We start from the raw sequence: 57,671 nt of genomic DNA, 5'->3' as shown, positions 1-57,671 counted from the left end.
CTGTATTGCCAAAAACTGGACAGTTTCTGAAGACGGATTACTTTATTCGTTTAATCTTCGTAATGACATTTATTTTCATAAACATAGCTTATTTGGCAAAGATTCAACCAGATTGGTTATTGCTTCAGATTTCAAATACAGCTTTAATAGATTGAGGGACAAACAAGTTGCGGCACCAGGTAGTTGGGTATTAAACAAAGTTGATGATTTCGAAGCCATAAATGACACTATTTTTGAAATTAAGTTGAAGCAACCATTTCCTGCATTTATAGGTCTTTTATCAATGAAATATTGCTCTGTTGTACCTAAAGAAATTGTAGAGCATTACGGAAATGAGTTTAGATCTAATCCAATTGGTACAGGTCCATTTAAGTTTCAACGTTGGGAAGAAAATCTTAAACTCATTTTTAGAAGGAATCCTAATTATTTTGAAAAAGATAGTGTTGGTAATTCACTGCCTTATTTAGAAGCCATTGCCATTACATTTTTACCCGATAAGCAAAGTGAATTTTTGCAGTTTGCTCAAGGCAAGATTGATTTTTTAAATAGTTTAGATGCTTCATATAAGGATGAGCTTTTAACAGGTAATGGTGAGCTTCGAGAATCGTATGCTAAAACCGTAAATATGATTCGAGGACCCTATTTAAACACTGAATATTTAGGATTTTATTTGGATTCTAAAACACCTGAAATTCAATCAGAATTAATTAGAAAAGCCATCAATTACGGTTTCGATAGAAAAAAAATGATGATTTATTTGCGAAATGGAATTGGAAATCCAGCTAACGGTGGTTTTATACCTATTGGTATTGCTGGTTATGATCCATCAATAGGGTTTTCGTATCAACCCAAAAAAGCCAAACAGCTTATTGAACAATTTAAAAAAGAAAGCGGCATAACTCGTCCAGAAATTAATTTAACCACTACTAGTAATTACTTGAGTTTTTGTGAATTTATACAACATGAACTTGAAAAGTTAGGTTTAAAAATAAATGTAGATGTTATGCCAGAAGCTACCTTACGATCTGGCAGATCCAACGGAAAAATAGATTTCTTTAGAAGCTCTTGGGTAGCCGATTATTTAGATGCCGAAAACTATTTATCCATTTTTTATAGCAAGAATTTTGCGCCTAACGGCTCTAATTACTTTCACTACAAAAGTGAAACCTTCGACAGCTTGTACAACAAGGCGTTCACCATCATTGACATCGAAGAACGCAAACATTTATATACCAAAATGGATTCCATGGCCATGGCAAAAGCCATTATGGTGCCATTATATTATGATGAAGTCGTACGTTTTACTCAAAAAAATGTAAAGGGATTAGGAATTAACCCTATTAATTTATTGGATTTAAAACGGGTAAAAAAGGAGTAAGTTAATCTTCTGTATTCTTACCAATATTTTGAATTTCATCTTTGATTAAAACAGTAGATTGTTCCCACTTCTTTTTTAACATATAGTAAAAACCCCAATCGGCCAATAAACCAATTGGAATCCCTAATAGATTAAGACCAAAGTTATTATCCCAGTCGATTCCCCATTCAAAAATGAGATCTAAAACGGCAAGTATAGTTCCAAAAATAAAACCAGCTACATAATAAATAACGACGCTTAAAATAGCATAAAGCCATTTGTTTTTGTTGAAATCTTCGGCTAGTGTATAAAACTGCTTTCCAATAAAATAGATGAGTATAATTCCTAACATAAAACTGGTTTTACTTTATTCGCGTCTGTATTTTTTGGTAAGTTCAAAAACGTGTTCGAGGATTTTTGCATCTTGTTCTGAAAATTCAATATGTCTTCGGGACATTACTACTTTGGCCACCTCAAATGCTTTTTTGGGAAGATAGGTTGTAAATCCGCCATGACCTCCCCAACTAAAACTTGGAATAAAATTACGCGGAAAACCTGCTCCAAAAATATTCGCATTCACTCCAACAACCGTTCCTGTATTGAACATGGTATTGATTCCGCATTTGCTATGATCACCCATCATGAGACCACAAAACTGTAAACCAGTTCTAGCAAAACTGTCTGTTTGGTAATCCCAAAGACGCACTTGCGAGTAATCATTTTTTAAATTGGAAGTATTAGTATCTGCACCAATATTACACCATTCGCCCAATACTGAATTACCTAAATAGCCTTCATGAGCTTTATTTGAATATGCAAATAACACCGAATTAGTAATTTCGCCACCTACTTTACAGAATGGACCTATAGTAGTGGGTCCATAAATCTTGGCCCCTAATTTAACCGTAGATCCTTCACATAAGGCAAAAGGTCCACGAATAATGCTGCCTTCCATAATTTCGGTATCCTTACCAATATAAATAGGGCCTTTATTTGCATTGAGCGTCACAAATTCTAATGTAGCACCTTCTTCAATAAAAATATGCTCATGACCTATGACATTATTTGATGAAGGTATTGGTTTAGATTTTCGGTTTTTGGTTAAAATTTCAAAATCCTCTTGAATAGCTTGACCATTTTTTGAATAAATATCCCAAGTATGTTCAATCTTTATAAGTTCGTCATTGAACTCAATAGCTTCATAGCGTTCAAAATCAATATTATCCTGACTATCCTTTGAGAAAAAGGCAATCACATCTTCATCTTTAAAAATGGCTTGATTGTCCTCAAGGCTTTTTACCATTTCAGCAAGTTCAGTAGTTGGTAGATAAGAGGCATTAATCATGACATTTTCATCCATCTCTACCATAGGGTATTTTTCAGATAAATAATCTTCAGTAAGCGTTGTTGTTGTACATCCTAAATGCAATTCCCATTTTTCGCGAATGGTCAATATCCCAATCCTAATATCGGCCATTGGACGTGTATAGGTAAAGGGCAATAAATTGTTTCGCGATGGCCCATCAAATAATATGTAGTTCATGTCAATTTTAGGAGTTAGAAGTGATCTGCACAATATTTAAACTTATGCATAATATCAAAAATAGCTTAAATACTGAAAACAAAAAAGCCTTCAAGTTAATTCCTGAAGGCTTATTATAATTGAGTGGCTAAACTTATTTTTTAAATTTAGCGTATTTGTTTTTGAATTTATCGATACGACCAGCTGTATCTACCAATTTAGATTTACCAGTATAATATGGATGAGAGCTTCTTGAAATCTCAAGTTTAATTAATGGATACTCTACACCTTCTACCTCAAGAGTTTCATTAGTATCTGCAGTTGACTTTGTAATGAATACGTCTTCATTAGACATATCTTTAAATGCTACAAGTCTATAATTTTCTGGATGTATTCCTTTTTTCATCACTAAAAGCTTTATATCGTTTCGTTTTTTCGAGCTGCAAATTTAGGCATTTTTTACAAATTACCAATAATTTATTTTGTTTTTTAAAGCAACTTCTATTAAAAAGTTCTATTCAGCCATTATAAGCCCTATTTTGTAACATTTTTATCTAAATTTATACCAACTAACATAACATTAAATAAATAGGAATTTATGGAAACTCAAAAACCAACTGTTGGCAAATTCGCCATGAACTACGGGATTATTCTAGGAGTAATCATGATATTGATAAGCGTGATTATGTATGTCACTGGCATGTCACTTGAAGGCGTACAATGGCCTCAATTTTTATATTATATTATTTTCCCAGTAGTTATTTTTTATGCTATAGGACAATATAAAAAACAGAATGCTAATGTTTTAAGTTTAGGTGAAGCATTAAAAACTGGTGTTGCCATTGCTGCTATAAGTGCAGTTGTATATGTGATTTATGGACTTATTTTTAATTATATCATAGATCCAGAATTTATGGGCCAAATGAAAGATGTTGTTAGAGATAAAATGCTTGAAGCTCCAAATGCCACACAAGACATGGTTGATCAGCAAATGAAGGTTGTTGAAATGTTTATGAACCCTGCTATTGGATCTGCTATCTGGATTGGTGCTAGCATGCTCTTTGGTTTAATTTACTCGCTAATAGCCGGGTTAGTAATGAAAAAAGAATAATAGGCATGCTTAAATAATTTCTTTATTTTTGAACAGAGAATTTTGAAACTATTTACATGGATATATCAGTAGTCATACCGCTACTTAACGAAAAAGAGTCATTGACCGAACTACACGATTGGATTGCAGAAGTTATGCAATCCAATCGTTTTTCATATGAAATCATTTTTATTGATGACGGTAGTACCGATGCATCCTGGGATACCATAGTAGAATTGTCTAAAAAAGACAAGCATATTAAAGGCATACATTTTTTAAAAAATTTCGGAAAATCACAGGCCTTACACGCTGGTTTTAAAAAAGCTCAAGGTGATGTGATCATAACCATGGATGCCGATCTTCAAGACAACCCGAATGAAATTCCAGATCTTTACAACATGATTACCAAAGAAGGTTTCGATTTGGTTTCAGGATGGAAAAAGAAACGATTCGATTCTGTTGTATCCAAAAATCTTCCTTCTAAACTCTTTAATTGGGCAGCTAGACGCACTTCGGGTGTTAAATTAAATGATTTCAATTGCGGATTAAAGGCCTATAAAAATGAAGTTATTAAAAACATTGATGTTAATGGTGAAATGCACCGCTACATTCCAGTATTAGCTAAAAATGCTGGATTTACCAAAATTGGTGAAAAAGTAGTCCAGCATCAAGCTCGAAAATACGGAGAAACCAAATTTGGTATGGAACGATTTATTAATGGCTTTTTAGATTTAATTACGATTTGGTTTTTATCACGTTTTGGTAAGCGCCCCATGCATTTATTTGGTGCTTTAGGCGTTATTATGTTTATCATTGGTTTTGGTTTTACCTTATATCTCGGCATTGACAAGATATTCTTTAATCCTTATGGCAGATTAATTAGTCAGCGCCCTCAATTTTATATTGCATTGGCTACAATGATTATTGGTACGCAATTTTTTATCGCTGGATTTTTGGGTGAAATCATTTTAAGAAACAGTGCCAATAAGGAACGTTATTCGATTAAAGAAGAACTTAATTTCTAAATTTAATCTCAAAATAACATATTAATTTCCTTTAACATTTTTGTAATTGCGTATTTTTGCTAGATATTTAAGACTAGATTTAGTATTATGGAACCTGAACTTTTAGAACGCGTAAATTCTTGGTTAACTCCAACCTTTGATCAGGATACCCAAGCCAAGATTAAAAACTTGCTAGAAAACAACACTTCAGACCTTAAGGAAAGCTTTTATTGTGATTTAGATTTTGGAACTGGCGGCATGCGAGGGGTTATGGGTGTTGGCACCAATCGTATAAACAAATATACACTTGGAAAAAACACACAAGGCTTGAGTAATTATTTGTATCAGCAATTTCCAAATGAAACTATTAAAGCAGTGATTGCCTACGATTGCAGGCATAATAGTAAATCTTTAGCTAAAGTTGTAGCCGATGTATTTTCAGCAAATAATATTGAAGTTTACCTGTTTGAGGATTTACGTCCAACTCCAGAGCTATCCTTTGCACTAAAACATTTGAATTGCCATTGCGGAATTGTTTTAACAGCTTCACATAACCCGCCAGAATATAACGGATATAAAGTATATTGGCAAGATGGAGGGCAATTGGTACCTCCACAAGATGGCGAAATAATTGCCGAAATTAATAGTTTAGATTATTCTGAAATTAAATTTAAAGCCAATCCATCGATCATTCATTACATCGGAAAAGATGTTGATGACATATTCATAAACGCTTCAGTCAAAAATGCAAATTTCACAACAAAAGCTGCTAAAGATAATTTAAGTATCGTTTTTACTTCGCTTCATGGGACTTCTATCACAACAATTCCTGAAACCTTAAATCGTGCTGGTTATGAAAAGGTGCATATTGTAGAAGAACAACAGGAACCAAACGGTGATTTCCCTACGGTAAAATCCCCTAATCCTGAAGAGCCTGAAGCTTTAAAAATGGCTTTAGAACTTGCTAACAAAGTCAATGGCGATATTGTTATTGGCACTGACCCAGATTGCGACAGACTAGGAATTGCAGTTAGAGATAATAACAACCAACTCATTTTATTAAATGGTAATCAGACGATGCTCTTGATGACCGATTTTCTTCTGAATCAATGGAAAACCCAAGGCAAAATTCAAGGAAAAGAATTTATTGCGTCCACAATTGTATCTACACCAATGATGCAAGTATTGGCGAATGCTTATGGCGTTGAATATAAAGAAGGTCTTACCGGTTTTAAATGGATTGCTAAAATGATCAAAGATTTCCCAGAGTTGAATTTTATTGGTGGCGGTGAAGAAAGTTTTGGCTATATGGTTGGCGACTTTGTGCGCGATAAGGATGCGGTGACCTCAACATTATTGGCTTGTGAAATTGCGGCACAATCTAAAGCCAATGAAAGTTCATTATATAAAGAACTCATCCAATTGTACGTGAAACATGGGTTTTATAAAGAGCGATTAATTTCGCTCACCAAAAAAGGAATTGAAGGCGCACAGGAGATTAAACAAATGATGATTGATGCGCGTGAAAATCCTCTAAAACAAGTTAACGGGTCTAAAGTAGTAAAGGTGGAAGACTATCAGTTATCCATTACAAAACACTTAAGCACTGGAACTCAAGAAGTCATTGAAATTCCAAAATCAAACGTTTTGATTTATTATACTGAAGATGGTAGTAAAATAGCCTTGAGACCAAGTGGAACTGAACCAAAAATTAAATTTTATATGAGTGTCAATGCACCTTTAGCTTCGGCTTCAGAATTTGAAAAAGTTAATTCTCAATTAGAGGCTAAATTGGATGACATTGTTAGCGACATGAATCTTGTTTAATGGAATACTTAAAAAGACTATCACACTTTATTTCTCCTTACAAAAGATATGCTTATCTAAACATATTTTTTAATGTGTTGTACGCGCTATTTAGCACCTTGGCTATGGTATCACTAATGCCAATGATTAATGTACTCTTTGGAGAGAGCAAAAAAGTGTACGAAAAACCTATATACAAGAGCATAAACCACTTAAAATCGTATTTAGAAGATAGCCTAAATTATTTTATTACGACCACAACCGACAATGATGGTCCTCAACGAACCCTACTTTATATGATCATTCTGATTATTAGTTTGTTTTTGTTGAAAAATCTATTTAACTATTTAGCTCTATTCTCAATTACATTTTTAAGAAATGGTGTTTTAAAGGATTTACGAAATGCCATTTATGAAAAAGTAATTGCTTTGCCTATTTCCTATTATTCCGAAAAGAAAAAAGGTGATATTATAGCTAGAATTTCGGGTGATGTAAATGAAGTAAAAAATTCTCTGTTGGCCGTACTAGAATTGATTGTAAAAGAACCTTTAACCATTCTCTTTGCCATCATAACCATGTTTACGATTTCAACCAAACTCACCATATTTGTCTTTTTATTTATCCCGATTGCAGGTTTAATCATTTCTAGAATAGGTAAAAGTTTAAAGCGAAAATCTGATAGAGTGCAACGCGAACAAGGTGTATTTCTATCCACATTAGAAGAAACTTTAGGAGGATTAAAAGTCATAAAAAGTTTCAATGCTGAAAAGAAGTTTAATGATAAGTTTCAGCAATCAACAACAAGATTTTACGATTTTTCAAACACTTTATTAAATAGACAAAACCTAGCGTCACCAACTAGTGAATTTTTAGGTATAGTTACTATTGCCGCTCTATTATGGTATGGAGGAAGTATGGTACTCATTGATAAAACCTTGTCTGGCGGTGCCTTTATTGGTTACATGGCTTTAGCCTATCAAATTTTAACTCCTGCCAAGGAGATTAGCAAAGCGAGCTATAAAGTTAAAGCCGGGAATGCCGCGGCAGATAGAGTCTTGGAAATTCTAGATACTGTTTCAGTATTAGAAGATATACCAAATGCTATTGAAAAGAACGATTTCACTACTGAAATTGATCTCCATAACATTTCATTTAAATATGATGATGATTTAGTGCTCAAAGACTTTAATTTAAAAGTTCCAAAAGGTAAAAGCGTAGCATTAGTTGGTCAATCGGGCAGTGGTAAAAGTACCATCGCCAACCTAGTCACCCGTTTTTATGATGTCAATTCAGGCCAGATAAGTATTGATGGGATTAACATTAAAGACTTAAAGCAAGAATCATTACGAAAATTAATGGGGTTAGTCACTCAAGATTCTATTCTGTTTAATGATAGCATTAAAAACAATGTGCTCCTAGGTAAAGATAATGCCACAGACGATGAAGTCATTGAAGCCCTTAAAATTGCCAATGCTTGGGAATTTGTAAAAGAACTTCCAAAAGGTATAGAAACCAATATTGGCGACTCTGGAAACAAACTTTCTGGAGGGCAAAAACAACGCTTGAGCATTGCAAGGGCTGTTTTAAAAAATCCGCCCATCATGATTTTAGATGAGGCCACTTCAGCACTTGATACCGAAAGTGAACGCCTTGTTCAAGTGGCATTAGAAAACATGATGAAAAACAGAACTTCAATTGTTATAGCCCATAGACTTTCAACCATTCAAAATGCTGATGAAATTGTGGTGATGCAAAAAGGGGAGATTGTTGAAAAAGGTACTCACAATCAATTATTAGCACTTAACGGCATGTATAAAAAATTGGTTGAAATGCAGAGCTTCGAATAATAAAAAATATGAACACTATAAAAACGGAAAAGGACGCAACATCCGTTACATCCCTTTCGTTGTATTACCAGATTTGGGGAGACTGGTAATAGTCTAGTAGGTTAGGCTGATGTAAACTTATAACAAAAAAATGTATAAATCAAGAAAAAAATGCATTTTATCGTTATTATTTGCTTTTTATCGATTTTATTCAACTTACAACCCTGTATATCAACCCATTATAAATTAATAAAAATTAATCCTAAACTCATTAAACTTTTCCTACTTTGTTAGGTCTTATATAAAAGTCATTTTGTGGAGAACGAAACCGATTTAATACTTCAATTACAATCAGACAAAACTAAAGAGGCTGCCTTTAAGGAGCTACTAACGCTCTATAAGGAGCGACTGTATTGGCATATCCGTCATATCGTAAAATCGCATGACGATGCAGATGATGTTCTACAAAATACGTTTATAAAAATCTTTAGAAATATTGACAAGTTTAAAGGGGAAAGTAAATTGTTCTCATGGATGTATCGCATAGCAACCAATGAAGCCATTACACATCTCAACCAAAATGCCAAAAGAATGCATATTACAAGTGAAGAGCTTCAGCATCAAACCATAAGAAATTTAACGGCAGATGTTTATTTTGAAGGTGATGAAATACAATTAAAACTTCAGGAAGCGATAGCCAGGTTACCTGAAAAACAACAACTGGTATTTAATATGCGCTATTTTGAGGATATAAAATATAGTGATCTCTCAGAAATTTTGGATACAAGTGAAGGCGCTTTAAAAGCATCTTATCATATCGCTACCAAAAAAATTGAAGAGTATTTAACAAGTTATAGTGCCGATTAAACCTTTTTAACTATTTGTAGTCAAATTAAAAAGAAAACAAATCCTAAATTTAGGATGAATATGAAGAAAAAGGATTTACATAATATCAAACCATCAGGTTTTAAAATGCCAGATAACTATTTGGAGTCTTTTGATGAGCGTATTTTTAAAAAATTAGAGACACCTAATAGTATATCTAATATCATAGAAACAGGATTTAAAGTCCCTGATAATTATTTTGAAGCCTTAGATGACCAACTGACTTCAAAATTATCCGCTAAAAATAAAACTAAAGTTGTCTCATTAATTTCATGGAAAAATGCCTTGTATGTTTCTGGGATTGCCGCAAGTATTGTCCTTATGGTAGCTTTATTTAATCCTAATAGTTACCAACCTACTTTTGGTGATTTAGAAATCACCAATATTGAAGATTATATTGCAGACGAAGATTTTACTAATGAAGATTTAGCTTCTCTTTTTGCAGAAGATAACTTAACTTTAAATGCATTTATGGATTCTAATTTAGAAGATTCCAATATTGAAGATTATTTGTTAAACAATTCTAGTTTAGAAGATTTAATTGAAGAATAGCATCATGAAAAAATTAATAGTATTAGCATGCTTTTTTACGTTCACAGCTTTTGTAAATGCACAAGACAAGGGTCGAGGAGAACGCATTAAAGCTCTTAAAGTTGCCTTTATTACAGAGCGTTTGGAGCTTTCAGAAAACGAGGCACAAAAATTTTGGCCCATTTACAACAGCTTTGAAGAATCGTATCACAAGTTGCGAAAACAAGCCTACGATAAACGCAAAAAAGAAAATCTTGAGTCGCTTAGTGAGGAAGAAGCAAAAACTTTGCTTACTGAAATGAGTGTCATCGAAAACCAAAAACACAAATTGCGTGAACAATTCACCAAAGATTTATTAAAAGCCATTCCTGCCAAAAAAATAATTCTCTTAAAGGCAACTGAAGACGCCTTCAACAAACGCATGTTTGAAGAGTATAAAAAGAGAAGGCAGAAAAAAGAAGAACAACCTTAATAGAAATAAAACTCCAACAACTAAATTCCAAAATCCAGTTCTAATCGTACTGAATTTTGGAATTTTTAGTATAATAATTACTATAATTTATTCCTTAAAGGTAAGTTTGGAAATCCTTCCCTTTCCGGCAGCATAAGCAACGCTGTCATTTAAAAAGCGAACGGTATAAAATCCTTCATCGCTTAAATGTTTCCAAGAACTTCCCGAATCATTACTAAAATCAATCCCTTTAAAGCCAACCGTAATTAGCTCCTTTCCTACGCTATTAGGAAAATATTGAACGCAGCTTCTATAGCCAGGATATTGATTTTGTCCTACCAATTTCCATGATTTTCCACCATTATTAGTACGTATTTTGTTGGCAGAATTACCTTCAGGTTTGGTATAATCACCACCAATGGCAAAGCCATTTAGAGCATCATAAAAATCTATAGAATAAATACCTTCTGTATCTAATTGCTTAACAATTGGGGTTTCAAAAACCTGCCAAGTATGACCCCTATCGGGTGAATAATATACACGTCCAGCCGTTGTCGCTACCCAAGTATGGTCTCCAACAATGGCAATATTAGTGTCACTAGCCGCAAACGCTCCTTCATGTGCTTCTGCTTTTGGTAAATCATTACAAGATAATTTACCCCATAATTCGCCTCCAGTTCTAGTAACAATAACACTTAAACAACCATCAATAGAATCACCAATAGCTATCCCTTCTTGATCATTCCAAAAATGCATAGCATCGTAAAATACATCGGGATGATGTTCTTCGTAAACAAGGCCCATCGTACCATTTTCAGTAGTTTTAAATAAAAGAGCAGGATTCCCTACAGATAGCATAAAAAAATCACTTATAGTATGTGCAACAGCTCTAAATTCTAATGGTAATGAATCATAATTATGTTCAGAAACCAACCATTTATCTAATTTAATGTTGTACAAACCATAAGTATTTCGATTTGCAGCAAAAGCCAAACTATTACTGTCTAACAATATTATCGCTCTAATACTCAAAGTAGAATCTTCTAAAATTGTTTCAATCTCAACCGAATTAAAGTTCCTAGGGATAAATTCATCCTTCTTTCCGCAAGAAATCAAAAAAACCAATGCGCTAAAACATATGAGTAACCTTTTCATGAATATAATTTTCAAGAAAGATAATCCTATTCATTCAAAAAATAAAAACATTCGTGTATTCGTAGCAATTAACCTATCTTTGCATGCTTAATTTTTTACCATGCGCTTACATAGAAATTTATGTTTTTCGGTTATTGATGGATTAACTTTAATCTTCAACGAAGGACAATACGCCGATAAAGTTATCCAACAACTTCTAAAACGCGATAAGCGCTGGGGTAGTCGCGATCGCGCTTTTGTCGCTGAAACCACCTACGATATTGTGCGTTGGAAACGACTTTATGCTGAAATTGCAGAAGTAAAGGAACCTTTTGATCGGGATAACCTTTGGCGAATATTTGCAGTATGGGCAACCTTAAGGGGCATTAAATTACCTGATTGGAAATATTTTGAAAATACGCCTTCCCGCAAAATAAAAGGTCGTTTTGATGAGCTTTCAAAAATTAGAAAATTCAAAGAATCCATTCCTGATTGGTTGGATGAATGGGGTGAAAAAGAACTTGGCAAAAACATTTGGAGCAAAGAGATTTCAGCACTAAATGAACAAGCTGAAGTGATTTTAAGGGTAAACACTTTAAAAACCACGAAAGAAAAGTTGCAATCTGAACTGTTCGATTTAGATATAGAAACTAAATTTTTGCCTGACTATCCAAATGCGCTGAAGTTAAAAGAACGCACTAATGTGTTCCAAACCGACGCCTTTAAAAATGGTTACTTTGAAGTTCAAGATGCCTCATCTCAACGCGTTGCCGAATTTCTAAATGTAGAACCAGGAATGCGTGTTGTAGATGCATGCGCTGGTGCAGGAGGTAAAACGCTGCACATTGCTTCACTAATGGAAAATAAAGGGCAAATTATTGCTTTAGATATTTATGCCAACAAACTTAATGAGTTAAAACGTAGAGCAAAACGCAATGGTGCCTTTAATATTGAAACGCGACCAATTGAATCGACCAAGGTGATCAAAAAACTGTATGACAAAGCCGATCGCGTTTTAATTGATGCGCCATGCTCTGGTTTAGGTGTTTTAAAAAGAAATCCAGACGCGAAATGGAAATTGCTTCCAGAGTTCATTACTGAAATTAAAAAGACACAACAAGACATCTTGCAACAGTATTCAAAAATGGTGAAATCTGGAGGTGAATTAGTTTATGCAACATGCTCCATATTACCCTCTGAAAATCAAGAGCAGGTTGAGAAATTTTTAGCTTCTGAATCAGGAAAAGATTTTAAATTTTTAAAAGATCACAAGGTTTTGTCTCACCAAACTGGTTATGACGGATTTTACATGGCCTTATTAAAACGACAGTCATAAAACAATAGTACACTTAAAGTTAATAAATGCGTGAATAACTATTTCATTTTAGGACACATTTAAAATTTAGAATAGAATGAAAAAATAGTAAATTTGCACTTTCAAAACAACACACAAACTACGACATAATGATTCATTTCTTTGGAAACGTAAACAGCAAGGTATTTGCCGTTCAAACAACAAAAGAATTATCAACCGAAACCATTTCAAAACTGACCTGGTTATTTGGCAACCAGCCAAAACTAGAACAAGCATCTCTCGATGCTTTTTTTGTTGGCCCGCGTGCTGCGATGATTACGCCTTGGAGCACCAATGCTGTTGAAATCACACAAAACATGGGTATTTCTGATATTATTCGCATCGAAGAATTTGAAGCTGTATCTCAAGATTTCAAAGCATTTGATCCCATGATTTCAGAAAAATTCAACGGATTGAATCAAGAATCATTTACCATAAACATTGAGCCTGAACCTATTTTGAATATTGAAGACATTGCTGCTTACAATAGTCAAGAAGGCTTATCTTTAAGTGACGAAGAAGTGGAATATCTAGAAGGCGTTGCCAAAAAAATTGGAAGACCTTTGACCGATTCAGAAGTGTTTGGGTTTTCACAAGTAAACAGCGAACATTGTCGCCATAAAATTTTCAATGGCACCTTTGTAATCGATGGTGTAGAAAAGCCTACATCGCTTTTTAAAATGATTAAGGAAACTTCAAAACAACATCCTAACGCTATTGTTTCAGCATATAAAGATAACGTCGCTTTTATACAAGGGCCAAGAGTCGAACAATTTGCACCAAAAACTGCAGATAAACCAGACTTTTATCAAACACAAGATTTTGATTCGGTGATTTCTTTAAAAGCCGAAACCCATAACTTTCCAACCACTGTTGAACCTTTTAATGGAGCTGCAACAGGTTCTGGAGGAGAAATTCGCGATAGATTAGCGGGTGGAAAAGGTTCTTTACCACTTGCAGGAACTGCAGTTTACATGACATCGTATTCGCGTTTGGAAGCAAATCGCCCATGGGAAGATGACATGGCCGAACGTCCTTGGTTATATCAAACTCCAATGGATATACTCATCAAAGCAAGTAATGGTGCTTCAGATTTTGGCAACAAATTTGGTCAACCTCTTATTTGTGGTTCGGTTTTAACCTTTGAACATGAAGAAGATGCTAGAAAACTTGGTTTTGACAAGGTTATTATGCAAGCTGGCGGCATTGGTTACGGTAAGGCAGATCAAGCTTTAAAAGACACCCCAAAAACTGGGGACAAAGTGGTTATTTTAGGTGGTGAAAATTATAGAATTGGAATGGGTGGCGCGGCAGTTTCCAGTGCAGATACTGGAGAGTTTGCTTCTGGTATTGAGTTAAACGCTGTACAACGCTCTAATCCAGAAATGCAAAAGCGTGCTGCTAATGCAGTTAGAGGTATGGTGGAGAGCGACGATAATTTTATTGTATCCATACACGATCATGGCGCTGGCGGGCACTTAAATTGTCTTTCAGAATTAGTTGAAGATACAGGAGGCCATATTGATTTAGATAAATTGCCAGTTGGCGACCCTACCCTTTCAGCAAAAGAAATTATAGGCAACGAATCTCAAGAACGCATGGGATTAGTAATCGCCGAAAAACATCTTGAAATTCTTCAAAAAATTGCTGACCGTGAACGGTCACCCATGTACACTGTTGGTGATGTAACAGGAAACCACCGCTTTACGTTTGAGTCTAAAACCACGGGTAACAAGCCTATGGATTTAGCCATGGAAGATATGTTTGGCAGTTCACCAAAAACAATTATGACAGACAATACCGTCCAACGTCATTATGCTAATGTTACTTATAACAAAGAGAAATTCTACGACTATTTAGATCAGGTTTTACAACTAGAAGCGGTTGCATGTAAAGACTGGCTCACCAACAAAGTAGATCGCTGTGTTGGTGGTAAAGTTGCCAAACAACAGTGTGTTGGCCCCTTACAGATTCCTTTAAATAACGTTGCTGTTATGGCTTTAGATTTTAAAGGTAAAGAAGGTGTTGCAACTTCTATTGGTCACGCTCCTATTTCTGGGCTGATTAATCCAGCTGCTGGAAGTAGAAATGCGATTACTGAAGCTTTGACGAACATTATTTGGGCTCCTTTAAAAGAAGGTTTAAAGAATGTGTCTTTATCGGCTAACTGGATGTGGCCTTGTAAAAACGAAGGTGAAGATGCCCGTTTATATGAAGCAGTTCAAGCCGTCTCGGAGTTTGCTATCGATTTAGGGATAAACGTCCCAACAGGAAAGGATTCGCTTTCTATGAAGCAAAAATACCCCAATGACGAAGTCATTGCACCTGGGACTGTCATTATTTCTGCAGCAGCTAATTGTATCGATATTAATAAAGTCGTGGAACCTGTTTTCCAAAAAGATGCGGGCCCTATTTATTATATTAACCTTTCTCAAGACCTATTTAAATTAGGTGGTAGTTCATTTGCCCAAATCGTTAATAAGATTGGAAATGAAACTCCAAATGTTCAGAATGCGGCATATGTTAAGACTGTATTCAATACCATTCAGCAATTAATTGTTGATGAACAAATTGTTGCTGGACACGATGTCGCTTCTGGCGGATTGATTACCACCTTATTAGAATTGTGTTTTGCTGATAACCAATTAGGAGCAGAACTAGATATTACGGCTTTAGCCGAAAAGGATTCATTTAAAATCTTATTTGCTGAAAACGCTGGTTTAGTTATGCAATCTAAAGATGCGTCAATTGAGACAGCCTTTGCTGAGGCGAATATTGAATACTTCAAAATAGGTAAAGTAACTAATTCTGATGTATTGAGCATCATCAACGGAACCGATGTGTTTACCATGACCGTTTCGCGTTTACGTGATATGTGGTACAAAACCTCCTTCCTACTCGACCAAAAACAAACCGCTAATGGTTTAGCCCAAGACCGTTACAACAATTATAAAAACCAACCGCTTAAATTCACCTTTCCTAAACATTTTACAGGCAACCTAACCAATATGTTGTCCGGTCGAGCGGAGTCGAGACCTCGCCCAAAAGCCGCCATCCTCCGCGAAAAAGGCAGCAACTCCGAACGTGAAATGGCGAACGCCATGTACCTTGCCGGTTTTGATGTTAAAGATGTTCACATGACCGATTTAATCTCTGGTCGTGAAACACTTGAAGATATTCAATTTTTAGGAGCTGTTGGTGGCTTTTCTAATTCTGATGTTTTAGGCTCTGCTAAAGGTTGGGCAGGTGCTATCAAATTTAATGAGAAAGCAAATGAAGTCATCAATAATTTCTTTAAGCGCGAAGACACCTTATCAGTTGGGATTTGTAATGGCTGCCAATTGTGGATGGAACTTGACCTCATCAATCCTGAACATGAAGTGCACGGAAAAATGACTTACAACGATTCACACAAACATGAGAGCGCCTTTACTTCGGTGAAAGTTCAAGAAAATAATTCGGTAATGCTATCAACACTTTCTGGTACAACTTTAGGGGTTTGGATAAGTCATGGTGAAGGGAAATTTAGTTTACCTTATTCAGAAGAAGATTACAATATTGTTGCCAAATATGGTTATGCTGATTATCCGCACAACCCTAATGGATCTGATTTTAACACGGCCATGTTGTGCGACAAAACAGGACGTCATTTGGTTACGATGCCTCATATAGAACGCTCGACATTCCAATGGAATTGGGCCAGCTATCCAAAAGGAAGAAAAGATGAAGTATCACCTTGGCTAGAGGCATTTGTAAATGCCAGAAAGTGGATTGAAAACCACTAACCTTAAAAGCATTGAAAATTATAAATTTACTTTATAATTTGTTTGGTTATGCCTTGAACCCTAATGAAATAAGTGCCTTTAGTTAAACGACTAAGGTTAATTATTCCTTTAGAAGATTCAAAATAATTTTTCAATACAGTTCTGCCCAATACATCTAAAACCTCAACGGTTTCTAAATTTTGGTGCTTCAAGGATAGATTTAAATATCCATCTTTAATTGGTACAGGATACATCATTAAATCTTCGGTGGCTAATGAAGCATCAGAAACAGACAAGGTGTTGGCCCCAAAACCTATCGCGACTCCAACGTCGGATTGTTTATAAGGTTTTCCTGTTCCATTAGACCCGAACTCTTCAGCTCCAGCATCAAAGTTAACCGGTCTTGGACCACCAGTAATATCTTCTGTTAAAAACAAATAACTTCCCAGACCAGCATCAATAGCCACGCTACCTCCAATTAATCTATAAAAATCTGTACTTGAATTAAGTAACCCTGAACCGACATCATTATTACCATTGGTTCCAGTGGTGATATCCCAAGTACCGTTTTGCTTAATGTTACCTTCATATTTAGAAGAAGTCCCAGTTGGAGCTGTAACGACTTGAATGGCCCTGCTCGTGTTTTCGTAGATTATATTATTGGCAATTACCAAATTTTCTGGAGCAAGCGTCAACTCACTGTTTATTTTAGTACCAATCCTCAACCCGTAATCGCAATTTACAAAGGTATTATTGATTATGGTTGTGTTTTTAACCTGATAATATTCATTCAAAGCACTACTAGGTTTTCCATTAGAAACATTAATGCCACCTGTACCATTAGATAACGAATTGTCGGCCTTTCTAGAATTAACGCCTTCTATATAATTGTTATAAATGAGATGGTTCTCACCAATAACTCGAATACCACCTGTTAAGGCATTGCCGTTGGCGAAAAAGAAATTATTATAAACCTCACAGCCATTTCCATGCCTTAAGGTCAAAGTCCCCTGATAGTCTTCAAATGTGTTGTTGTAGTATTTGTTATTACCACTTTTGTTCGAAATCACCTCAATTTCTCCACTAAAATCATAAAAATAATTGTTATAAACTTCTGTATATGAATCAGACAATGATGTAGAACTACTACCAATTCTAATGGCATCCTGATCATTTAAATCATTCACAGCTCCAACCGGAATACGACCTGCAAAATAATTATGATGGATTTTATGATAATTGGCCATTGTTGAGCTTCGGTTGTCGTTTATAATACTTCCAACACCATGCTTATTAAGAAATGAACAATAACTCACTTCGTTGTATTGCCCTCTTAGCAAAATCCATTTAAAAACTTCAGTTTGCTGACTTAAAGTACCATTATAGGCATCTATCTTCACATTAGTTACCTTACAATTATTGCAATCAGTACTCGAGGCTCTAAAATCAATTACCGGTGTACTTGTGGTCAGTCCCGACGGGTTTCGAAATATTACCCCTTCAAAGTAAATGTATTGACCTCCCATTTTAACATACGAATTTCCTTCAAAAAATACACTTCCAGGCGTTTGTGCTTTTATGGTAATTGGATTGGCCGTTGTTCCATTTTTATTGATACTAATCTGAACGTTAGTCCATATTTTATCGGCTAAAATTATGGTGGTACCAGCAGTTGCATTCGTAATCGCCGTGTTAAGTTCTGCATTAGAATTGACTAATTGGGCTGAGACCGATAAGGAATAAAAAAGAGTAATACTCAATACGTAATTTGTAATTTCTCTTGTCATGGCTGTTGCATTTTTTTGCAAATAAAACTATTTACAATTAATATACAATAAGGCTAAGATATTATTATGATTTCCGTTAAAAAACCATATTTTTTTTTAATTATTTACTTAATTTTTAATCAATAAACCCTAATTCATTCTCACTAAAGGAACTCTTATTAAATAATTAATTAAGAATTAACCCATACCTCATAAAAAGTTACGTGCCTCTACTACAATTATTAAAATATAAAACACTATTGTAAAAAAAATAAGAATCTGTGCTAAAAAATAGTAGTACAGCTAAATCATTTAAAAGAAGCAACAGCTTAATTTACAACTCCTTTTTTATATTCATATTTGAAAGTCTTGTTTTATTTGCTATTTTGGTGGTCTTCAAAAGAGAAAAGATAAATGACTGATATTACACGCCTTTTTGATATTCCTTATTATCAATTGGAAACTTACAACTTACAAAATGCATTTACCACCAAATATGATGGTGAATGGAAATCTATTTCAACTCAAGAATACATTGACCAATTTAATAAAATCAGTCGTGGATTATTGCGATTAGGAGTTCAACCTAATGATAAAATAGCCGTAATATCTTCAACAAATAGAACCGAATGGAATATTATGGATATGGGAATCCTTCAAATAGGCGCACAAAATGTTCCTATATACCCTACCATATGTAAAGAAGATTATGAATACATCCTTAACCATGCAGAGGCAAAATATTGCTTTGTGTCGGATATAGAAGTATTAGAAAAATTAAATGCCATAAAAGGGAATACAAAATTACAAGGAGTATACACCTTTAATCAAATTACGAATGAACAGCATTGGACCGAGGTTTTAGATCTGGGAGCAGATCCTTCTAATCAAAACGATGTAGATTCTCGTAAAGCAAAAGTTAACCCTCATGATTTAGCGACCCTAATTTATACTTCTGGTACTACCGGAACACCTAAAGGCGTCATGCTTTCACACAATAATCTGGTTTCAAATGTATTAGACAGTGAAAAGCGAGTTCCTTTTGATTATGGAAAATCAAAAGCCTTGAGTTTTCTTCCTATTTGCCATGTTTTTGAGCGTATGATCCTCTACCTCTATCAATTTTGCGGAGTAGAGATTCATTTTGCAGAGTCAATAGAAAAAATGAGTGATAATATAAAGGAAGTTCGGCCTAACGTAATGACTGCCGTTCCCAGACTTTATGAAAAAGTGTATGATAAAATTATCGCCAAAGGAGAAGAACTAACAGGCATTAAAAAGAAACTGTTTTTTTGGGCTGTTGATTTAGGTATTAAATATGAGCCCTACGCTGCCAATGGCTGGTGGTATGAGCTTCAATTAAAATGGGCACGTAAACTCATTTTTAGTAAATGGAAAGAAGGGCTAGGTGGCAATTTAGACCTTATGGTATCAGGAAGTGCAGCGCTTCAACCTAGACTTACCAGAACATTTGCTGCGGCCAACATGCCAATAATGGAAGGTTATGGTTTAACAGAAACCTCACCTGTAATATCTGTAAACGATCAAAGACATAAAGGCTTTAAAATTGGTACGGTAGGTAAAATCATAGACAATGTTGAAGTGAAAATTGCAGAAGACGGTGAAATATTAGTCAAAGGCCCTAATGTTATGCTTGGCTACTATAAAGATCCTAATAAAACAGCCGAGGTTATGACAGGCGAGTATTTTCATACCGGAGATATTGGAGTAATTGATGAAGAAGGATTTCTTAAAATTACTGATCGTAAAAAGGAAATGTTTAAAACTTCAGGTGGTAAATATGTAGCACCGGCTATTATCGAAAATCAACTAAAACAATCTCGTTTTATTGAACAAGTCATGGTGATTGGTGAAGGTGAAAAAATGCCTGCCGCTTTAATTCAGCCCAATTTTGAATTTATTGCTGATTGGATTATAAAGAATCAAATCTCAATGAATACCGACATCGCATCTATTGCATCTTCTAATGTCATTAAAGATAGAATTCAAAAAGAAATAGATGTGACTAATAAAAACTTTGGGAATTGGGAACAAGTTAAAGCCTTTGAATTAACTCCCGAGATATGGAGTGTAGAAAAGGGCCACCTCACCCCTACTATGAAAATGAAACGTAAAATTATAAAGGAAAAATACATTGACCTTTATAACAAAATTTACCAGCAATAGTTGACTCTTGTAGTCAAATTAATAAATCAATTCTAAAATTTTCTTTATTTAGTTTTAAGAACCAAACTATCGATTTATCAATTTTATTGTCATTTTTTTAACACTTTCATAATTTTTTAATATTTTTAGTGCACTAACTAATAATTTTAAAACTTATGAAAACAAAAAACTTTTTGGTTTCCGGTATTTCCGGTGGTATTGCTGACTTTTTATTGGGTTGGCTTTTTTATGGAATTATTTTTAAAGATACATTCCCTCAACCTGAAGAAAGTTCAAACACTATGCTTATGATATTTTTAGGCTGTATGACGTTTGGATTGTTTATGGCATACATTTTTACCAAATGGGCTAATATAACTACTGCAGGAGCAGGTATAAAAGCAGGCGCCACTATAGGTCTGTTTATAGGCTTATTTTATAACTTTTTTGGTCTAGCAATGACACCAGACCTAACAATGCAATTGGCAGCATTAGATGTTGGTATTTCCATAGTCATGTCTGCTCTTATTGGTGCAGTCGTTGGCGCCGTAAATGGCAAGTTGGGATAAAACGAATTTATTTTTACATATTAAAACCACCTCATTTGAGGTGGTTTTTTTATACAATGTTAATGTCTAAAACTTTTTACTAATTTATTATGCACGCATAGTATTTTTTCATATATTTGAAATCCTAAAAACAACCAAATGAAGGAAAAAACCATTGATTACATTTTCAGAACCACATGGTTAGCTATAAACAAGATGTACAATGAAGAGGCCGCTCAGTTTGAAACTACCATGGCTACCGGATTTGCACTCTTAAGTATTGATCAAGAGCATGGCACACCATCCACTTCATTGGGTCCTAAAATGGGCATGGAAGCTACGAGTTTATCAAGAACTCTAAAAACCATGGAAGAAAAAGGATTAATTGAACGTAGACCAAATCCAGAAGATGGCCGAGGCGTTATTATTCATTTAACCGATTTTGGCAAAGAAAAACGAGCCTATTCAAGAGAAAAAGTGCTCACGTTTAATGAGGCCGTCAAAAATAATATTAGTGCCGAAGAATTAGCAAGCTTTCACAAAGTAGCTGAAGTGATTAATAATATGATTGCGAATAAACAGATTTATAATCAAAAAGAAAATAGCTTAAAATAATTATGAGCAAACGAATAATTAAAAAAGTAGCAGTAATAGGTTCAGGGATCATGGGCAGTGGTATTGCTTGCCATTTTGCCAACATTGGTGTTGATGTCTTGTTACTCGATATTGTCCCAAGAGAGTTAAATGACACTGAAAAAGCAAAAGGTCTAACTCTAGAAGACAAATCTGTTAGGAACAGATTAGTGAACAGCTCATTACAAAGTGCTTTAAAATCGAAACCCTCTCCTATTTACCATCAAAAATTTGCAAGCAGAATTACAACTGGCAATTTAGAAGATGATATTTCAAAAGTATCTAAAGTTGATTGGATTATTGAAGTTGTTGTAGAACGACTAGATATCAAAAAACAAGTTTTTGAAACTTTAGAAAAACACAGAACACCTGGTACATTAATCACCTCAAACACTTCAGGAATTCCAATTCAGTTCATGAATGAAGGACGAAGTGACGATTTCCAGAAGCACTTCTGTGGCACACATTTTTTCAATCCAGCGCGTTATTTAAAATTATTTGAAATCATTCCTGGTCCAAAAACATCGCCAGATGTTTTGAATTTCTTAAATGAATATGGCGAAAAATTCCTTGGAAAGACCTCCGTGATCGCAAAAGATACGCCAGCCTTTATAGGAAACAGAATTGGAATCTTTGGAATTCAATCCTTATTCCATCAAGTAAAAACAATGGACCTAACCGTTGAAGAAGTTGATAAATTAACGGGGCCAGTTATTGGTCGTCCAAAGTCGGCAACGTTTAGAACTGTAGATGTTGTAGGTCTAGATACATTAGTACATGTGGCTAATGGGATTTATGACAATTGCCCTAATGATGAAGCTCATGAGCTGTTCAAACTACCCCATTTCATCAAAACAATGATCGAAAACAAATGGTTAGGAAGTAAAACGGGACAAGGTTTTTATAAAAAGGAAGGCAAGGATATTAGAACCCTTGATCTTAATACTTTAGAATACCGCGATAGAAAGTCGGCAAAATTTGCCACTTTAGAACTTACCAAAACTGTCGATAAAGTGATCGATCGCTTTCCTATTTTAGTGAATGGCAAAGACAAGGCCGGAGAATTCTATCGAAAAAACTTCGCTGCTATGTTTGCCTATGTCTCTAATAGAATTCCAGAAATCACAGATGAGCTTTATAAAATTGACGATGCCATGAAAGCTGGATTCGGGTGGGAACATGGACCTTTTCAAATTTGGGATGCTATTGGTGTTGAAAAAGGAATCGAGATAATGAAATCTGAAGGTCTAGAACCTGCATCATGGGTAACTGACATGCTCGTATCAGGAAATAAATCATTCTACACTGTAAAGGAAGGTGCCACCTATTTTTACGATATACCTAAAAAAGCACAAGAAAAAATACCAGGACAAGACGCTTTCATTATTCTAGACAATATTAGAAAATCAAATGAAGTATTTAAAAATTCTGGGGTAGTTGTTGAAGATTTAGGTGATGGTATTTTAAACTGCGAATTCCAGAGCAAGATGAATACCATAGGCGGTGACGTCTTAGCCGGATTAAACAAAGCTGTTGATTTGGCAGAAAAAGATTTTCAAGGTTTAGTAATCGGTAATCAGGCAGCAAACTTCTCGGTAGGTGCAAATATTGGTATGATTTTTATGATGGCTGTCGAGCAAGAATATGACGAACTCAATGCTGCTATCAAGTATTTTCAAGACACCATGATGCGAATGCGTTACTCATCTATCCCTACAATTGCAGCGCCTCACGGTATGGCATTAGGCGGCGGATGTGAACTGTCTATGCATGCCGATAAAGTAGTTGCTGCAGCAGAAACCTATATAGGCTTGGTTGAGTTTGGTGTTGGCGTAATTCCTGGCGGTGGCGGATCAAAAGAAATGGCACTTCGCGCACAAGACACCTTTAAAAAAGGTGATATTGAATTAAATACCTTACAAGAGTATTTCCTAACCATCGGAATGGCTAAAGTATCTACTTCGGCTTACGAAGCTTTCGATTTAGGCATTCTTCAACAAGGAAAAGATACTATAGTCGTTAATAAAGATCGACAAATAGCTACAGCAAAAGCTTATGCCAAATTAATTGCTGAACAAGGCTATACCCAACCCGTGAAAAGAACCGACATTAAGGTTTTAGGCAAACAAGCTCTTGGAATGTTCTTAGTTGGTACAGATTCTATGGAGGCTAGTCATTACATTAGTGAACATGATCAAAAAATCGCTAATAAATTAGCCTATGTTATGGCAGGTGGAGATTTATCTGAACCAACACTTGTAAGCGAACAATACTTATTGGATTTAGAGCGCGAAGCTTTTTTATCACTTTGTACAGAACGAAAAACTTTAGAACGAATTCAACATATGTTAAAAACAGGGAAACCGCTTCGCAACTAAATGTTGCTAGTATTAAGTAGTAAGTATTGAGTATTTAGATTGCTATGCATAAAGTAGAAGATTTAAAAATATGGAATAAGTCAATAGAATTAACTAAAGCTGTATATCTGCTGGTTTCAGATTTACCAAATGATGAAAAATACGGTTTAAGTTTCCAAATAAAAAGATGCTCTGTTTCAATTCCTTCAAATATAGCAGAAGGTGCCGGAAGAAATTCCAATAAAGAATTTAAACACTTTTTGAGTATAGCAAATGGTTCAACTTACGAATTACAAACCCAATTAATATTATTAACAGAATTAAATTTGATAACAAAAGAAAAAGTACAACCTGTAATTGAAAAATGTATTGAAATACAGAAAATGAATTATACATTTCAACAAAAACTTTAAATCTCAATACTAATATCTCAATTCTCAATACTATAAATTAAAATGAAACAAGCATATATTGTAAAAGCATATAGAACCGCTGTAGGCAAAGCACCTAAAGGACTTTTTCGGTTTAAAAGAACCGACGAATTAGCTGCCGAAACCATCAAATACATGATGAATGAGCTGCCTAATTTAGACAAAAAACGAATTGATGATGTTATCGTAGGTAATGCTATGCCCGAAGGTGCCCAAGGCCTTAACATGGCCCGATTTATTTCACTTATTGGTTTAGATAGCGTAGACGTTCCAGGCGTTACTGTAAACCGATTTTGCGCATCAGGGATTGAAACCATTGGTGTTGCTACGGCAAAAATACAAGCCGGTATGGCCGACTGTATTATTGCAGGTGGAGCAGAAAGTATGAGTGCAGTGCCTATGACTGGGTTTAAACCAGAGTTGAATTACGACACAGTTAAAGCAGGTCATCCCGACTATTATTGGGGCATGGGTAATACCGCCGAAGCCGTCGCAAACCAATTCAAGGTATCTCGCGAAGATCAAGACGAATTTGCATATAACTCCCACATGAAAGCTTTAAAAGCACAGGCAGAAAAGCGTTTTCAAGATCAAATTGTTCCCATTGACGTTGAGCAAATATTTATTGATGATAATGGTAAAAAGGCCACTAAAACTTATACAGTTACCAAAGATGAAGGCCCTAGAGCAGGTACAAATCTAGAAGCATTAGCAAAATTGCGTCCAGTTTTTGCGGCTGGTGGAAGTGTTACCGCTGGAAACTCCTCACAAATGAGTGATGGTGCAGCTTTTGTAATGATAATGAGTGAAGATATGGTTAAAGAGTTAAACCTTGAACCCATAGCACGACTAGTAAATTATGCTGCAGCAGGAGTCGAACCTAGAATAATGGGTATTGGCCCTGTTAAAGCAATTCCAAAAGCCTTAAAACAAGCGGGGCTTCAACAATCCGATTTAGAACTTATAGAACTTAATGAAGCTTTTGCTTCACAATCTATTGCAGTTATTAGAGAATTGAACTTAAATCCAGAGATTATAAATGTAAATGGCGGTGCCATAGCATTAGGTCATCCTTTAGGATGCACAGGAGCAAAATTGTCGGTGCAATTGTTTGATGAAATGCGTAAACGCAATATGAAAGGTAAATATGGAGCCGTAACCATGTGTGTAGGAACTGGACAAGGCGCCTGCGGAATATTTGAATTTTTAAATTAAAAACTAATACATTATTTAAGTAATGGAAGCAACAGAAAAAGAAATTTTACGTGGAGGCCAATTTCTGGTTAAGGATACAATCTGCGAAGACGTTTTTACCCCCGAAGATTATTCGGAAGAACAAAAAATGATGAAGGAAGCAGTGATGGAATTCAACGAGCGTGAAATCATTGCACACAAGCCACGATTCGAAGCAAAAGATTTTGCCTTAACTGAAGAAGTTATGCGCAAAGCCGGTGAATTAGGCTTTTTAGGGGTAGCAGTCCCAGAAGAATATGGCGGATTAGGGATGGGTTTTGTTTCTACCTGTTTAACCTGCGACTACATCTCTAGTGGTACTGGATCTTTTAGTACAGCCTTTGGAGCGCATACCGGCATTGGTACCATGCCCATTACATTGTATGGTACCGAAGAACAAAAACAAAAATACGTACCAAAATTGGCAACGGGAGAATGGTTTGGAGCATACTGTTTAACTGAACCTGGAGCAGGATCAGATGCCAACTCTGGCAAAACCACAGCTACCCTATCTTCTGACGGAACATCCTATAAAATAAACGGACAAAAAATGTGGATATCAAACGCAGGATTTTGCCGTTTAATGATTGTTTTTGCTCGTATTGAAAATGACAAAAACATTACTGGATTTATCGTAGAATATGATAAAGACAACCCTAATGGAATTACTTTAGGTGAAGAAGAACATAAACTAGGCATTCGTGCCTCATCTACACGACAGGTATTTTTTAACGATACTGTTGTGCCCGTTGAAAACATGTTGGCAGGCCGTGGTGAAGGTTTTAAAATTGCTATGAACGCTCTTAATGTTGGTCGAATTAAGTTAGCAGCCGCCTGCTTAGATTCTCAACGTAGAATTTTAACAACAGCAGTGCAATATGCTAATGAGCGTAAACAGTTTAATACGCCCATATCAGAATTTGGCGCTATTAAAGTTAAGCTAGCCGAAATGGCAGCTAGTGCCTACGCCGGAGAATCAGCAACTTATCGTGCTGCCAAAAATATTGAAGACCGTATTGCTTTAAGGCAGGCTGCAGGCAACTCACATCAGGAAGCCGAGCTTAAAGGTGTGGAGGAATATGCGATTGAATGTTCTATTTTAAAAGTCGCAGTTTCAGAAGATGTTCAAAACTGTGCAGACGAAGGCATACAGATTTTCGGTGGTATGGGATTCTCTGAAGAAACACCTATGGAAGCCGCATGGAGAGATGCACGTATCGCACGTATTTATGAAGGCACTAACGAAATCAATCGTATGTTAGCGGTGGGCATGTTAGTTAAAAAAGCTATGAAGGGTCATGTGGATTTATTAGGTCCGGCACAAGCGGTTCAAGAAGAACTAATGGGAATTCCATCGTTCGATACTCCAGATTATTCTGAATTGTTTTCTGAAGAAAAAGATATGATCAAGAAACTGAAGAAAACTTTTTTAATGGTTGCCGGAGGTGCGGTTCAAAAGTTTGGACCAGATTTAGAGGAACACCAACAACTTTTAATTGCAGCTGCTGATATATTAATAGAAATTTATCTCGCAGAATCAGCGATTTTAAGAACTGAAAAAAATGCCAAGCGCTTTGGAGAAAAAGAGCAATCGGCCCAAATAGCAATGGCAAAATTATATTTATATCACGCTGTTGATATTGTTGAAGAAAAAGGCAAGGAAAGTATTATTTCGTTTGCCGAAGGCGATGAACAACGCATGATGCTTATGGGATTAAAGCGCTATACCAAATACGCTAACTATCCTGATATAGTTGATTTGCGCAAAGAAATTGCCGAAAAAGTAAAAGCAGAAAATAAGTACTGTTTTTAAACATTTAGACTAATTCAAATGATGGAAAAGTCGATTCTTTAATTAGAATTGGCTTTTTTTATTTTAGTATCTTCAAAAATGTTTAAATTTAGCATATGAAAAAGCACCTCCTTTTAATATGCTATCTACTTCCATTATTTCTTTTTGCGCAGCCTGACACAGAAGTATTTCTATTCGATTTAACTCAAGATAATCAAACCATAAAACTTTCTAATTTCAAAAATATATCCAATAACGAAGGTTACGATAACCAACCATCATTTTTGGACAATAACACACTTTTTTATGCTGCAACCAGAAATGGACAAACAGATATACTCGAATACCAATTGAACAATCATTCCAAACGTTGGGTTAATAGTAGCGAAGGCAGTGAATATTCACCTTTAAAAATTCCTAATCAAAATGCACTTTCTGCCATTAGGCTAGATAAGAATGGTACACAAACACTCCAAAAATATAACCTTAAAACTGGGGAGTCAGAAATTTTAGTTGACGACATCGTTATTGGCTATCATGTCTGGTTTAACAAAAACCTGCTATTGTCTTCGGTATTGGAAAACAATGGCCTATCCTTATATTCAACAACATTTCCAGACCATAAAAATCATAGAATCCAAGAAAAAGTGGGGCGTTCGTTGCACAACATCCCGAATACAAATTTAGTAAGCTATATTTCAAAGGACAATGATAGTGTTTGGGATATCAAATCGGTAGACCCAACCACTGGAACCACAGCATCCATTATCAATACACTGCCTCAAAGCGAAGATTTATGTTGGCTAAATGATGGAACAATCCTTATGGCATATGATGGTGAGTTATACCAGTTCAATCCAAAATTACATACCAATTGGGTCAAAGCCTTCTCATTTTCTGATGTTGGCATTAAAAATATTACCCGCCTAGCCGTAAGTCCTAATGGTAAAAAACTGGCCGTCGTTGGCGAACTTGCTGATCTAAAATTAGAGCCTAAACTCGAAAATATTGCTTGGATAGCCGGTAACTGGAAAGGAGAAGCTTTTGGTGGACAAGTGGAAGAAAACTGGAGTCAGCCTTCAGGAGGTTCAATGATGGCAACATTCAAACTAATCAATAATGGAAAAGTATCGTTTTACGAAATTGAAATTATCCGCGAAGTTGACAATACTTTAGTTCTTCAATTAAAGCATTTTAACAACGACTTAAAAGGCTGGGAAGAAAAAGACAAAACGATAGATTTCCCTCTTAAAGAAATCACTTCCAATAAGGTGATTTTTGAAGGCATGACCTTTGAAAAAGTCAATGCTAATGAAATGAATGTTTACGTCGATCTTCATCAAAAAGATGGCACTATAAAAACAGAAAAAATCAACTATAAAAAAGAAACAACTAAAGCACAAACAACAATGCCATCACTAGAAAACCCTGAAGCTATTGTACAAAAACAATTAGACGCCTACAACGCAAGAGATATTGATGCCTTTATGGCAACATATACAGATGATATAATCTTAATCTATTTCCCAGACACTATAAGAAGTTTAGGCAGTGTAACCATGCGAAAAAATTATACAGAAATGTTTAATAATACTCCCGATTTATTCTGTGAAATAAAAAAACGAATAGTTATAGGAAATAAAGTCATTGACCATGAGTATGTTTTAAAAAATGGCGAGTACATTAATGCTGTTGCTATCTACGAAGTTGAAAACGGATTAATTAAAAAAGTAACTTTTATAAAATAGCCCATAATGGGCATTTAGCAAAAGCTAAACCAAACTATTAAAAATGAAAAAATTAGTATTCCTTGCTGCACTTGTTTCTACAACAATTTCAGCGCAAACCGATCAAAATATTTATGATATTATTAAAGCCGTTTCAGAAGAACGTATTAAAAATGATATTAAAACTCTGGCCGATTTTGGAACACGACATACCTTAAGCGATACGGTTTCGAGTACTAGAGGTATTGGTGCTGCAAGACGTTGGATCAAACAAGAATTTGAAACCATTTCAAAGTCATGTAACAATTGTTTGGATGTGTTTTACCAGAATAATTTTGTAAAAGAAGGCACTAATGGGCGTATTGTTAAGGATGTTTGGGTAGTAAACGTTGTTGCAGTTCAAAAAGGCACGACATATCCCAATAATTACATTATAATGAGTGGAGACATCGACTCTCGAGTCTCAGACCCCACAGATTATACTTCAGATTCTCCTGGAGCTAACGACAATGCCTCTGGTATGGCGGGCACTATTGAAGCGGCACGCGTACTTTCTAAATACAAGTTTGAAAATAGCATCATATATGTAGGTCTTTCGGGCGAGGAACAGGGTTTATTTGGAGGACAAGGTCTAGCCAAACATGCGCAAGAACAAAACTGGAATGTGATTGGCATTCTTAATAATGATATGATTGGTAACATTACCGGAGTTGATGGTGTCATTGATAATAGAACCTTTAGAATTTTCTCTGAACCCGTTCCTCCTACTGAAACCGAACGCGAACGTAATGCACGCCGTTTTTATGGTGGTGAAGTTGATGGCATCTCTCGTCAATTAGCCCGTTATGTTCATAAAACCGTAAAAACCTACATGCCCGAAATGAACCCGATGATGGTATATCGTTTAGATCGATTTGGTCGTGGTGGGCATCATCGTCCATTTAATGATGTGGGTTTTGCTGGTATTCGTATTATGGAAGCCCATGAAAATTATACCCAACAGCATCAGGATATTAGAACCGAAAATGGTATTGCTTATGGAGACACCTTTGAGCATGTTAATATGCCCTATGCCAAAAAATTAACTGCTGTAAATGCCATTAATTTGGCAAGTATTGCTTCTGCACCACCAGCACCAAAAACAGTTGAACTTGGTGGCGCCGTACAACCCTCGACAAAATTAAAATGGGAACCTGTTGAAGGGGCCACTGGCTATAAAATTTACTGGAGAGACACCACGTCCCCAACCTGGGACCATAGCCGATATGTAGGCAACCTCACCGAATTCACTCTAGAAGGTATAGTAGTTGACAATTTTTACTTTGGAGTTGCCGCTGTTGGAGCTAACGGCCATGAAAGTATAGTCACCTTTCCTAATAAAATTTTAAGGGATTAATGACCGCTATTGAAGAACTTTATTTCAAAACAGATCACGAATGGCGCGATTGGTTGCACCACAACCATGGGTCTTCTCAAGGCATCTATTTAATTTTCTATAAGGTGGATCATCATAAGGACTCTATGCGTTGGGAAGAAGCCGTAAAAGTTGCCCTTTGTTATGGTTGGATTGACTCTACCGTGAAAAGTTTAGGCAATGGCAAACGGCGTCAATATTTCACTCCTAGAAACGACAAAAGTGTTTGGAGTGCATTAAACAAGAAATATATTGATGAGTTAATCAAGAAAAATTTAATGCACGAAAGTGGTTTCAAAAAAATTGAAGTAGCCAAGGCTAATGGCAGTTGGACAGCTTTAGACGAGGTAGAAAAAGGAATCATACCCGACGATCTACAAGCAGCTTTTGACAAAAACCATATAGCCTATAAAAATTACCAAAACTTTGCGCCTTCCTATCGAAAAAGCTACCTCTATTGGCTTAATCAGGCTAAACGACAAGAAACGCGTGCAAAACGTATCGATGAAATTATAAAACTGTGTTTCAATAATTTAAAAAGCAGAAATTAGAAATTCAATTTAGATATATAAAATACAACGCTTTATGTCTGAAAACTCACAACCAAAAGCTAACAAATGGAAAATTCAGTGGACTACCGATAAAATCATGAGTACCTCTGCGCTTTTTATAAGTGTGATTTCGCTGGTAGCCTTACTCTATCAATCCTATTTAGCGCGCGAAGAAAATAAATTGATTCAAAAACAACAAAGCGCTTCTGTATTACCCTATCTGCATCAGTGGTACAGTGACAATGGACAGGAATTCCATCTCATTGTAGGTAATAAAGGTGTAGGGCCAGCCTTCATCACAAAAGTTGAAATTGTTTTAGACTCCATGAAGATGTTTAACAATTCTGATGACCTATTTAATGAACTATTTGAAACCGCACCAGAGCTAGACTCCATTCCCTATTTAACTAGTACCTTAATAAAAGGTTTTGTAATGCCAGCCAATGAAGACATTAAACTCATTGAAATAAAGGAATCGGATCATATTGAAGTGTTTAAACAAGTTTTAAATTCTAGAGCAATTGACTTTGCTATAACCTATGAAGATGTTTATGGAACCCAATGGTTATTGAGCAACGAAAATGATGAAAGTGCGAGTACTAACATCCCAAAATTACTTTCTAATTAGCCTAAAAAAATCAATAATTCTAATTCAATTTTATGAAGCATTAACAAAACCTTCACATTCTCAATTTTAGTTTTTACTATCTTTAAATCAACTAATCAATTTAATAATGAAACAGATACTACTCTCCTTGATGCTACTCGCATCATTTTCAGTTTTTTCCCAAGACTTTTCAACAGATTTAATCAAAAACATGACCCCTCGAAACATTGGTCCGGGTGGTATGTCTGGCCGTGTAACAGCGATTGACGCGGTTCACAGTAATCCAGATATCATGTACGTAGGAACCGCTTCGGGTGGTTTATGGAAATCAACTTCTGGCGGCATTAAATGGGCGCCTATTTTTGATAATGAAGCCACCGCTTCTATTGGGGCAGTCGCTATCCAACAATCTAACCCAAGTGTCATTTGGGTGGGTACTGGCGAAGGTAACCCGCGTAATAGTTTAAATGGCGGTTATGGTATTTATAAATCATTAGATGCCGGTAAAAGCTGGAGCTTAATGGGTTTAGAAAAAACACGTCATATTCATCGTGTCATCATCGACCCCACGAATCCAAATGTGGTGTATGTGGCCGCTATAGGCTCTCCTTGGGGCGAACATCCCGAACGTGGTGTCTATAAAACAACCGATGGCGGTAAATCATGGGAACGCATCTTATTTGCCAATAACAAAACTGGAGCAGCCGATTTGGTGATGGATCCCAAAAACCCAAATAAATTATTCGCGGCCATGTGGGAACATAAACGCGAGCCTTGGTTTTTTAATTCTGGTGGCGAAGGTTCTGGACTGCATATGACGCATGATGGTGGAAAAACATGGAAAAAAATAACCGATAAAGACGGACTTCCAAAAGGAAATCTTGGAAGAATTGGTATTGCCATTGCGCCTAACAAGCCTAATATTGTATATGCCTTGGTGGAAGCTAAAAAGAATGCACTATACAAAAGTGAAGATGGTGGTTTTAATTGGAAAAAAATCAATGATAAAAGCGATATTGGAAACCGTCCATTTTATTACTCCGAAATCTATGTGGACCCTCAAAACGAAAATAGAGTGTATTCAGTGTTCACCTATGTGAACGTTTCAGAAGATGGCGGTAAAAACTTTGAACAACTCATGCCTGCTTATGGTGTAGATAACGGTGTACACCCCGATCACCACGCCTGGTGGATTCATCCCAAAAATGGGAATTTTATGATCGACGGTAACGATGGCGGGTTAAATATCACTAAAGACGGTGGTAAGTCATGGCGCTTTATAGGTAATCTTCCGGTAGCACAATTCTACCATATCAATGTCGATAACGAGTTTCCTTATAATGTGTATGGCGGCATGCAAGATAATGGTTCATGGAGAGGCCCTGCCTATGTGTGGCGCGATCAAGGGATTCGCAACAGCTACTGGCAAGAAATTAGTTTTGGAGATGGTTTTGATGTTGTTCCAGATAGAGACGATTCACGCTATGGTTGGACCATGAGTCAGCAAGGCTATGTGCTGCGCTATGACTGGCAAACAGGTAACAATTATATTGTAAGACCTACGCATCCCGACCCTAATGTAGATTTGCGTTTTAACTGGAATTCGGCCATTAATATTGACCCCTTCGATAACAGTACGATTTACTTCGGAAGTCAGTTTGTACACAAATCAACCGATAAAGGCGAAACCTGGACCATCATTTCTCCAGACCTTACTACAAACAATCCTGAAAAGCAAAAGCAATCTGAAAGTGGCGGTCTCACTATGGACGCTACCGGCGCCGAAAATCATACCACGATTCTAGTGGTTGAACCTTCACCTGTTGAAAGGGACATGCTTTGGGTAGGTAGTGACGACGGACGCGTTCATATCACTCAAAATGCTGGGCAAACCTGGACCGATGTGTCTAAAAATATCAAAGGACTACCAGCTGGAAGTTGGATTGCACAAATAAAAGCATCCAATAAAACTAAAGGTGAAGCCCTTTTAATTGCTAACGATTATAGACGATTTAACTACACGCCTTACGCGTATAGAACTAAAGATTATGGAAAAACCTGGCAGCGTATTGTAGATGAGACTGATGTCACCAGCTATACCCTCTCTATTGTAGAAGACCCTGAAGAGCCTAATTTAATGTTTTTAGGAACCGATGACGGTTTATACCTCTCTGTAGACGCTGGAAACAAATGGACCAAATGGACTCACGGGTTCCCAACCGTACCTGTAAAAGATTTAGTGATTCATCCTAGAGAACAGGATTTGGTAATAGGCACCTTTGGCCGTGCGGCTTGGGTTATTGATGATATCAGACCTTTAAGAGCTATTGCCAAAAACAAGCAGGTCTTAAACCAAAAAATCAAACTATTCACCCCACCTACGGCATATCAGGCAGCCTACCAGCAACCTACAGGTAGTCGTTTTGGTGCAGATGCCGAATACAATGGCGACAATAGAGCATACGGTGCACAATTGAGCTATTTTGTAAAAATTGATGAGAAAAAAGAAGCCTCTAAAAAAGAGGATGATGCCGATAAAAAAGCAGATGAGGATGCTGCTGAAAAAGAGGATGCTAAAGTAAAATGGGACTCTTTAACACTTACCATTTATGATGGTGATAGACTGATTAGAACCTTAAAACGAAAAGCACCAGATTCATCAGGAATTCAAAAATGGACTTGGTATATGGATGAAGCTGGTATCGATCGTCCTTCGCGATCTATGCGTAAGAGCAACAGAGAACCAGGTGGTGTGAGTGTAAAACCGGGCACTTACCGCTTAAAGATTGCTTTTGGAGATCAAACTTCTGAAGAAACCATTAGTGTTAAAACCGACCCACGAATTAATGTATCCATGGCGAGTATAAACGAGGTGTATGCCACGTCAAAAAAACTTGAAAGCATGGGGCAAGTTGCGGTTGATGCCATAAAACAGCTTGTGGAAAGCAAACAAATTGCCGAAAAATTCCAGGCAGATCTCAAAAAGCTAGATAAGGATAAATACAAGGATGAAATAAAGGCCTCAAAAGATATCATTAAGGATATTGACGGTATACTAGACATCTATTTAGGCAAGGAAGATGAGCGTCAAGGGATTACCCGTAACCCCGAAGTTACCGTAACGCAACTCTATGGTTTAGCCCGTCAGTATGTAGGGTCTAGACAACAGGGCATCACCTCAACCGAACGCACCTTGATGAAGAATGCCGAAGACGCCTTGAATGATGCCTTGGGTAAAACCAACGCGTTCTTTAATGACTCATGGACCACCTACAAAGCAAAAATGGAACAATTGCAAATTAATCCATTTAAAGAGGTTAAAACCTTTGGTTTAGACTAATAAAAACTTTAAAATATATGAAACCAATACGCACATTAATCCTCCTTCTACTTTTAGCAGGTTGTAAAACTGATGCTGATAAAGGCGACGACCAAGCCCATACGGTATCAGAATATACCATAGAGCAGTTTATGGATAACGAGGCTGTTACTGGAGGCTATTTCTCTTCAGACAATTCTAAATTACTGATTTCAAGTAACAAGTCTGGGATTTATAATCTCTATAGCGTCCCTGCAACTGGTGGTGATTATACCACCATTACCGCTTCTGATAGCACGTCTATATTTGCGCAATCGTATTTTCCTAATGATGATCGCATCCTTTACTCGGCCGATGGAAATGGGGACGAGATTAACCATATTTATAGGATTGATCTCGATGGCAACATCACCGATTTAACACCAGAAAAGGGCGCAAAATCTGATTTTTACGATTGGAATGCCGATAATACCGGCTTCTATTACGGTTCCAACAAACGCGACCCGCGCTATTTTGACGTGTATGAAATGGACATTACCAATTTCAAATCTTCCATGGTATATCAAAACAATGATGGCTTAAATTTCAGTGGGATTTCAAAGGACAAAAATTATATCGCTTTAGTGAAATCACTCAATACCAACGATAGTGATCTCTTCTTATACAATATCAAGGCTAAAGAACGAATAAAAATCAATGAGACCCAAAGTGGTAATTCGGCTCAAGATTTTTCTGTAGACAATTCGGCGTTTTATTACACCACCGATGCGGGCTCTGAATTCGCTTACTTAATGAAATACGATTTAAAGACTAAAGAAAAATCAAAGGTGGTTGAAAAACCATGGGATGTTATGGGTGCCGGATTCACTAAAAAAGGCAAGTATCTGGTAGTGTATGTCAATGAAGATGGTAAAAACGCGATTGAGGTTTTAGACACCAAAACCATGAAGCCTATTCAGTTACCAGATTTTGAAGACAAAAGCATCACCAGTGTAGCCTTCTCTAATGACGAAACTTGGATGCGCATGTATGTAGGTGGTTCCAACAGCCCTTCCGATTTGTATACCTACAATCTCGAAACCAAAGCCCAACATAAGCTCACCAATGTGTTAAACGAAGCTATTCATCCTAAAGATTTGGTAACTGCCAAAGTGATTCGCTTTAAATCCTTTGATGGCGTAGAAATTCCTGCCATTTATTATCTACCACATCAGGCTTCAGAAGACAATAAAGTGCCTGCCATGGTTTGGGTACACGGTGGTCCAGGTGGACAGTCCCGTCAAAATTTCAGCTCACTCATTCAATATATGGTCAATCATGGCTATGCTGTTTTAGCTGTAAATAATAGAGGCAGTAGTGGCTATGGCAAAACCTTTTTCCAAATGGACGATTTAAATCACGGTGAAAAAGACCTGCAAGATTGTGTAGAAGGTAAAAACTGGTTGGCTACACAACCAGAAATTGATAGTGAAAAAATAGGCATTATAGGCGGCTCTTATGGGGGTTATATGACCATGGCAGCACTGACCTATGCGCCTGAAGAATTTGACGTGGGCGTGAATATCTTTGGAGTTACCAATTGGTTAAGAACACTAAAAAGTATTCCGCCTTATTGGGAATCGTTTAGAGAATCCTTATACCTGGAGTTAGGTGACCCCTACTCGGCCGATTCTACGCGATTAAAGCGTATTTCACCCTTGTTCCACACCGATAAAGTGACCAAACCGCTAATCGTACTTCAAGGCTCACAAGATCCTCGAGTGCTACAAATAGAATCTGATGAAATTGTGGCCGGTGTTCGTAAAAACGGAGTACCTGTAGAATATGTACTTTTTGAGGACGAAGGTCATGGCTTTGTTAAAAAGGAAAATCAGATTGAGGCCTATAGTCGCATTTTGAAATTCCTTGATCAATACCTTAAAAAAGAAAATCAACCTTTAGATGGTGAAACGCCAAATACCGCAATTCAACCTGAAACTAACTAAAATTTAGTTGACCCCTATAATAAAAATAGCTTGGAACATCTCCAAGCTATTTTTTTTGCAAAGCACCATGTGTACCCTGCGTTGCTACTAATTAAAAGAAAATTTTGTTAGATGTTGCAATGATTAAATGATCAATTAAATTACAAAAGTTTAAATGTAGTTAATTTAGATAATTTATCCTATACATTACCATGCACGCATACTATTTATATCTTGAGCACGCAAGAGCAGCCCAAGGCCTCCCCTAACCAGCATATTATAAAAGTTCATAGCTTATCCCAAATTGGTTTTAAATTCTATCAAATAATGCGTAACTTTCGTCTAAATAAAAAACGATTCACATTATGAAAAAATTAGGTTTAGTACTCCTACTAGTCACCCTAACTATGAGTTTTAGTTGTAAAGACAACAAAAAGGAAAACGAGGTAGAAACCGAAATGGAAATGGAAGACACCACGACTGCCGAAAGTAAAGAGCTAATGATTAAACTAGAGCCCAAAAGCGATAGTCAGGTAAGCGGCTCTGTGTTTTTTAAGGAAGAAAACGGTATGGTCACCATGACGGCCATGATGAGCGGACTTACCGAAGGTACTCACGCCATTCATATCCATGAAAAAGCAGACTGTTCATCAGCCGATGGCACCTCAACCGGTGGCCACTGGAACCCAACCGGGCAACCCCATGGCAAATGGAACAGCGAAGCAGGTTTCCACAAAGGTGATATTGGCAACTTTGAGGCCAGTGCCGAGGGCAAGGGCTCTATCACTTTAGTCACCGACGAGTGGTGTATTGGCTGTGGTGATGTGACCAAAGATATTATAGGCAAGGCCATTATTGTACATGATGGCACAGACGACTTTGTGACCCAACCCACAGGCGCTGCTGGCGGACGTGTAAGTTGTGGTGGTATTATTCAATAAACAAAACATAAACACATTATTTTAAAAGCTACAGGTTCTGTAGCTTTTTTCTTTGGATTATTATCCCTATTTTCGGCCTATAAAAATTGTTGATATGCAATTAGACATTTTGGTCTCCCAATTTCAAAACAAAGACGAGAAAGCATTTGAAGCTTTATACAATATGTATAGAGCCAGCATGCAGGGCGTCATCTACAACATTGTGAGAGATCAGGATATTGCTGAAGAAGTGATGCAAGATGTGTTTATAAAAGCCTGGCATAATGCAGCAAGTTACAGCGCAGAAAAAGGGCGTTTCTTTACCTGGATTCTCAATATTGCACGCAATGCCGCCATTGATAAAACACGTTCCAAAGCATTTAAAAACGCTGGTAAAAACCTTGATGCCGAATATTTCGTAGATATTTTGCAAACCAGTGAGAGTTTAGATGACAGCACAGATGCTATTGGAATTAAAAAGTTTGTAAAAAAATTAGCTAAAAACTGTATTAAGGTCATTGAACTGTTATACTTTAAAGGCTATACCCAAAAGGAAGCCTCTGAAGCATTAGATATGCCCATAGGGACCATAAAAACTCGAAACCGGAATTGTATTAAAGAATTAAGAACCATTGTATTAGATTAAATGGATATAAAAGCTTACATAGACTCTGGAATCTTGGAACTTTACGTTGCAGGGGCACTTTCTGAACAGGAGAGTAAGGAGGTCTATGACCTTATGTTACAACACCCTGAAATACTTCAGGAAGTGCTGGAGATCGAGTCGGCCGTGATGAAGTTGACCGCTGCGGCGGCGCAACCATCCAAAACCAATGTATTTGGTCGCATTAAAGCGCAACTGAAACTTGGCAATGAAGAAGTTAAAGTGGTTTCTATTGAACCTAGCAAATACAACTGGCTCACCTATACCGGTTGGGCAGCAGCCCTTGTGGTTGGCCTTGGTTTATTCTGGACGCTCAATCAAAACAAAGCATTAGAAAGTACTATCACTACGGTTGAAATCGAAAAATCCTATTTAGAACAGCAAATAGAAGAGGCTAAATCCAATTTGGCAGCGACACGAAACCTATTGAATGTATTACGCGACAAGGACATCATTTCGGTGCCATTGGCGGGACAAGGTAATTTTGCAAGCACCTATGCCAAGGTGTATTGGGACAAAAAAACCAACAGTATTTACCTAGATGCCCAAGGCTTACCCGAAGCCCCGGCTGGTAAAGTATATCAGGTATGGTCCTTGACTTTAGACCCCTTAACACCTACCAGTTTAGGAACAATTGACGAGTTTAATACCGACGACAATAAAATATTTGCCATCACCAATGCCAACGAGAGTCAGGCCTTTGGAATTACTCTAGAGCCCGAGGGCGGTAGCGAAAGCCCAACTATGGAGCAACTCTATACGCTGGGTGTTGTGGCCTCTGGTCCATAATCGGCAAGACATAACTTTAAAAAGCGCATGAACCACAAGTTGATGCGCTTTTTTTTGCACCTTACTTTTTTCCCTAATGCCATAAAATGTAAGTAATCGCTTACTGATTTGACACACGCTGACCTATGCTGACACACCGTGACACATGCTGACACATGCTGACCGAGTTTGACACACACTGACCTACGCTGGCACACTTTGGCCATTTTTGAGGGGTTTTGTTCGAGTCTTGTTCGAGGATGGTTCAAGAAAGGCTTTAGGCTATGTTTTAAAAATTTGATTTTTTGGGAGAAGTCTCGAACAAAGGTAAACTAATGTATAACTGTTGACGTGTTGAAGCGTTAAAACCTTGATACGTTAATCTGTTAAGTCAGTTCGAGTAGCGCAAAGTGGGTATCGAAAACTCATGGGTAGTGCTTCTCGATACAATTTTGCTTCGCAAAACCACTCGAAGTGACAAAAATAAAAACACTGTCAGTTCGAGTGTCCCGCTAATGAGCGGGACGTATCGAGAACTCTAGGTTTAAAAAAACGTCCACGACTACGAAATACGTAGAACTACGTATAGCATCGAAAACAAAAAAAGTTTACATTTACTTTTAAGGAAAATTGAGACTAGTTTATATCCATATTTATCATGGATTAAAAATATTAAATAGTCGTAGCTAACTAGTTTGCAATAATTAAAAAAACTAATGAAGAAAATTTTACTAGTATCATTAATTGGAATTCTAGCAACTTCTTGTTATACAGTTTATCAAGTAATCCCAAGAACTTATAATTATTCTGAAAGTATAAGTTTTACTATTGACAAAATAGAAGAAGGTAAAAGTGTTGCCACAGGAAATGGCTCTTATCACCCTAGCCGTGGAAATAAATTTGTATTTGTGTATTTGACTCTAAAAAACAATTTGGACAAAACACAAGAATTAGATTTTGACAACTTTCTCTTGTTAAACCCAACAACTAAAACGAAACATAAAGCAGAATGGTCAATGGTTCCTGGACCCATAAATATGTGGGGGAAAATAGATTCATACATTCGAAAAGGAGATGAAAAAAGCAGAAAATTAGTATTTATTTTTCCAGATGAGGAAAAGGCTAAAATGCTATTGGTGAATGACCAAATAGTTGAAATTGAATATACCAAATAATTAATTTCAACTTTGGTAGAAAGTAAAGATGTCGTTCTCGATAATAGCGGGACGTATCGAGAACTCTAGGTTTAAAAAAACGTTCACAACTACGAAATACGTAGAACTACGTATAGCATCGAAAACAAAAAAAGTTTACATTTACTTATAGCTGACTAGAAGCTGTTATATAGCAGTTTTTTAGAGCATATAACTAGTTGGCGTTTATTGAATAAAATATGGAAGAAGAAATACCAGAACATAAATACTTGTTTGACCAAAAACCAAACACAGTTATTTCAGACAATGGAAAAAAATTAATTGAACGAATTAAGACATCTGAATGTTCAGTTTTGGTTGGGCGGAATAATTGTGGTAAATCCTATCTTCTAAAAACAATAACTCAAGATTTAGGTGTCAACGCCTCGTATTTAGGTCCAGCTAGATATAATAATTTTCATGTTCTTGGATTTTACACACCAAATAAAAATAAGAAGCAGGAAAAATATAACCAGTTCAACCAACAATTTCAGCAACAAAATCAAAATATAGATAATTCTCCAATAAGTCTTCAACAATCTATTGCGGAGTTTACTGACGATAAAAGAAAAGTTCTTTTCGAAATAATAAAGCTATTATTAGGAACTGAAATTGAAATTCTTCAAACAGTTGAAGGTAATACAATGTCTCAAAAATATTTGAGTACAAATCAACATAATATTTCCTTTACAAGTAGTGGGTTTAGATTAATAGCTACTATACTAACATGTCTTTTAGATGATGACCATGACATTTTTTTAATCGATGAACCTGAACTTGGTATCAGCCCAGAGGCACAAGGGATTCTGGCCGATTTTCTTTTCAACAAGACTGAAAGAAATAAGTATTTTCCACATATAAAGACTTTGATTTTTGCCACCCATTCAACAATTTTCCTTGACCATAATAAAATACAGAACAATTACACTATTAGTAAAGATGGAGATGTAATTGATATATCTCAAGTTTCGACTTTTAGTGATTTTAACAGAATACATTTTTTCCTTTTAGGCAACAGATTTGAGACACTATACTTACCAAGTGTAATTTTACTTTGTGAGGGAATTTCCGACCAACAATTTATTGCTAGAATACTAGAATTGGAATATCCTGATGTACAATTCAGTGTAATAAATTCGAATTCAGATAGCCGGATGAAAGATATAGTAAATGTCGCTGGAAGTATTTTAGGAGACATTCAAAGAAGTCCATATAGAGAAAGAATAATACCTATACTGGACAAAGTGCATGGAGGTGATGTTGTGAATAAAATTGAAACACTTGGTATTTCAAAGGACAATATTATCGTTTGGGAGAATAACGGTATAGAATATTGCTACCCACAATCAATTTTAAATGAAATATTTGGCGAAGGATGTAAGATTTTAATTCAAGGTGATAATATTACGGCAAATGGAATATCATATAAAAAAGCAATATTAGCAGAAATGGTAACTAATAAATTAAAATCTGGCTTGCAGTATTCAAAAGAATTTAATTCCAAATTTTTCGAATTAATCAATAAAATTACAGGTTTAAAAAGAAGGAATAACTAACGCCAACACAGTGTATAATTAATTGCTAGTACTCACTTACTTACGAAAATCCTCATTGATTTTCACTAAATTAGTTGCTTATGTACACCAACTAAACTCAATACCCATGAACCAAGCCAGCCAAAACAAATACAATCCCATCGGCATCTTTCTGTCCATCACCTTTGCCTTAAGTGCTATTTTTTATGCGCTAATAATTTATTCAGGTAAAGTAGGCGGCGGTGCCGGGTACTATGCCATGGGACTGATGTGGTGTCCTGGGATTGCTGCCCTCATCACCATGAAGATGTTAAAGCGAAAGGTTGCTGATCTGGGTTGGGCCTGGGGAAAAACAAGATATCAGCTTAAAAGTTATCTGATTCCGTTCCTATATGCATTGATTGCCTACCTTATAGTTTGGAGTTTTGGCTTTGGTGCATTTTATAACGAAGCCACGGTTACTTGGATAAAATCCTCATTCGGACTTGGTGATCATGGCGATGGCATCGCCATGCTGCTCTATGTGCTTTTGGTGGGCACCTTTGGAGTGATTAGCAGCATGTCTAGCGCCTTGGGCGAAGAAATAGGCTGGCGTGGCATTTTAGTCCCTGAACTCTATAAAAGTCAGGGCTTCACCAAAACCTCGTTAATTACAGGTGTGATCTGGGGCGTATGGCATTTACCCGTTTTGTTGTTTGCCGACTACAACAGCGGTACACCGGCCTGGTATGGCATGTTGTGTTTTATGCTCTTGGTGGTGAGCATCAGTTTTGTGTATACTTGGTTTCGGATGAAATCGGGAAGCTTGTGGACGGCGGTTATTTTGCACGGCAGTCACAATCTATTTGTTCAGAGTATTTTTACGCCTTTAACTAAAGACACCGGAAACACAGCCTATTATATTGATGAATTTGGAATCGTTCTGCCCATAGTCGCTGTGGGATTTGCTCTTTATTTTTGGAATAAACGCAAGGCGCTCGATCCCGTGCTTCAGGAGGCTTAAACTAGATTTGGCTAAAGAAAAGGCAACTAACTGCTACAAAACTTTAAAACTTAAGCTTTTACAGCTTATTAATAGTTACAAATTTAGTATCTTTTCGTTCGTATAAATTATCGAAACCGAACTAACCAACAAGTGTCTCGCTTTCTCGAGTCTACGGTATGATTACATTTTTCAGGAGAATCCGTCAAGACTTACTTACAAAAAACAAAATAGGCAAGTACTTGTTGTATGCCATTGGCGAGATTATACTAGTTGTTATTGGAATTCTCATCGCTTTAAACCTCAATCAACGCAGTGAGCAAAAAAAGACAGAAGCCAAAATAGATGCCATTTTTGAAGATGTACTTAAAGATTTAAAAACAGATATAGATAGAAGTACGCGTGCTATTCGATACTTTAAGTATAAAGACTCGTTATTAAGTCTGGTATTAAATACTGATTTAACCTATGCCGATTATGCTAATGAAAACAGCAACCCTATTTGGCGAGCGGCTGATACTAATGCGCCATACGACATTACCGCTAATGCCTATGCTGTATTAATGAATAATATTGACGCCATACCAGAGAGGTATGACCATTCGGTTGCATTATTAAATGAGTTGTATGGTCCGTTGCGACGAAACTTTGAAAATACTACAGCTAAACTTGAAAAACATGTAGAAAGTTCTAATGATATTAAGGCTGAAATGCCATGGTTTACAGAGCCAAATTATAGAAAAAGTGAAGCAGCCATTGCCTACATGCTTAATGACTATCGCTATAAAAATCGTGTAAAGAAATATCACAACATAGCCATACGCAACCTTAGAATTCATATTGTTAAATATAGAGCCACAGCCATTGAAAGTTATGAAGAAATTGCCTCAATTTTAAATAAGTCTACTGATGCATTAGATTTTATTATTAAAAAAGATGAATTGCAAAACTATGTTGGTAACTATATAAGTACCACTAATCCAGAACAGGTAGCAGAGGTCGCCATTGACGAAAATGGATTTTTAAGAGTCACAAGGACGAATCCTTTGCACCAAGATGCTTTAAGACATATAAGTTCTAAAACTATATTTTCGAGTGTAAATCCTAATGGTGGCGGAATATTTCAATTTAAAACACAAGATTCAGATGGTAGTTTTACTATGATAATCCATGAAGGGCACATTCCAATCACTTACACCGAAATAAAGCCTTAAAGTTATGATAAAATTCTTTAGAAAAATCCGTCAAAACTTACTCACCAAAAACAAAATAGGCAAGTATTTGCTCTATGCTATTGGCGAAATCATACTCGTTATTATTGGTATTCTCATTGCTTTAAATCTCAATCAACGCAGTGAGCAAAAAAAAGCCGAAGCAAAAATTGATGCTATTTTTGAAGATGTTTTAGTAGAGCTTGAAAATGATATTAATCAAAGTACAGAAATGATTAGTAGTTATAGAATAACAGATTCATTATCGAGTTTGGTTTTAAATACCAATTTAACTTATGATGATTATGAAAATGAAGGCAGTACTTTATTATGGAGAGTAGCGACTTCTTTTTCAAATTTTGATACTTCTAATAAGGCTTATAATTTATTAATGTCTAATATAGATGCTATACCAGATAAATACAATAAAACTTTAGGTGTTTTAGATACATTGCACAATAGATTGAAACCCCATATTGAAATATATAATAATATGGTTTGGGATCTTGTGAAAAAAAATCTTGACGATTTTGAGCAAAACTATGATTGGTATAATGAGCCCAATTATAAAATAAGTAAAGCGGCTATAGATTATAGATTAAATAATTATAAATATAAAAATAAAGTCAAGCGCTTTAAGGGTGAAGCTTTTACCCATCAAGTCTTTATAGGTTGGTACAGATTTTTTGCTATTAAAGCTTATGAAGAAATAGCTTCAATCTTGCATAAATCTACAGACTCTTTGAAATTTATCATTGACTATAAGGCTCTTGTGGAATATGAAGGTGATTATGTAAACGACTCTCTTCCAGACGCCAAAATTAATATTTCGTTAAAAGAAGAATTTCTTTTATTGAAAAGTAAAGGAGAAGAGGGTAATCCGCTTTTAGGTTTAAGTTCTAAACAGGTTTTCTTTCCAATTAATCCAAAAAATAGATATTATCGTTTTAATAAAATTAGTGGAACAGGAGCTATTACTCTCACGGAATATGAAGGGCATGAAGCAACCACTTACAGAAAGGAAGATTGAGCAATTAACACTTAAGTCATGATAAAATTCTATAGACATTTAAGACGCAACCTTATGGAAACAGGAAAAACATCAAAATACCTTAAATATGCCATAGGCGAAATTGTGCTTGTAGTAATTGGAATTTTAATTGCCTTATCTATTAATAATTGGAATAGTCATCAAAAGGATAAAGCACAAGAAACTAAAATTCTGCTGCAATTAAAAGAAGGTTTAGCTATAGATAAAAACAAGATGAAAGCTGAACTTAATAATCTAGTTCAAATCCAAAGGTCCATTAAAACATTAGAGCGCCTATTAGAACATCCGCAACATAAATATAACCCTGAACTCGATACTTTATTTGGACCCGTGTATGGAATGAAGAACATCAAATTAAACAAAGCATTTTATGAAGATTTAAAAACTTCTGGTATTCAACTGATAAAAGATGAAAACATCAGAGAAAAAGTAGTGGTTCTATTTGAGGATAATTATGCAGAGATTATGGGGCTAGAAAATTTTGAACTACACGTTAATGAACTAATAAGGCCCTATTACTTAAGGCATTTCAAGAATATTGAGTTTTCGGTTTCTGCGCATCCTATAAACTATGATCAAATTTGGAAGGACAGCTACTACAAAAACATTGTCAATTATAGATACATTACTTTAGAGAAAAATCATATTGCTTTTTTTAACCGAACCATCAAAGACATTGATTTATTAATTTCGGATATTGAAAAGTATTTAGAAGCTAAACTATAATGAATTTGTAACGACCCTAACACGTACTTAAAAACAACCATCCGCCAAATGATTAAAATCTTTAGAAAACTCCGTCAACAACTCCTTACCCAAAACAAATTTAGTAAATACCTCTTTTATGCTATTGGCGAAATTATTTTGGTGGTGATCGGGATTTTGTTGGCCTTACAAATTAACAATTGGAACGAGTTACGTAAGGACAGAATTAGAGAGCAGGCCATGTTAAAGAATCTTCAAACCGACTTTCAAACCAATATCAGTACTGCGCAATTCGCTTTTACCAATTTTTCGGAAGCCTATGAGGCCTCGGCCGAGCTCCTTGAAATAATTAGAAACGATGACCCCATTAACCCCAGTGAAATTGAACACTTATTAGATGTAATCATCAATAAAACCATGTCGCTGGATATCGTTACAGGCGCCATAGACGAAATGCGTAGTACAGGATCCATTAACCTTATAAAAGATGCGACATTGAAATACCAACTCTCTAATTGGTCCTATTACCAAACCGATACTGAAGATGATATAACCATATACAGAGACTATTTATTCGACTTCTTTATTCCTTCCTTAACTAACAAAGCCCTGTTAAGAAATATGTCGAATCCCGATTTTTTTGAAGACGATCTAAAGTTAAAACCCATTGCAAAATCTAATTTCAAATTGGATTATAACAAAACGATTAGAACCGTTACTTTTGAAAATGAAGTCTATAACAATGCTTTAAATTATATGTACACCCTTAACTCCTACAAGGTGTTTGAAAATTATTTAACCGATACTTTACAACTTATTGAATCTCATATACATGATTAAAATCTTCAGAAAACTCCGTCATCAACTTCTAAACCAAAGTAAATTCAGTAAATACCTCATTTACGCCATAGGCGAAATTATTCTTGTGGTAATAGGGATATTGATCGCCCTTCAAATTAATAATTGGAATGAACAACAAAAGAATTTGGCCAAGGAGCAAACCATACTTAAACAACTCTACAATGAATACCAAAGTAATTTGGCGCAACTCGATGAGAAAGTACTGATGCGTAATGAGGGACTCGAGGCCTGTAACCAATTACTCCAACAAATTGATCATCCAGAACAGATTAATGAAGAGGTGTTTTATAATTCACTTTGGAAACTGTTAAGAGACCCTACATTTGACCCTATTAAGAACGACATTGTTGGTTCAGAGAATTTACGTCTTATACGAAATCAAGAATTAGTTCGAATTTTATCCAATTGGTCTACTGAAGTCTATCAGGTACAAGAACTGGAATTGGAGTATAAAAAATTCAGAAGTGAAATTATAATCCCATGCTACAACAGACTAGGAGTCTCTAGAAATGTAAATGATATTTTATGGAAAAATGGCTATACCCCAACTGAAGCCTTGGACAAGAAAACTAGCTCTAAATTCACTATAAAATCAACAAAAAAAGAGCTCGACTTAAAAGAAGTCCTTAACGATGTTGAATTAGAAGGGCTCATTAGTCAAGCTATTACTTTTAATCTGGTGACTAATATACAGTCACAAACCTTAAGAGATCGCATCTTAAATATGCTAAACATATTAGAAAAAGAAATTGAAAATTAAGAAAACTAATTTGAGTACAACACTAAACTAACATGGCGACAGGTATGAACACACGAACACTCGCTAAGATTATAGGCTTAAGTTACCTAAGTATATTTTTCACAGCGATATTTGCTAACTTTTTTGTTTTAGAAGCCCTACTTAACGATCCTTTAGCATCACTACAAGATAACCACCTTATGGTGCGCTGGGGTATTTTGGCCTTTATGGTGACGGTGGCATTAGACGTCATTATCGCCTGGGCACTCTATGAACTGTTCAAGGAACATGTTTTATCACGATTAAGCACCTATTTTAGACTCATGCACGCCGCGATCATGGGTGTTGCCCTATTTGCATTGCAACAAGTATTGGTATCTACAACTGCTGAAGCTATCATCAAGCAGGTAGATACTTTTAATACCATCTGGTTGCTTGGACTCTTTTTCTTCGGCATCCATTTAATGCTACTTGCAAAGATTATTGGAAAGCCCAAAGTTATTGCTTTATTTCTGGTCATTGCGGGATTAATGTATATGTTGGATACGGTGGCACATTTGATGTTGACTAATTATGATGCCTATAGCAGTCTCTTTTTGGCTTTAGTAGCCATACCAAGTATCATTGGTGAACTCTCATTAGCCATTTGGTTGTTGGTCAAAGGTGGAAAAGGCAATTAACACGTTATAGCGCACATTAAAATAGAAAGCGCCCAACCACTGGGTGATTGGGCCACTTTCAACTAACAAAAAAACTCTAAAAATACCATAGCATAGGTATGGTAAACTTTCGTAGGTTAGGCAGAATACTTTTATTTAGTGCATGATCATTTAAAAACTAAAGCTGATGCCCGCACTCACCAAAAATGGAGAATCATAGACCAACACCACTTCTTTATAAACCCCATGCTGTTGCATCACTTCAGGAGTAATGCTTACATCGCGTGTTTGGAGACCAAAAAGGTTTTCCACTAAAAAGGACAGGTCAAAAGCACCCAAACTATAATTAATACTCATATCTAAATAGTAAAATCCTGAATAGACATATCCTGTATTTTCGTAGGGTAACTCATCTTCTAATCGCAGGTTCATACCCATATTCATAGCATTGAATTCAGTTGTAAATAGTCCTAGATTAAATGGATTATCAGTAAACGTTAGTACTTGAAAAGGCTGTTGTGCTGATAATTCCGGCGCATTGAATACAGCAGGACTGGTCTCTGATATGGGCATGAGATACATAGATCCAGAAACACCAAATACAGGGAGTTCCTGCTCTTGAGCAAAGCCATGTTCAAGAGAACATAACAACATGATGAGATACACTACTTTAAGTTTCATAATGTTAGATTTATAATTGTTGAATATTTTGATTCATAGTAGGTCCTAATTCGTACAGACTGCCCAATAATTCCTTTTTGAGTGGTTTTACGGCCGCATAGTTGCCTGTTGCTTTGTAAATTTCTGCCACATGATATAAAATAGCCGGCTCAAAAGTTTTATTGATAATATGATCATTTACAATAATTAAGGCAGCGTTGGTGTTGCCATTTTTAAAAAGTGCCCAAGCCAATAGATCATAAGATTCTGGTGTTGGTCGATGTTCTACTTCAATTCGAGCAATCGCCAGTGCTTGGTCGATAGCTTGTTCTTCATCGGTATAAAGCAGGACGTTGTATTTGTTATACATAGCGCCATAGGCAGCATCTTCAACTGCTGTTTTGTATAAGGCCAGCTGTGTATTTTTTAAAGCAGTATCACCCATATAATCGGCGATTTCGGCTTTCAAAAGATAATAATCTGGTGCCTGGTAATTTTCTGTGACTTTATTTAAAATACGAAGGGCTTCTTCGGGATTTTTCTCATAGGAATAGGCAATCCAGGCAATCCCTTTTTTGGCATAAGCATCATGAGGATCTAATGCCAAAGCCTTTAAATAATGTTGGTAAGATTTGTTTATCAATCCGGCATGGCCATAAAAATCGGCAATATTGGTATAGGCCCATTTCTTGATTGCCGGTAAGTTAGACGACTCGGCAATAACCATAGCCTGTTCCATATACTTGATGGCGGCATCTAAATTGCCTTGATGGTCACTCCATTTGGAAAGACGGATCAAGTAGTCGAAGTCACTAAAGTTTTTAAATGTATCAAGGTACATTTTAGCCAATTCATAATTACCCAATTCTAGGTACACATCAAACAGCATTTTTTGAGTGCCTTCTAGAGTGTCACCTATTAACTCGGCTTTACTCAACAACTCTAAAGCCTCTTTAAATTTATGCTGCGAAATATAATTGGCAGCTAAAGATTTTAATGCTCCAGGATCTTTATAATTAGTAGCTTCTACAACCTGTCTCAAATAGGTTTCAGAACTAATCAAATAATCAATTTTGCCAGTTTGGGCAAACAAATGCGAATAGGAGGCACCTAATTTAGAGGCGTAAGGAAATTGGTCTGGATGGTCTGATAATTTTTGTTCCCAAAAGTTTTTATCGTTTAGAGCCAATTCTAAAGCTTCTTTATCTGAAGCTTCTAAATAGGCATTATAATCATTAGGGTTTGTAATGGGTTCTGTTGTAGTGTTACAACTAAATAGTGTTGCTAAAGCTAAAATGATTAAGGTAATATTTGTTTTCATTGTTTTGTTTTTTAGAGTTTTTAAAAGAACTCTGAAATACGTTTGTTAGACCGTATTTCAGAGTTGAAAATTATTATTGTAAGTGAGGCGCTGCCAAATAGGGGAACGATGTTGAAAATGCAACATCATTAGCATCTACATGGTCATCAATCAATCCTGGATTTGTTGGATTACCCGCTAAAGCGTTTGGTCCACCAAAAATCAAGATAAGTTCTACCGTGATCACATCATCGGCCAAAGCACGTCCGGTTAATACATTGGTACCATCAAAAAAGGTGGTGGTCCCGTCTAACGAAAGGGTTAGGACATCCGTCGCCAATACTGTAGTAAAGGTAGCGGCGTCTAATCCTAAAGCATTAGTAGTGTATCCAGGATTTAATGCTAACAATCTAGCTTCAAAACTTGATTGAAACGTTTTTTGTTCTGATGGCACTGTGGTATTAAAAGCATCCTTGCTTCCGCTAGATACAAAAACCGTGTTTACGGCTGGTCTCGCCATTTGATCTTCTTGCACATAGGTACCCTTAATGGTTTTACCCACATTATCAATACCTTCAACCTCGTAAGTGTTGTCCATGCGTTCGTTACTGCAATTAAATGCAGTCGCAGCTACGATTAAACTTAATGCTGCTATTTTTATAGTTCTAAATTTCATGATTCTAATGTTTTAAAGATTATTGTTTACGTTTTGTTTCTACCCATGTGTTCACACTTCCTGATCCTCCAATCATGGATTTAGGCACCTCTACTACAACCGATAATACATTGGTTCCGGCAAAAGTATCCATCCCTGGATCGTTGAAAGCGCCTTCTTCTTGACCATCGCCGTCATCATCGCCAGGTGTTAAAATCTGAACAAATCGACCAAAGTCAAAAAAGAAAGGATCGTCACGTGGACCTGCAAAGAATTTCATTCCTAAATCGGAAGTATACACAATGGCTTCAGATCCGAAAGGTGTAATCTTAACATTAGATGAACCACCAAAATTCTTTGGTTCTACGGTGCTCACCAAACCTGTTTGTTCGGGTTTAAAGGGACCGAAAAAGAACATCTTTTTGTTCTTTGGAACGGCTTGAATCACAAGATCTTCAACGGCGTCACCGTTAGTATCGATATTAAATTCAATCATTAGATTTTCATCAAATGAAGCATTGCCCGTGTTTGCTGGGCTCAATAACCCCTGTACATTAGCTACAAAGACCACATTGTCTGGATTTTCAGCCTGAAAGGCATAAAAATCGGTAATATCGCTAGTGCCACCAGTTACTGCTGGTGCGTCGATATGATCGGCGGCGATAACACATAAACCAGCTACTAAAAGCAAACTGATTCCTAAAATTGGTTTGAAGTTTTTCATAATAATTAAAATTTGATTTATTAATAATTCAGTTCTCCAAGCACATTTAGGTTAAGGTCTCTGTAGAATAGGTTTTGGGTAAACCTTTAAAAGGCATTAGATGTTTAATAGCACCAAAGCACTGTTAGGCTTTGGTGCTTATTGTGGTTTACCAAGGAGATGCCAAATACGGGAAGCTTGATAAAAATGCTTTATCATTAGCGTCCACATGGTCATCAGATAATCCTGGGTTTTCAGTAAAATCTTCACCTCCAAAAATCAAGAGAAGCTCTACGGTAATAACATCATCAGCCAAAGCGCGTCCAGTTAATACGTTAGTACCATCGTAAAATGTAGTTGTTCCGTCAAGGGACACACTTAATACATCGGTAGCTAATACCGCAGTAAAAGTTGCTGCATCCAATCCTAAAGCATTTTGATCTCCTGGATTTGCATATGCAGGGCTTAATGCCTGTAAATTAGCTTGAAACATGCTTTGAAAAGCCACTCCTTGCGCAGATGGCGCAGTGGTGTTGAATTGGTCTTTACTGCCTGCAGAAACAAACACGGTGTTTACTGCTGGACGACCCATTTGATCTTCTTGAGCATAGGTTCCTGAAAAATCAGGACCATCAGGGCCATTGTTATCATCATCGTTACTGCAGTTATAGGCACCTAGTGACACAAGTACTGCAATAGCCATTAATTTTATAGTATTAAATTTCATAATTCTTGTTTTTAAGTTGTTATTGTTTTCTTTTTGATTCAACCCAAGTATTAATCGTACCTGAACCGCCAATCATAGATTTTGGGACTTCCACAACAATGGAGAGTACATTAGTTCCTGCAAACGTATCGGCTCCAGGATTGTTAAAACTGGTGGCGGTACCGCCTACTATAGCACTGTATTGTGCAAAATCCATAAAGAAGGGATCGTCACGGGGTCCTGCAAAAAAGCTCATTCCGCTGTTAGTGGCTACGATAGCCTGTGATCCGTAAGGGGTGATGTCTACAGAGCCTTGAGCACTTGCAGTAGTCAAAATAGAGCTGCTAGTTCCGGGTTGTGAAGGTGCTGTAGGACCGAAAAAGTACATTTTTCCGTCTCTGGCAGTAGCTTGAATCACCAAGTCTTCAACAGCATCACCATTAGTGTCGATATTGAATTCAACCAGTGTGTTCTCATCAAAGGAAGCACTTCCTGTTGCTGATGGGCTTAAAAGACCTTGCACATTGGCTACAAATACCAAATTACTAGTGTTGCTACCTTGAAAGGCATAATAGTCGGTGATGTCACTTGAACCACCTTGGACTGCTGGGGCATCGATATGATCGGCTGCAATTCCAATGAAACCTGCAATTGCAACAATTGCAACTCCAATTAAAATTTTTGATTTTTTCATAATAAATGAGATTTTTGTTAATTATTAATTGTCTCTGCTCTACCTACGGAAAAAAAACAAAAGCGGTTTTGTTAAAATTTTGTTAATGCTTTTTTAAGAGGGATTTTACAATTAAAAAGTATCTTTGTGGCCTAAGCATATAACTCATGAATCCTTCTGCGGCAGGCTGGATAAAAAAATTACTTAAGCTAGTGACTCACCAAGAGTCCTTTATTCACTTATCTAAGAATGACTTTTATGAAGCATTAAAATCTTGTGGTTTTATTTATGGGAATAATGTGGATGTGGTGCACCAAGTGATTGAAAAAAACGATCTCACTTCAGAAGAATTAAGCAAAGTCAATTTACTAATAGCCTTCTACTATTGTTTCAAAACCAATCCTTCTGATTCTGGTTTCATAAACAGTATTATCGAATTTTATGCAGCCATTATCCAACCTAAAACCTCATTTCTGGATGGGTTTTTGGGTGAGAAAAAATCGGCTACTAGTTTAGAAGGCATTATTGACAAGCGCGTTTATATTAACGACAACCTTTTTACGAAGAATTTCAATTATTTTATTACCAATGCCTTATTGTTTGTAGACGTATTGGCTTATCAAAAGTTTTTAGATACCCGTGAAGTTTCAAATGAGGATATCCAATTTATGGAAGCGGCCTTAGAAACCATCGTGATTAATGTGTTGGATTCTAAACAGGTAAAAAGCAACTATGACGAAAGTTTAATCAAACTCTTTGAAGCCTCAAGACGATATCAGGGCAAAGAGCACCATCTTGAATATAAGGAGGCTCTGGAAGTGCTCCAAAACTCATTGGAAAAACACTATGCCTTCGATCTGGGTTGTATGGCGTCTTGGACCGATCAAATGATTGATCCTGAAGAGTATTTATTTCTCAATCAATTGGGTGATGATCTACAGCTTACCCAAAGCGTCATTAACCAATCTATTAAAGACATCAACACCTTTTATATTACCAACCAAGACCAGATTGCCTTGTTGGGATCAAAAAATTTAGTACAGAATTTTTATGACAACTCCAGTAAAATGGTGAGTAAACTCATAAAACGGAACAGCAAACGATTGCTTAAAGAACTTTCTGAAAGCAAGGAACTTTTAGTGCTTTTAACCAAATCAACCACTAGGGACCTTACTGAAGAAGAACAAAAAAAGATGCAGACGCAATTACTAGATATTATCAAATCTATTCCTAGTCTTGCTATTTTCATGCTCCCTGGTGGTGCTATTCTTCTGCCACTATTTGTTAAATTTATCCCCAAACTATTACCTACTGCCTTTGATGATAATCGAATTGAAGAATGATAGCTTTATGAGCTAGTTTCTAACCAATCTTTAAAATCCTTAACACGCTCTCGAGCTACGATGATGTCATGCTCTTTAAACGAATGCAACTTAATCTGTAGTCGCGAATTGGTATAACTCACCATATCCTGTATTGCTTCAATATTTACAATAAATTTTCGGCTAATTCTAAAAAATGTTTTAGGCTCTAATTCCTGATCCAATTGATCTAATGTGGTATCCAACAAGTAATTTCGCCCATCAGTTGTATAGGCGTAGGTGCCTTTGTTCTCACTATAAAAACATTCAATATCATCAATAGTTAACAATTTTAAATGCTGACCAACTTTAACCGAAAATCGCTTTTTATAGGTACGATCAATAGGATTGACCAATAATTTTTTAATATCGTCAAAGTCTAGAGTCACCGATTGTTGCGCCGGAAGACGTTCTTTATATTTTGCGACTGCCTTTTTTAAATCCTCATCATCGATAGGCTTTAATAGATAATCAATACTATTGAGCTTAAAGGCCTGAAGCGCATACTCGTCGTAGGCAGTTGTAAAAATAACTGCCGACTTGATATCGATTGCCTCGAAAATTTCAAAGGATAGCCCATCACTTAACTGAATGTCTAAAAATATTAAATCGGGATGCGCATTGTTTTGAAACCAATCAATGGCTTCTTCAACTGAATGTAGCATGATTTCGGTTTTCACCTCTAATTTTTCTAACATCCGTTGTAAGCGTCGTGCCGACGGCTTTTCATCTTCTATGATAATAACTTTTATTCCCATTTAGTATCTTCGTTTTCTAAATATTCATTTAGCTTTCTATCTTCCCAGCTTTTCTTGAAGAACAGTCTTCCCTTAAAAACATTCCATGCATGAAAGGCTATAAAAACAGTCCATGCCAGTATAATAATAGTATTAAACTTTTTAAAGAAATCAGCATACCTGTTGTGGTCATCAATAATGTACAAATTATACAATAGTAGCAGGACCACAATTATATATCCAACCAAGTGGACATAAAATACTTTGAGATGTCTTACCTTCTCTTTTGCTCTTATAAGTTTGTCTTTATTTTCAGATGGCGTTTTCATACTTATTCAAATCTACGTTTTTCAGCTTCTTCTTCTTTTTCCAAATATTCACGGATCTTTTTATCTTCCCATGATTTAGAGAAAAAGAAATTCCTTCCAAATACACTTAAAGCGTGAAAACCCAATCCTATTCCCCAAAAAAATGCGGTTGAAAAGGTTCCAAAATGCCATATATTCCCTCTTGAGTTAAATGCTACCATTATAATGATAAAGAGGTTGACTATCACATACCAGAAGGCATGTCCATAAAAGCCTTTTAGTTCTTTAAGTCGTTTTTGAGCCCTTAAATAGGCGTCTTCCTTTCGGTATTCTGTGTTATAATTTTTGTCTAATCGATTCATAGGTTTTGTATTTAATTCCAAAGATCATTTTTTTCTTCATCGCGCATAAATTCTTCAATCTTGCGCTTTTCCCAATTGCGGCCAAAGGCCCCATTATTCACAAACACCCTATATGCCTGAATTGTTAAGCCTAAGGCCCAGCCAAACATAGGAAACCAAAACCATTGAAATTCCCAATAGGTTCTATAGTTAATGAATATTAAAAACGGGATTACTAAAAAATAGGATACAAGACTGTAGTAAAAAGCTTTAAGTTCTTCCACATGGTTTCTTGCACGCAAATAACTATCGTCTATATTTTCTTGCAATGGTGTTCTCATAATTGATATTTGTTTTGTGAGCATTGGCACAGCAACTGAAAAATGTCCGGCTTGCTCGTTAATGTATACTTTTTTATTGGTGAGTAATTGATAGCGTTGTTTAATATTCTCTAATCCAACACCACTACTCTTTTTGACAATTTGTTTGGGCTGAAGGTTATTCTCTATGACCAAATTCCCATGATTGTCTTCATAAATTTTAATATGTAAAGGTTTGCTCGTGGTCACCATATTGTGTTTGACGGCATTTTCCAAAAGCAGCTGAAGTGACAAAGGCACCACCTTACTTTCGGGGTTTGTAGCTTTATCGGGGATTTCAAAAATAATGCTGTCCTCAAAGCGCATTTTTAAAAGCGACATATAGGTTCTTGCAAAATCCAATTCCTCATCAACCGTCACTAAATCCTTATTCTTTTGTTCCAACACATACCGATACACTTTTGATAGTGACGTGGTAAACTTTTGGGCACTTTCTGGATTTTCTTCAATTAAGCTGGTAAGCACATTTAAACTATTGAAGAGAAAATGTGGGTCCAATTGATTTTTTAAAGCGTCAAACTTGGCACTGGCCGTCCCTGCAATGACCTTTTGTTCCTTTATCTTATTTTTTTGGTACTTGTTATAAAAATAGACGAAGTGAAAGATGATCACGATGGTCAAGGTAATCCATAAGCCAAACTGGTAACTCTCAAGGGTTTCATGACTAATGAAGTATTCCCAAGTGGTGCCAACATAAAATACATAGGTAAAGAATCGCAACACAAACAAACCAATCAAGGTCAGAACGGTTGAGCCAATAATACCATAGGCAATTCGTTTTATACTGTCACCTTTGTTCCAGTGGCGACGTTCCATATAATCAAAAAAATACATATTGGAATAGCCCAAAACAAATGAGTATACTTGATATAGAAGAAACTCTTCTACAAATTCCCCGAAGCTTTCAAATTTGAAGTCGTCAAAAATAAGATTAGCAACCACAAAGACAACACACCCAATGGCTATAGTAAGAATAATATTTTTCGTTGATTTTGACATGGTGTCTTGTCTTTAGTTAGAATTTAATTAGTTGCAACTCTTAAATGAGGCCTCTGCACGTTCCTTTCCCCAATTAGGATGAAAAGGTGTTTCGGGTTTAAAGTTAGCAAAAAGTTCTATGGATTTTTCGATGTCCTTACAAAAGACCTGAGGATCTTGACCAAAAAATCTGGCACTTCCCATATCCCATTCGGCTTTACCAAAAACAGCTCTCGGATTGTTTGGATCTAAAGTATAGGCTTTTTGATAGAGCTCACTAATCTTGGCCGAATATTTCATACCATAGGTCTGCCCATCATAGGCCACCCAATTGGTAAGCACTTGGGCC

52 protein-coding genes (2 of these 52 only partly in view) are annotated in these 57,671 nt (G+C 36.2%); 36 read left to right on the top strand and 16 right to left on the bottom strand.

Annotated elements, in window-relative coordinates; all coding sequences use genetic code 11:
* Window positions 1-1,378, top strand: partial view of an ABC transporter substrate-binding protein gene (locus tag ACFO5O_RS03005; protein WP_387960995.1) — the 3' portion only. 191 nt of this gene lie to the left of the window's left edge; the window shows 1,378 of its 1,569 coding nt (coding positions 192-1,569); the start codon falls outside the window, past its left edge; its stop codon occupies window positions 1,376-1,378.
* Between the two features lies 1 nt (window position 1,379).
* Here the strand turns inward: ACFO5O_RS03005 and ACFO5O_RS03000 are convergent, their stop codons facing one another.
* The 3 genes from ACFO5O_RS03000 to ACFO5O_RS02990 form a co-directional block, all read right to left on the bottom strand.
* Window positions 1,380-1,709 carry a hypothetical protein gene (locus tag ACFO5O_RS03000; RefSeq protein WP_387960825.1) on the bottom strand — a complete coding sequence of 110 codons (330 nt, stop codon included), beginning with the start codon at window positions 1,707-1,709 and terminating at the stop codon, window positions 1,380-1,382.
* 15 nt (window positions 1,710-1,724) lie between these two features.
* A complete protein-coding gene (locus ACFO5O_RS02995) occupies window positions 1,725-2,900 on the bottom strand; it encodes a GlmU family protein (protein WP_387960823.1) in 1,176 nt (391 codons plus the stop codon).
* A 133-nt stretch (window positions 2,901-3,033) separates the two neighbouring features.
* Window positions 3,034-3,285, bottom strand: coding sequence for a type B 50S ribosomal protein L31 (locus tag ACFO5O_RS02990; protein ID WP_387960821.1), 252 nt, complete (start codon window positions 3,283-3,285; stop codon window positions 3,034-3,036).
* A gap of 192 nt (window positions 3,286-3,477) precedes the next feature.
* Here ACFO5O_RS02990 and ACFO5O_RS02985 point away from each other — a divergent pair, with 192 nt between their 5' ends.
* From ACFO5O_RS02985 to ACFO5O_RS02955, 7 genes are all read left to right on the top strand, one after another.
* Complete coding sequence (locus ACFO5O_RS02985; RefSeq protein ID WP_387960819.1) at window positions 3,478-3,990, top strand: DUF4199 domain-containing protein; 513 nt, start codon at window positions 3,478-3,480, stop codon at window positions 3,988-3,990.
* 56 nt (window positions 3,991-4,046) lie between these two features.
* Window positions 4,047-4,994: a glycosyltransferase family 2 protein gene (locus ACFO5O_RS02980; RefSeq protein ID WP_387960817.1), complete on the top strand. Its 948-nt coding sequence runs from the start codon at window positions 4,047-4,049 to the stop codon at window positions 4,992-4,994.
* A gap of 87 nt (window positions 4,995-5,081) precedes the next feature.
* Window positions 5,082-6,800: a phospho-sugar mutase gene (locus ACFO5O_RS02975; protein ID WP_387960815.1), complete on the top strand. Its 1,719-nt coding sequence runs from the start codon at window positions 5,082-5,084 to the stop codon at window positions 6,798-6,800.
* Complete coding sequence (locus tag ACFO5O_RS02970) at window positions 6,800-8,626, top strand: ABC transporter ATP-binding protein (protein ID WP_387960813.1); 1,827 nt, start codon at window positions 6,800-6,802, stop codon at window positions 8,624-8,626. The genes ACFO5O_RS02975 and ACFO5O_RS02970 overlap by 1 nt, the downstream gene beginning before the upstream one ends.
* A 294-nt stretch (window positions 8,627-8,920) precedes the next feature.
* Entirely contained in the window at window positions 8,921-9,472 is a 552-nt protein-coding gene (locus tag ACFO5O_RS02965; RefSeq protein ID WP_387960811.1) for an RNA polymerase sigma factor, read from the top strand.
* A gap of 60 nt (window positions 9,473-9,532) precedes the next feature.
* Entirely contained in the window at window positions 9,533-10,042 is a 510-nt protein-coding gene (locus tag ACFO5O_RS02960) for a hypothetical protein (RefSeq protein ID WP_387960809.1), read from the top strand.
* A 4-nt stretch (window positions 10,043-10,046) separates the two neighbouring features.
* Window positions 10,047-10,493, top strand: coding sequence for a hypothetical protein (locus ACFO5O_RS02955; RefSeq protein ID WP_387960808.1), 447 nt, complete (start codon window positions 10,047-10,049; stop codon window positions 10,491-10,493).
* An 87-nt stretch (window positions 10,494-10,580) separates the two neighbouring features.
* Here the strand turns inward: ACFO5O_RS02955 and ACFO5O_RS02950 are convergent, their stop codons facing one another.
* A complete protein-coding gene (locus ACFO5O_RS02950) occupies window positions 10,581-11,627 on the bottom strand; it encodes a sialidase family protein (RefSeq protein ID WP_387960806.1) in 1,047 nt (348 codons plus the stop codon).
* A 100-nt stretch (window positions 11,628-11,727) separates the two neighbouring features.
* Here ACFO5O_RS02950 and ACFO5O_RS02945 point away from each other — a divergent pair, with 100 nt between their 5' ends.
* Both ACFO5O_RS02945 and purL read left to right on the top strand, forming a co-directional pair.
* Entirely contained in the window at window positions 11,728-12,942 is a 1,215-nt protein-coding gene (locus tag ACFO5O_RS02945; protein ID WP_387960804.1) for an RsmB/NOP family class I SAM-dependent RNA methyltransferase, read from the top strand.
* Window positions 12,943-13,070: 128 nt separating this feature from the next.
* On the top strand, window positions 13,071-16,745 hold the full coding sequence (purL, locus tag ACFO5O_RS02940; protein WP_387960802.1) for a phosphoribosylformylglycinamidine synthase: 3,675 nt from the start codon (window positions 13,071-13,073) through the stop codon (window positions 16,743-16,745).
* A gap of 26 nt (window positions 16,746-16,771) precedes the next feature.
* Here purL and ACFO5O_RS02935 read toward each other — a convergent pair whose 3' ends face one another.
* On the bottom strand, window positions 16,772-18,511 hold the full coding sequence (locus ACFO5O_RS02935; RefSeq protein WP_387960800.1) for a chondroitinase-B domain-containing protein: 1,740 nt from the start codon (window positions 18,509-18,511) through the stop codon (window positions 16,772-16,774).
* A gap of 393 nt (window positions 18,512-18,904) precedes the next feature.
* Here ACFO5O_RS02935 and ACFO5O_RS02930 point away from each other — a divergent pair, with 393 nt between their 5' ends.
* The 25 genes from ACFO5O_RS02930 (at window position 18,905) to ACFO5O_RS02810 (ending at window position 48,541) form a co-directional block, all read left to right on the top strand.
* The gene (locus ACFO5O_RS02930) at window positions 18,905-20,677 is read left to right on the top strand and encodes an AMP-dependent synthetase/ligase (RefSeq protein ID WP_387960798.1); all 1,773 of its coding nucleotides are present in this window, start codon (window positions 18,905-18,907) and stop codon (window positions 20,675-20,677) included.
* Between the two features lie 155 nt (window positions 20,678-20,832).
* On the top strand, window positions 20,833-21,225 hold the full coding sequence (locus ACFO5O_RS02925) for a hypothetical protein (RefSeq protein ID WP_387960796.1): 393 nt from the start codon (window positions 20,833-20,835) through the stop codon (window positions 21,223-21,225).
* 138 nt (window positions 21,226-21,363) lie between these two features.
* On the top strand, window positions 21,364-21,819 hold the full coding sequence (locus ACFO5O_RS02920; RefSeq protein ID WP_387960794.1) for a MarR family winged helix-turn-helix transcriptional regulator: 456 nt from the start codon (window positions 21,364-21,366) through the stop codon (window positions 21,817-21,819).
* Window positions 21,820-21,821: 2 nt separating this feature from the next.
* On the top strand, window positions 21,822-24,215 hold the full coding sequence (locus tag ACFO5O_RS02915; protein ID WP_387960792.1) for a 3-hydroxyacyl-CoA dehydrogenase/enoyl-CoA hydratase family protein: 2,394 nt from the start codon (window positions 21,822-21,824) through the stop codon (window positions 24,213-24,215).
* Between the two features lie 44 nt (window positions 24,216-24,259).
* A complete protein-coding gene (locus ACFO5O_RS02910; protein ID WP_387960790.1) occupies window positions 24,260-24,607 on the top strand; it encodes a four helix bundle protein in 348 nt (115 codons plus the stop codon).
* A 42-nt stretch (window positions 24,608-24,649) separates the two neighbouring features.
* Window positions 24,650-25,840 carry an acetyl-CoA C-acyltransferase gene (locus ACFO5O_RS02905; RefSeq protein ID WP_387960788.1) on the top strand — a complete coding sequence of 397 codons (1,191 nt, stop codon included), beginning with the start codon at window positions 24,650-24,652 and terminating at the stop codon, window positions 25,838-25,840.
* Window positions 25,841-25,862: 22 nt separating this feature from the next.
* A complete protein-coding gene (locus ACFO5O_RS02900) occupies window positions 25,863-27,671 on the top strand; it encodes an acyl-CoA dehydrogenase family protein (protein WP_387960786.1) in 1,809 nt (602 codons plus the stop codon).
* A 95-nt stretch (window positions 27,672-27,766) separates the two neighbouring features.
* Entirely contained in the window at window positions 27,767-29,398 is a 1,632-nt protein-coding gene (locus ACFO5O_RS02895; RefSeq protein ID WP_387960784.1) for a DUF6265 family protein, read from the top strand.
* A gap of 43 nt (window positions 29,399-29,441) precedes the next feature.
* Complete coding sequence (locus ACFO5O_RS02890; protein ID WP_387960782.1) at window positions 29,442-30,773, top strand: M28 family peptidase; 1,332 nt, start codon at window positions 29,442-29,444, stop codon at window positions 30,771-30,773.
* Window positions 30,773-31,342 carry a YdeI/OmpD-associated family protein gene (locus tag ACFO5O_RS02885; RefSeq protein ID WP_387960780.1) on the top strand — a complete coding sequence of 190 codons (570 nt, stop codon included), beginning with the start codon at window positions 30,773-30,775 and terminating at the stop codon, window positions 31,340-31,342. The genes ACFO5O_RS02890 and ACFO5O_RS02885 overlap by 1 nt, the downstream gene beginning before the upstream one ends.
* Before the next feature lie 34 nt (window positions 31,343-31,376).
* Window positions 31,377-31,970 (top strand): hypothetical protein, encoded by a 594-nt coding sequence (locus tag ACFO5O_RS02880; protein WP_387960778.1) that lies wholly within the window; start codon window positions 31,377-31,379, stop codon window positions 31,968-31,970.
* 106 nt (window positions 31,971-32,076) lie between these two features.
* A complete protein-coding gene (locus ACFO5O_RS02875; RefSeq protein ID WP_387960776.1) occupies window positions 32,077-35,289 on the top strand; it encodes a WD40/YVTN/BNR-like repeat-containing protein in 3,213 nt (1,070 codons plus the stop codon).
* Between the two features lie 17 nt (window positions 35,290-35,306).
* Entirely contained in the window at window positions 35,307-37,253 is a 1,947-nt protein-coding gene (locus ACFO5O_RS02870; protein ID WP_387960774.1) for a S9 family peptidase, read from the top strand.
* Window positions 37,254-37,597: 344 nt separating this feature from the next.
* A complete protein-coding gene (locus tag ACFO5O_RS02865; RefSeq protein ID WP_387960773.1) occupies window positions 37,598-38,173 on the top strand; it encodes a superoxide dismutase family protein in 576 nt (191 codons plus the stop codon).
* A 94-nt stretch (window positions 38,174-38,267) separates the two neighbouring features.
* The gene (locus ACFO5O_RS02860; protein WP_387960771.1) at window positions 38,268-38,798 is read left to right on the top strand and encodes an RNA polymerase sigma factor; all 531 of its coding nucleotides are present in this window, start codon (window positions 38,268-38,270) and stop codon (window positions 38,796-38,798) included.
* A complete protein-coding gene (locus ACFO5O_RS02855) occupies window positions 38,799-39,605 on the top strand; it encodes an anti-sigma factor (protein ID WP_387960769.1) in 807 nt (268 codons plus the stop codon).
* Window positions 39,606-40,300: 695 nt separating this feature from the next.
* A complete protein-coding gene (locus ACFO5O_RS02850) occupies window positions 40,301-40,759 on the top strand; it encodes a DUF4352 domain-containing protein (protein ID WP_387960767.1) in 459 nt (152 codons plus the stop codon).
* A gap of 218 nt (window positions 40,760-40,977) precedes the next feature.
* Window positions 40,978-42,333, top strand: a complete 1,356-nt coding sequence (locus tag ACFO5O_RS02845; protein ID WP_387960765.1) for an ATP-dependent nuclease — start codon at window positions 40,978-40,980, stop codon at window positions 42,331-42,333.
* A gap of 106 nt (window positions 42,334-42,439) precedes the next feature.
* Window positions 42,440-43,315 carry a CPBP family intramembrane glutamic endopeptidase gene (locus ACFO5O_RS02840; RefSeq protein ID WP_387960763.1) on the top strand — a complete coding sequence of 292 codons (876 nt, stop codon included), beginning with the start codon at window positions 42,440-42,442 and terminating at the stop codon, window positions 43,313-43,315.
* Between the two features lie 158 nt (window positions 43,316-43,473).
* A complete protein-coding gene (locus tag ACFO5O_RS02835; protein WP_387960761.1) occupies window positions 43,474-44,508 on the top strand; it encodes a DUF6090 family protein in 1,035 nt (344 codons plus the stop codon).
* Window positions 44,509-44,512: 4 nt separating this feature from the next.
* Window positions 44,513-45,535 carry a hypothetical protein gene (locus tag ACFO5O_RS02830; protein ID WP_387960759.1) on the top strand — a complete coding sequence of 341 codons (1,023 nt, stop codon included), beginning with the start codon at window positions 44,513-44,515 and terminating at the stop codon, window positions 45,533-45,535.
* 18 nt (window positions 45,536-45,553) lie between these two features.
* Complete coding sequence (locus tag ACFO5O_RS02825; protein WP_387960757.1) at window positions 45,554-46,282, top strand: DUF6090 family protein; 729 nt, start codon at window positions 45,554-45,556, stop codon at window positions 46,280-46,282.
* 48 nt (window positions 46,283-46,330) lie between these two features.
* A complete protein-coding gene (locus tag ACFO5O_RS02820; protein ID WP_387960755.1) occupies window positions 46,331-47,101 on the top strand; it encodes a DUF6090 family protein in 771 nt (256 codons plus the stop codon).
* On the top strand, window positions 47,094-47,882 hold the full coding sequence (locus tag ACFO5O_RS02815) for a DUF6090 family protein (RefSeq protein ID WP_387960753.1): 789 nt from the start codon (window positions 47,094-47,096) through the stop codon (window positions 47,880-47,882). The genes ACFO5O_RS02820 and ACFO5O_RS02815 overlap by 8 nt, the downstream gene beginning before the upstream one ends.
* A gap of 44 nt (window positions 47,883-47,926) precedes the next feature.
* On the top strand, window positions 47,927-48,541 hold the full coding sequence (locus tag ACFO5O_RS02810; protein WP_387960751.1) for a DUF4386 domain-containing protein: 615 nt from the start codon (window positions 47,927-47,929) through the stop codon (window positions 48,539-48,541).
* A gap of 150 nt (window positions 48,542-48,691) precedes the next feature.
* On the opposite strand, the gene ACFO5O_RS02805 is transcribed toward ACFO5O_RS02810, so the two are convergent.
* From ACFO5O_RS02805 to ACFO5O_RS02780, 6 genes are all read right to left on the bottom strand, one after another.
* Window positions 48,692-49,201 (bottom strand): hypothetical protein, encoded by a 510-nt coding sequence (locus ACFO5O_RS02805; RefSeq protein ID WP_387960749.1) that lies wholly within the window; start codon window positions 49,199-49,201, stop codon window positions 48,692-48,694.
* 10 nt (window positions 49,202-49,211) lie between these two features.
* On the bottom strand, window positions 49,212-50,501 hold the full coding sequence (locus ACFO5O_RS02800) for a tetratricopeptide repeat protein (RefSeq protein WP_387960747.1): 1,290 nt from the start codon (window positions 50,499-50,501) through the stop codon (window positions 49,212-49,214).
* Window positions 50,502-50,574: 73 nt separating this feature from the next.
* On the bottom strand, window positions 50,575-51,156 hold the full coding sequence (locus tag ACFO5O_RS02795; protein WP_387960745.1) for a DUF4331 family protein: 582 nt from the start codon (window positions 51,154-51,156) through the stop codon (window positions 50,575-50,577).
* Between the two features lie 19 nt (window positions 51,157-51,175).
* Window positions 51,176-51,859: a DUF4331 family protein gene (locus ACFO5O_RS02790; protein ID WP_387960743.1), complete on the bottom strand. Its 684-nt coding sequence runs from the start codon at window positions 51,857-51,859 to the stop codon at window positions 51,176-51,178.
* Window positions 51,860-52,007: 148 nt separating this feature from the next.
* Entirely contained in the window at window positions 52,008-52,565 is a 558-nt protein-coding gene (locus ACFO5O_RS02785; protein ID WP_387960741.1) for a DUF4331 family protein, read from the bottom strand.
* A gap of 19 nt (window positions 52,566-52,584) precedes the next feature.
* Window positions 52,585-53,238, bottom strand: a complete 654-nt coding sequence (locus ACFO5O_RS02780) for a DUF4331 family protein (RefSeq protein ID WP_387960739.1) — start codon at window positions 53,236-53,238, stop codon at window positions 52,585-52,587.
* Window positions 53,239-53,384: 146 nt separating this feature from the next.
* Between ACFO5O_RS02780 and ACFO5O_RS02775 the strand changes: the two genes are divergently transcribed.
* Window positions 53,385-54,560, top strand: a complete 1,176-nt coding sequence (locus ACFO5O_RS02775; protein WP_387960737.1) for an LETM1-related biofilm-associated protein — start codon at window positions 53,385-53,387, stop codon at window positions 54,558-54,560.
* A 5-nt stretch (window positions 54,561-54,565) separates the two neighbouring features.
* Here ACFO5O_RS02775 and ACFO5O_RS02770 read toward each other — a convergent pair whose 3' ends face one another.
* The 5 genes in view from ACFO5O_RS02770 to ACFO5O_RS02750 are tightly spaced (at most 27 nt apart) and all read right to left on the bottom strand, a layout consistent with a single transcriptional unit that may run on beyond the window.
* Window positions 54,566-55,330: a LytR/AlgR family response regulator transcription factor gene (locus ACFO5O_RS02770; protein WP_387960994.1), complete on the bottom strand. Its 765-nt coding sequence runs from the start codon at window positions 55,328-55,330 to the stop codon at window positions 54,566-54,568.
* The gene (locus ACFO5O_RS02765) at window positions 55,327-55,644 is read right to left on the bottom strand and encodes a 2TM domain-containing protein (protein ID WP_387960735.1); all 318 of its coding nucleotides are present in this window, start codon (window positions 55,642-55,644) and stop codon (window positions 55,327-55,329) included. Before ACFO5O_RS02765 ends, ACFO5O_RS02770 begins: the two co-directional genes overlap by 4 nt.
* 2 nt (window positions 55,645-55,646) lie before the next feature.
* The gene (locus ACFO5O_RS02760; protein ID WP_387960733.1) at window positions 55,647-55,985 is read right to left on the bottom strand and encodes a 2TM domain-containing protein; all 339 of its coding nucleotides are present in this window, start codon (window positions 55,983-55,985) and stop codon (window positions 55,647-55,649) included.
* An 11-nt stretch (window positions 55,986-55,996) separates the two neighbouring features.
* Window positions 55,997-57,343 carry a histidine kinase gene (locus ACFO5O_RS02755; RefSeq protein ID WP_387960731.1) on the bottom strand — a complete coding sequence of 449 codons (1,347 nt, stop codon included), beginning with the start codon at window positions 57,341-57,343 and terminating at the stop codon, window positions 55,997-55,999.
* A gap of 27 nt (window positions 57,344-57,370) precedes the next feature.
* A protein-coding gene (locus ACFO5O_RS02750) for a tetratricopeptide repeat protein (RefSeq protein WP_387960729.1) crosses the window boundary here: on the bottom strand, window positions 57,371-57,671 show its end. The gene runs 320 nt beyond the window's last position; 301 of the gene's 621 nt are visible here — the last part of the coding sequence; its start codon lies beyond the right edge, outside the window — the gene reads right to left on this strand; its stop codon occupies window positions 57,371-57,373.

The organism is Geojedonia litorea, from assembly GCF_042654525.1.
Classification (GTDB): domain Bacteria; phylum Bacteroidota; class Bacteroidia; order Flavobacteriales; family Flavobacteriaceae; genus Geojedonia; species Geojedonia litorea.
Note: the sequence above shows the minus strand (reverse complement) of the source record. Positions and strands in the feature narration are given on the sequence as shown.

Bases quoted from the DNA above. Each gene is read 5' to 3' on its own strand.
- ACFO5O_RS03000 (WP_387960825.1), bottom strand. From the start codon at position 1,709: ATGTTAGGAATTATACTCATCTATTTTATTGGAAAGCAGTTTTATACA.
- ACFO5O_RS02995 (WP_387960823.1), bottom strand. From the start codon at position 2,900: ATGAACTACATATTATTTGATGGGCCATCGCGAAACAATTTATTGCCC.
- ACFO5O_RS02990 (WP_387960821.1), bottom strand. From the start codon at position 3,285: ATGAAAAAAGGAATACATCCAGAAAATTATAGACTTGTAGCATTTAAA.
- ACFO5O_RS02985 (WP_387960819.1), top strand. From the start codon at position 3,478: ATGGAAACTCAAAAACCAACTGTTGGCAAATTCGCCATGAACTACGGG.
- ACFO5O_RS02980 (WP_387960817.1), top strand. From the start codon at position 4,047: ATGGATATATCAGTAGTCATACCGCTACTTAACGAAAAAGAGTCATTG.
- ACFO5O_RS02975 (WP_387960815.1), top strand. From the start codon at position 5,082: ATGGAACCTGAACTTTTAGAACGCGTAAATTCTTGGTTAACTCCAACC.
- ACFO5O_RS02970 (WP_387960813.1), top strand. From the start codon at position 6,800: ATGGAATACTTAAAAAGACTATCACACTTTATTTCTCCTTACAAAAGA.
- ACFO5O_RS02960 (WP_387960809.1), top strand. From the start codon at position 9,533: ATGAAGAAAAAGGATTTACATAATATCAAACCATCAGGTTTTAAAATG.
- ACFO5O_RS02955 (WP_387960808.1), top strand. From the start codon at position 10,047: ATGAAAAAATTAATAGTATTAGCATGCTTTTTTACGTTCACAGCTTTT.
- ACFO5O_RS02950 (WP_387960806.1), bottom strand. From the start codon at position 11,627: ATGAAAAGGTTACTCATATGTTTTAGCGCATTGGTTTTTTTGATTTCT.
- ACFO5O_RS02945 (WP_387960804.1), top strand. From the start codon at position 11,728: ATGCGCTTACATAGAAATTTATGTTTTTCGGTTATTGATGGATTAACT.
- purL (WP_387960802.1), top strand. From the start codon at position 13,071: ATGATTCATTTCTTTGGAAACGTAAACAGCAAGGTATTTGCCGTTCAA.
- ACFO5O_RS02935 (WP_387960800.1), bottom strand. From the start codon at position 18,511: ATGACAAGAGAAATTACAAATTACGTATTGAGTATTACTCTTTTTTAT.
- ACFO5O_RS02930 (WP_387960798.1), top strand. From the start codon at position 18,905: ATGACTGATATTACACGCCTTTTTGATATTCCTTATTATCAATTGGAA.
- ACFO5O_RS02925 (WP_387960796.1), top strand. From the start codon at position 20,833: ATGAAAACAAAAAACTTTTTGGTTTCCGGTATTTCCGGTGGTATTGCT.
- ACFO5O_RS02920 (WP_387960794.1), top strand. From the start codon at position 21,364: ATGAAGGAAAAAACCATTGATTACATTTTCAGAACCACATGGTTAGCT.
- ACFO5O_RS02915 (WP_387960792.1), top strand. From the start codon at position 21,822: ATGAGCAAACGAATAATTAAAAAAGTAGCAGTAATAGGTTCAGGGATC.
- ACFO5O_RS02910 (WP_387960790.1), top strand. From the start codon at position 24,260: ATGCATAAAGTAGAAGATTTAAAAATATGGAATAAGTCAATAGAATTA.
- ACFO5O_RS02905 (WP_387960788.1), top strand. From the start codon at position 24,650: ATGAAACAAGCATATATTGTAAAAGCATATAGAACCGCTGTAGGCAAA.
- ACFO5O_RS02900 (WP_387960786.1), top strand. From the start codon at position 25,863: ATGGAAGCAACAGAAAAAGAAATTTTACGTGGAGGCCAATTTCTGGTT.
- ACFO5O_RS02895 (WP_387960784.1), top strand. From the start codon at position 27,767: ATGAAAAAGCACCTCCTTTTAATATGCTATCTACTTCCATTATTTCTT.
- ACFO5O_RS02890 (WP_387960782.1), top strand. From the start codon at position 29,442: ATGAAAAAATTAGTATTCCTTGCTGCACTTGTTTCTACAACAATTTCA.
- ACFO5O_RS02885 (WP_387960780.1), top strand. From the start codon at position 30,773: ATGACCGCTATTGAAGAACTTTATTTCAAAACAGATCACGAATGGCGC.
- ACFO5O_RS02880 (WP_387960778.1), top strand. From the start codon at position 31,377: ATGTCTGAAAACTCACAACCAAAAGCTAACAAATGGAAAATTCAGTGG.
- ACFO5O_RS02875 (WP_387960776.1), top strand. From the start codon at position 32,077: ATGAAACAGATACTACTCTCCTTGATGCTACTCGCATCATTTTCAGTT.
- ACFO5O_RS02870 (WP_387960774.1), top strand. From the start codon at position 35,307: ATGAAACCAATACGCACATTAATCCTCCTTCTACTTTTAGCAGGTTGT.
- ACFO5O_RS02865 (WP_387960773.1), top strand. From the start codon at position 37,598: ATGAAAAAATTAGGTTTAGTACTCCTACTAGTCACCCTAACTATGAGT.
- ACFO5O_RS02860 (WP_387960771.1), top strand. From the start codon at position 38,268: ATGCAATTAGACATTTTGGTCTCCCAATTTCAAAACAAAGACGAGAAA.
- ACFO5O_RS02855 (WP_387960769.1), top strand. From the start codon at position 38,799: ATGGATATAAAAGCTTACATAGACTCTGGAATCTTGGAACTTTACGTT.
- ACFO5O_RS02850 (WP_387960767.1), top strand. From the start codon at position 40,301: ATGAAGAAAATTTTACTAGTATCATTAATTGGAATTCTAGCAACTTCT.
- ACFO5O_RS02845 (WP_387960765.1), top strand. From the start codon at position 40,978: ATGGAAGAAGAAATACCAGAACATAAATACTTGTTTGACCAAAAACCA.
- ACFO5O_RS02840 (WP_387960763.1), top strand. From the start codon at position 42,440: ATGAACCAAGCCAGCCAAAACAAATACAATCCCATCGGCATCTTTCTG.
- ACFO5O_RS02835 (WP_387960761.1), top strand. From the start codon at position 43,474: ATGATTACATTTTTCAGGAGAATCCGTCAAGACTTACTTACAAAAAAC.
- ACFO5O_RS02830 (WP_387960759.1), top strand. From the start codon at position 44,513: ATGATAAAATTCTTTAGAAAAATCCGTCAAAACTTACTCACCAAAAAC.
- ACFO5O_RS02825 (WP_387960757.1), top strand. From the start codon at position 45,554: ATGATAAAATTCTATAGACATTTAAGACGCAACCTTATGGAAACAGGA.
- ACFO5O_RS02820 (WP_387960755.1), top strand. From the start codon at position 46,331: ATGATTAAAATCTTTAGAAAACTCCGTCAACAACTCCTTACCCAAAAC.
- ACFO5O_RS02815 (WP_387960753.1), top strand. From the start codon at position 47,094: ATGATTAAAATCTTCAGAAAACTCCGTCATCAACTTCTAAACCAAAGT.
- ACFO5O_RS02810 (WP_387960751.1), top strand. From the start codon at position 47,927: ATGAACACACGAACACTCGCTAAGATTATAGGCTTAAGTTACCTAAGT.
- ACFO5O_RS02805 (WP_387960749.1), bottom strand. From the start codon at position 49,201: ATGAAACTTAAAGTAGTGTATCTCATCATGTTGTTATGTTCTCTTGAA.
- ACFO5O_RS02800 (WP_387960747.1), bottom strand. From the start codon at position 50,501: ATGAAAACAAATATTACCTTAATCATTTTAGCTTTAGCAACACTATTT.
- ACFO5O_RS02795 (WP_387960745.1), bottom strand. From the start codon at position 51,156: ATGAAATTTAGAACTATAAAAATAGCAGCATTAAGTTTAATCGTAGCT.
- ACFO5O_RS02790 (WP_387960743.1), bottom strand. From the start codon at position 51,859: ATGAAAAACTTCAAACCAATTTTAGGAATCAGTTTGCTTTTAGTAGCT.
- ACFO5O_RS02785 (WP_387960741.1), bottom strand. From the start codon at position 52,565: ATGAAATTTAATACTATAAAATTAATGGCTATTGCAGTACTTGTGTCA.
- ACFO5O_RS02780 (WP_387960739.1), bottom strand. From the start codon at position 53,238: ATGAAAAAATCAAAAATTTTAATTGGAGTTGCAATTGTTGCAATTGCA.
- ACFO5O_RS02775 (WP_387960737.1), top strand. From the start codon at position 53,385: ATGAATCCTTCTGCGGCAGGCTGGATAAAAAAATTACTTAAGCTAGTG.
- ACFO5O_RS02765 (WP_387960735.1), bottom strand. From the start codon at position 55,644: ATGAAAACGCCATCTGAAAATAAAGACAAACTTATAAGAGCAAAAGAG.
- ACFO5O_RS02760 (WP_387960733.1), bottom strand. From the start codon at position 55,985: ATGAATCGATTAGACAAAAATTATAACACAGAATACCGAAAGGAAGAC.
- ACFO5O_RS02755 (WP_387960731.1), bottom strand. From the start codon at position 57,343: ATGTCAAAATCAACGAAAAATATTATTCTTACTATAGCCATTGGGTGT.